47 protein-coding genes are annotated in these 42693 nt (G+C 71.8%); 31 read left to right on the top strand and 16 right to left on the bottom strand.

What is annotated here, in order from left to right:
* The first annotated feature begins 218 nt into the window (after positions 1-218).
* Together ddaH and rocD are read left to right on the top strand one after the other, a co-directional pair.
* Complete coding sequence (ddaH, locus tag AB0K03_RS39465) at positions 219-1022, top strand: dimethylargininase (protein WP_364696740.1); 804 nt, start codon at positions 219-221, stop codon at positions 1020-1022.
* Positions 1019-2227: an ornithine--oxo-acid transaminase gene (gene rocD, locus AB0K03_RS39460; protein WP_364696737.1), complete on the top strand. Its 1209-nt coding sequence runs from the start codon at positions 1019-1021 to the stop codon at positions 2225-2227. Before ddaH ends, rocD begins: the two co-directional genes overlap by 4 nt.
* A 140-nt stretch (positions 2228-2367) precedes the next feature.
* Here the strand turns inward: rocD and AB0K03_RS39455 are convergent, their stop codons facing one another.
* On the bottom strand, positions 2368-3513 hold the full coding sequence (locus AB0K03_RS39455; RefSeq protein WP_364696734.1) for an FHA domain-containing protein: 1146 nt from the start codon (positions 3511-3513) through the stop codon (positions 2368-2370).
* Between the two features lie 366 nt (positions 3514-3879).
* Positions 3880-4173 carry a 4a-hydroxytetrahydrobiopterin dehydratase gene (locus AB0K03_RS39450; RefSeq protein WP_364696731.1) on the bottom strand — a complete coding sequence of 98 codons (294 nt, stop codon included), beginning with the start codon at positions 4171-4173 and terminating at the stop codon, positions 3880-3882.
* Positions 4174-4287: 114 nt separating this feature from the next.
* On the opposite strand from AB0K03_RS39450, the gene AB0K03_RS39445 reads away from it, so the two are divergent.
* The 3 genes from AB0K03_RS39445 (at position 4288) to AB0K03_RS39435 (ending at position 7441) form a co-directional block, all read left to right on the top strand.
* Complete coding sequence (locus AB0K03_RS39445; RefSeq protein ID WP_364696728.1) at positions 4288-5085, top strand: hypothetical protein; 798 nt, start codon at positions 4288-4290, stop codon at positions 5083-5085.
* 450 nt (positions 5086-5535) lie between these two features.
* Positions 5536-6345: a hypothetical protein gene (locus AB0K03_RS39440; protein WP_364696725.1), complete on the top strand. Its 810-nt coding sequence runs from the start codon at positions 5536-5538 to the stop codon at positions 6343-6345.
* A 283-nt stretch (positions 6346-6628) separates the two neighbouring features.
* Positions 6629-7441, top strand: a complete 813-nt coding sequence (locus AB0K03_RS39435) for a DNA-formamidopyrimidine glycosylase family protein (RefSeq protein ID WP_364696722.1) — start codon at positions 6629-6631, stop codon at positions 7439-7441.
* Between the two features lie 16 nt (positions 7442-7457).
* On the opposite strand, the gene AB0K03_RS39430 is transcribed toward AB0K03_RS39435, so the two are convergent.
* The 3 genes from AB0K03_RS39430 to AB0K03_RS39420 all read right to left on the bottom strand — a co-directional run bounded on the left by AB0K03_RS39430 (position 7458) and on the right by AB0K03_RS39420 (position 11697).
* Complete coding sequence (locus AB0K03_RS39430) at positions 7458-8975, bottom strand: polysaccharide deacetylase family protein (RefSeq protein WP_364696719.1); 1518 nt, start codon at positions 8973-8975, stop codon at positions 7458-7460.
* A gap of 143 nt (positions 8976-9118) precedes the next feature.
* Positions 9119-10498 carry an FAD-dependent oxidoreductase gene (locus tag AB0K03_RS39425; RefSeq protein WP_364696716.1) on the bottom strand — a complete coding sequence of 460 codons (1380 nt, stop codon included), beginning with the start codon at positions 10496-10498 and terminating at the stop codon, positions 9119-9121.
* Entirely contained in the window at positions 10495-11697 is a 1203-nt protein-coding gene (locus tag AB0K03_RS39420) for a glutamate--cysteine ligase (protein WP_364696713.1), read from the bottom strand. Before AB0K03_RS39420 ends, AB0K03_RS39425 begins: the two co-directional genes overlap by 4 nt.
* 68 nt (positions 11698-11765) lie before the next feature.
* Here AB0K03_RS39420 and AB0K03_RS39415 point away from each other — a divergent pair, with 68 nt between their 5' ends.
* The 5 genes from AB0K03_RS39415 (at position 11766) to AB0K03_RS39395 (ending at position 16836) form a co-directional block, all read left to right on the top strand.
* Positions 11766-12041, top strand: coding sequence for a DUF6412 domain-containing protein (locus AB0K03_RS39415; RefSeq protein ID WP_364696710.1), 276 nt, complete (start codon positions 11766-11768; stop codon positions 12039-12041).
* 49 nt (positions 12042-12090) lie between these two features.
* Entirely contained in the window at positions 12091-12738 is a 648-nt protein-coding gene (gene yidC / locus AB0K03_RS39410) for a membrane protein insertase YidC (RefSeq protein WP_364696707.1), read from the top strand.
* Positions 12739-12833: 95 nt separating this feature from the next.
* Positions 12834-14216 (top strand): carbohydrate-binding protein, encoded by a 1383-nt coding sequence (locus AB0K03_RS39405; RefSeq protein ID WP_364696704.1) that lies wholly within the window; start codon positions 12834-12836, stop codon positions 14214-14216.
* 160 nt (positions 14217-14376) lie between these two features.
* Entirely contained in the window at positions 14377-15633 is a 1257-nt protein-coding gene (locus tag AB0K03_RS39400; RefSeq protein ID WP_364696701.1) for a glycosyl hydrolase family 18 protein, read from the top strand.
* 15 nt (positions 15634-15648) lie between these two features.
* Entirely contained in the window at positions 15649-16836 is a 1188-nt protein-coding gene (locus AB0K03_RS39395; RefSeq protein ID WP_364696698.1) for a chitinase, read from the top strand.
* Between the two features lie 29 nt (positions 16837-16865).
* Here AB0K03_RS39395 and AB0K03_RS39390 read toward each other — a convergent pair whose 3' ends face one another.
* A complete protein-coding gene (locus AB0K03_RS39390) occupies positions 16866-17522 on the bottom strand; it encodes a DedA family protein (protein WP_364696695.1) in 657 nt (218 codons plus the stop codon).
* Positions 17523-17615: 93 nt separating this feature from the next.
* Here AB0K03_RS39390 and AB0K03_RS39385 point away from each other — a divergent pair, with 93 nt between their 5' ends.
* The 8 genes from AB0K03_RS39385 to AB0K03_RS39350 all read left to right on the top strand — a co-directional run bounded on the left by AB0K03_RS39385 (position 17616) and on the right by AB0K03_RS39350 (position 26334).
* Positions 17616-18056, top strand: coding sequence for a hypothetical protein (locus tag AB0K03_RS39385; RefSeq protein ID WP_364696692.1), 441 nt, complete (start codon positions 17616-17618; stop codon positions 18054-18056).
* 5 nt (positions 18057-18061) lie between these two features.
* Positions 18062-18925, top strand: a complete 864-nt coding sequence (locus AB0K03_RS39380; protein WP_364696751.1) for an MFS transporter permease — start codon at positions 18062-18064, stop codon at positions 18923-18925.
* The gene (locus AB0K03_RS39375; RefSeq protein ID WP_364696689.1) at positions 18906-20552 is read left to right on the top strand and encodes an alpha-amylase family protein; all 1647 of its coding nucleotides are present in this window, start codon (positions 18906-18908) and stop codon (positions 20550-20552) included. The genes AB0K03_RS39380 and AB0K03_RS39375 overlap by 20 nt, the downstream gene beginning before the upstream one ends.
* A gap of 76 nt (positions 20553-20628) precedes the next feature.
* A complete protein-coding gene (gene fabG, locus AB0K03_RS39370) occupies positions 20629-21387 on the top strand; it encodes a 3-oxoacyl-ACP reductase FabG (RefSeq protein ID WP_364696686.1) in 759 nt (252 codons plus the stop codon).
* A gap of 84 nt (positions 21388-21471) precedes the next feature.
* Complete coding sequence (locus AB0K03_RS39365) at positions 21472-21870, top strand: hypothetical protein (RefSeq protein ID WP_364696683.1); 399 nt, start codon at positions 21472-21474, stop codon at positions 21868-21870.
* Positions 21871-21873: 3 nt separating this feature from the next.
* Positions 21874-23328: a glutathionylspermidine synthase family protein gene (locus tag AB0K03_RS39360; protein WP_364696680.1), complete on the top strand. Its 1455-nt coding sequence runs from the start codon at positions 21874-21876 to the stop codon at positions 23326-23328.
* 97 nt (positions 23329-23425) lie between these two features.
* Complete coding sequence (locus tag AB0K03_RS39355) at positions 23426-24871, top strand: sigma-70 family RNA polymerase sigma factor (RefSeq protein ID WP_364696677.1); 1446 nt, start codon at positions 23426-23428, stop codon at positions 24869-24871.
* Between the two features lie 113 nt (positions 24872-24984).
* Positions 24985-26334 (top strand): endo-1,4-beta-xylanase, encoded by a 1350-nt coding sequence (locus AB0K03_RS39350; protein WP_364696674.1) that lies wholly within the window; start codon positions 24985-24987, stop codon positions 26332-26334.
* A 57-nt stretch (positions 26335-26391) separates the two neighbouring features.
* Here the strand turns inward: AB0K03_RS39350 and AB0K03_RS39345 are convergent, their stop codons facing one another.
* Both AB0K03_RS39345 and AB0K03_RS39340 read right to left on the bottom strand, forming a co-directional pair.
* On the bottom strand, positions 26392-26823 hold the full coding sequence (locus AB0K03_RS39345) for a hypothetical protein (protein WP_364696671.1): 432 nt from the start codon (positions 26821-26823) through the stop codon (positions 26392-26394).
* Positions 26816-27181 (bottom strand): hypothetical protein, encoded by a 366-nt coding sequence (locus tag AB0K03_RS39340; protein ID WP_364696749.1) that lies wholly within the window; start codon positions 27179-27181, stop codon positions 26816-26818. The genes AB0K03_RS39345 and AB0K03_RS39340 overlap by 8 nt, the downstream gene beginning before the upstream one ends.
* A 76-nt stretch (positions 27182-27257) precedes the next feature.
* On the opposite strand from AB0K03_RS39340, the gene AB0K03_RS39335 reads away from it, so the two are divergent.
* A complete protein-coding gene (locus AB0K03_RS39335; RefSeq protein WP_364696668.1) occupies positions 27258-28154 on the top strand; it encodes a Gfo/Idh/MocA family oxidoreductase in 897 nt (298 codons plus the stop codon).
* Here the strand turns inward: AB0K03_RS39335 and AB0K03_RS39330 are convergent.
* On the bottom strand, positions 28151-29377 hold the full coding sequence (locus tag AB0K03_RS39330; RefSeq protein ID WP_364696665.1) for a hypothetical protein: 1227 nt from the start codon (positions 29375-29377) through the stop codon (positions 28151-28153). The two genes, AB0K03_RS39335 and AB0K03_RS39330, sit on opposite strands and share 4 nt — an antisense overlap.
* Positions 29374-29883, bottom strand: coding sequence for a SigE family RNA polymerase sigma factor (locus AB0K03_RS39325; RefSeq protein ID WP_364696662.1), 510 nt, complete (start codon positions 29881-29883; stop codon positions 29374-29376). The genes AB0K03_RS39330 and AB0K03_RS39325 overlap by 4 nt, the downstream gene beginning before the upstream one ends.
* A 124-nt stretch (positions 29884-30007) precedes the next feature.
* Here AB0K03_RS39325 and AB0K03_RS39320 point away from each other — a divergent pair, with 124 nt between their 5' ends.
* The 4 genes from AB0K03_RS39320 (at position 30008) to AB0K03_RS39305 (ending at position 33554) form a co-directional block, all read left to right on the top strand.
* The gene (locus AB0K03_RS39320; RefSeq protein WP_364696659.1) at positions 30008-30622 is read left to right on the top strand and encodes a sigma-70 family RNA polymerase sigma factor; all 615 of its coding nucleotides are present in this window, start codon (positions 30008-30010) and stop codon (positions 30620-30622) included.
* Positions 30619-31365, top strand: coding sequence for an anti-sigma factor (locus AB0K03_RS39315; protein ID WP_364696656.1), 747 nt, complete (start codon positions 30619-30621; stop codon positions 31363-31365). Before AB0K03_RS39320 ends, AB0K03_RS39315 begins: the two co-directional genes overlap by 4 nt.
* Before the next feature lie 68 nt (positions 31366-31433).
* Entirely contained in the window at positions 31434-32078 is a 645-nt protein-coding gene (locus AB0K03_RS39310; RefSeq protein ID WP_364696653.1) for a fasciclin domain-containing protein, read from the top strand.
* A 36-nt stretch (positions 32079-32114) separates the two neighbouring features.
* A complete protein-coding gene (locus AB0K03_RS39305; protein WP_364696746.1) occupies positions 32115-33554 on the top strand; it encodes a molybdopterin-dependent oxidoreductase in 1440 nt (479 codons plus the stop codon).
* Between the two features lies 1 nt (position 33555).
* Here AB0K03_RS39305 and AB0K03_RS39300 read toward each other — a convergent pair whose 3' ends face one another.
* The gene (locus tag AB0K03_RS39300) at positions 33556-33846 is read right to left on the bottom strand and encodes a hypothetical protein (protein ID WP_364696650.1); all 291 of its coding nucleotides are present in this window, start codon (positions 33844-33846) and stop codon (positions 33556-33558) included.
* A 297-nt stretch (positions 33847-34143) separates the two neighbouring features.
* On the opposite strand from AB0K03_RS39300, the gene AB0K03_RS39295 reads away from it, so the two are divergent.
* Positions 34144-34482: a hypothetical protein gene (locus AB0K03_RS39295; RefSeq protein WP_364696647.1), complete on the top strand. Its 339-nt coding sequence runs from the start codon at positions 34144-34146 to the stop codon at positions 34480-34482.
* Between the two features lie 20 nt (positions 34483-34502).
* On the opposite strand, the gene AB0K03_RS39290 is transcribed toward AB0K03_RS39295, so the two are convergent.
* A complete protein-coding gene (locus AB0K03_RS39290; protein ID WP_364696644.1) occupies positions 34503-35471 on the bottom strand; it encodes an AraC family transcriptional regulator in 969 nt (322 codons plus the stop codon).
* A gap of 311 nt (positions 35472-35782) precedes the next feature.
* Between AB0K03_RS39290 and AB0K03_RS39285 the strand changes: the two genes are divergently transcribed.
* The 3 genes from AB0K03_RS39285 to AB0K03_RS39275 all read left to right on the top strand — a co-directional run bounded on the left by AB0K03_RS39285 (position 35783) and on the right by AB0K03_RS39275 (position 37088).
* Positions 35783-36139 (top strand): STAS domain-containing protein, encoded by a 357-nt coding sequence (locus AB0K03_RS39285; protein WP_199511644.1) that lies wholly within the window; start codon positions 35783-35785, stop codon positions 36137-36139.
* Between the two features lie 119 nt (positions 36140-36258).
* Positions 36259-36594: a YnfA family protein gene (locus AB0K03_RS39280; RefSeq protein ID WP_364696641.1), complete on the top strand. Its 336-nt coding sequence runs from the start codon at positions 36259-36261 to the stop codon at positions 36592-36594.
* A gap of 56 nt (positions 36595-36650) precedes the next feature.
* Complete coding sequence (locus AB0K03_RS39275) at positions 36651-37088, top strand: VanZ family protein (protein WP_364696638.1); 438 nt, start codon at positions 36651-36653, stop codon at positions 37086-37088.
* A 28-nt stretch (positions 37089-37116) separates the two neighbouring features.
* On the opposite strand, the gene AB0K03_RS39270 is transcribed toward AB0K03_RS39275, so the two are convergent.
* The 3 genes from AB0K03_RS39270 to AB0K03_RS39260 form a co-directional block, all read right to left on the bottom strand.
* Complete coding sequence (locus tag AB0K03_RS39270; protein WP_364696635.1) at positions 37117-37929, bottom strand: VOC family protein; 813 nt, start codon at positions 37927-37929, stop codon at positions 37117-37119.
* 81 nt (positions 37930-38010) lie between these two features.
* Positions 38011-38283, bottom strand: coding sequence for a DUF3817 domain-containing protein (locus AB0K03_RS39265; protein ID WP_364696743.1), 273 nt, complete (start codon positions 38281-38283; stop codon positions 38011-38013).
* Between the two features lie 2 nt (positions 38284-38285).
* Positions 38286-38840 carry a DUF2269 family protein gene (locus tag AB0K03_RS39260; protein WP_364696632.1) on the bottom strand — a complete coding sequence of 185 codons (555 nt, stop codon included), beginning with the start codon at positions 38838-38840 and terminating at the stop codon, positions 38286-38288.
* Between the two features lie 97 nt (positions 38841-38937).
* Between AB0K03_RS39260 and AB0K03_RS39255 the strand changes: the two genes are divergently transcribed.
* Entirely contained in the window at positions 38938-39972 is a 1035-nt protein-coding gene (locus AB0K03_RS39255) for a helix-turn-helix domain-containing protein (RefSeq protein WP_364696629.1), read from the top strand.
* On the opposite strand, the gene AB0K03_RS39250 is transcribed toward AB0K03_RS39255, so the two are convergent.
* The gene (locus AB0K03_RS39250; RefSeq protein ID WP_364696626.1) at positions 39962-40432 is read right to left on the bottom strand and encodes a hypothetical protein; all 471 of its coding nucleotides are present in this window, start codon (positions 40430-40432) and stop codon (positions 39962-39964) included. The two genes, AB0K03_RS39255 and AB0K03_RS39250, sit on opposite strands and share 11 nt — an antisense overlap.
* Before the next feature lie 79 nt (positions 40433-40511).
* Here AB0K03_RS39250 and AB0K03_RS39245 point away from each other — a divergent pair, with 79 nt between their 5' ends.
* The 3 genes from AB0K03_RS39245 to AB0K03_RS39235 all read left to right on the top strand — a co-directional run bounded on the left by AB0K03_RS39245 (position 40512) and on the right by AB0K03_RS39235 (position 42581).
* Entirely contained in the window at positions 40512-40883 is a 372-nt protein-coding gene (locus AB0K03_RS39245; RefSeq protein WP_364696623.1) for a hypothetical protein, read from the top strand.
* A gap of 157 nt (positions 40884-41040) precedes the next feature.
* Positions 41041-42222 (top strand): serine hydrolase domain-containing protein, encoded by a 1182-nt coding sequence (locus AB0K03_RS39240; RefSeq protein WP_364696620.1) that lies wholly within the window; start codon positions 41041-41043, stop codon positions 42220-42222.
* Positions 42219-42581 (top strand): nuclear transport factor 2 family protein, encoded by a 363-nt coding sequence (locus AB0K03_RS39235; RefSeq protein ID WP_364696618.1) that lies wholly within the window; start codon positions 42219-42221, stop codon positions 42579-42581. Before AB0K03_RS39240 ends, AB0K03_RS39235 begins: the two co-directional genes overlap by 4 nt.
* Positions 42582-42693 lie beyond the last annotated feature (112 nt).

Raw genomic sequence — 42693 nt, 5'->3', positions numbered from 1 at the left:
GCTGCCCCACGGCCCGGAGTCCCACTGCTCGCTCGTCCGGCCCTGCGCCGGGGTGCTCGTCGGGGACCACGTCTCGGGCAGGTCCGGCGACCACCCGCCCCCGTCCACCCACCCGAGCAACGAATCGTCGCGCCGGGCGCGGATCACGCAACGAATCGACGCCGCGCGCAATACTGATCCGGGGCGTACGCAGGCACTTCCCGCATAGCGTTGCCGTCATGACGACCGCCGCCCCGCGCCGCTACCTGATGTGCCGGCCGACCCACTTCGCCGTCACGTACCGGATCAATCCGTGGATGGACCCGACGGCGCCGTACGACAACGCCCTGGCCGTCAGCCAGTGGGAGACCCTGCGCCAGACGTTCCTCGACCTGGGCCACACCGTCGAGCTGATCGACCCGCTGCCCGGCCTGCCCGACATGGTCTTCGCCGCGAACGGCGCGACCGTGGTCGACGGCAAGGTGCTCGCCGTGCAGTTCCGGGACGCCGAGCGCGCCGACGAGGCGCCCGCGTACAAGGCGTGGTTCGAGAACGCCGGCTTCGAGGTGTACGACTCGAAGCACACGAACGAGGGCGAGGGCGACATCCTGCTCGCCGGCGAGGTGCTGCTCGCGGGTACGGGCTTCCGCACCGCCCACGCCGCGCACGCCCAGACGCAGGAGGTCTTCGGCCGCCCCGTGATCAGTCTGCAGCTGGTGGACCCCGCGTACTACCACCTCGACACCGCGCTGTGCGTGCTCGACGAGCGCAACATCGCGTACCTGCCGTCGGCGTTCTCGCCCGGCTCGCAGCAGGTGCTCCGCCGGCTGTTCCCGGACGCCGTCATCGCCACGCCGGCCGACGCGGAGGTCCTCGGCCTCAACGCGGTCAGCGATGGCCGTACCGTTGTCCTGCCGGTGCAGGCCACCCAGCTGACGGCGGCCCTGCAGGCCGCCGGTTACGAGACGGTCGGGGTCGACGTGAGCGAGCTCCGCAAGGCCGGCGGCGGCCCGAAGTGCTGCACCCTGGAGGTCCGTTCATGACTGACGTGGACATGCGTACGCCCGCCGCGCTCGCCGACGCCGAGCGGTGGACCGCGCACAACTACCACCCGCTGCCCGTGGTGATCTCCGATGCCGAGGGCGCCTGGGTGACCGACGTCGACGGCCGCCGCTACCTCGACTTCCTCGCCGGTTACTCGGCGCTGAACTTCGGCCACCGGCATCCCGGCCTGATCGCCGCCGCGCACGCCCAGCTCGACCGGCTCACGCTGACCAGCCGGGCGTTCGTGCACGACCAGTTCGCCGCGTTCTGCCACGGGCTGGCCGAGCTGTGCGGCAAGGATCTCGTGCTGCCGATGAACACGGGCGCCGAGGCCGTCGAGACCGGCATCAAGGTGGCCCGCAAGTGGGGTTACCGGGTCAAGGGCGTGCCGGACGGCCAGGCGGAGATCATCGTGGCGGCCGACAACTTCCACGGCCGGACCACCACGATCATCAGCTTCTCGACGGATCCGGACGCGCGCGACGACTTCGGGCCGTACACCCCGGGCTTCAAGATCGTTCCGTACGGGGACCTCGAAGCGCTCGCCGGCGCGATCACGGCGAACACCGTCGCGGTGCTCCTCGAGCCCATCCAGGGCGAGGCCGGCGTGCTGGTGCCGCCGGCGGGCTACTTCGCGGGCGTACGCGAGCTGTGCACCGACAACAACGTGCTGTTCCTCGCCGACGAGATCCAGTCCGGGCTCGGGCGTACGGGCAAGACGTTCGCGATCGAGCACGAGGGCGTCGTCCCCGACATGTACCTGCTCGGCAAGGCGCTGGGCGGCGGCATCGTGCCGGTGTCCGCGGTCGCCGCGAACCGGGACGTGCTCGGGGTACTCAAGCCCGGCGAGCACGGCTCCACGTTCGGCGGCAACCCGCTCGCCTGCGCGGTGGGCGCCGAGGTCGTCCGGCTGCTGGAGACGGGCGAGTTCCAGCAGCGCTCCGCGGAGCTCGGCGCGCGGCTGCACGAGGGCCTGAACGCGCTGGTCGGGCGCGGGGTCGTCGCCGTACGCGGGCGCGGTCTCTGGGCCGGCGTCGACATCGACCCGGCGCTGATGAGCGGCCGGCAGGCCGTGGAACGCCTGGCCGAGCGCGGCGTGCTCGCCAAGGACACGCACGGCTCGACGATCCGCCTCGCGCCGCCGCTGGTGGTCACGGCCGAGGAGATCGACCACGCGGTGGCCCAGCTGGCCGCGATCCTCTGAACCGCACCCGGCCGTCCTGCGGGGCGGCCGGGTTCCGCCGCGCCCTCGGTCTGCGTCCGGGGGCGCGGCCGTCTCGGCCGTCCTCCGCCTCCGCCAGGGCGGAGGGCGGCCTTATCGCTCGTCCTCCGCCTTCCGGGGGCCTATCGCTCGAACTTGCGGATGGCCATCGTCGGGGCCTCGGCCATCACCGAGTGCGGCTGGCTGACCCCGCCGGACGTCCACAGCTTGGCGCGGCCCACGTGCACGTTCGCGTACAGCTCGACCACGTCGTCCGGGGCCAGCGTGCGGATCTCGTCGCGGTTCAGCGTGACGCGCTGGTCGTCGTCGAGCGAGCCGTTCGGGCGGATGCCGGTGCCGTTGGTGCTCACGTCCTGCGCGCTCAGCTCCCCGCTGTGCAGGGCGAACCGGACGTGCCCGCGGCTGATCCACTTCCGGGCGTCGTCGGTCAGCCACTGCCCGAGCATGACGCCACCGCCACCCTCCGGCGCGCGGCCCACCACGACCGGCTTCTCCGTGGACACCACGAACCGCTGGCGGACGATGCCGTCGATGCGTACGGAAAGAACCTCGACGGCCGGGCGCGGACCCGCGTCGCGCAACCGGGTGCCGTGCCGCGGGCAGGTGGGCACGCCGGCCCGCAGCGCGGGCGGCGGCTGAGAGACCGGACTGGTCGTCTTCCGCATGTCGGCGAAGGGGCTGTCCGGGTCGCCACCCGAACCGTACGCGGTGCAGTTCTCCGGGCACCCCCACACGCGGGACAGCAGCTTCTGCCCGAGCGGCGAAGGCTCGGCCACGGCCGGCACCTCCCCGCGCCCGACGCGCGCGACCAGCACCGGACCGCCCGCGCCCGGTACGGCGGCGAGCAGACGCCCGGGGTCCTCCACCCACGGGCGGCGGTCCCGGAACCGCTCCGCCCGCGTGCGCGTGAGCACCGGCAGGCCCAGCAGCTCCGCCACCTCGAGCACCCGGTCGTCCAGCTGCGGCACCACCTCGACCACGCCGTCGTCGGCCCAGCGGCGGACGACCATGCGCTCGTTGGAGGTGAGGTCGGCGTCGGAGAGCAGGCCACGCGGCACCACGGCGTACACGGGGACGTTCTCCTCGGCCACGTGCCGGCCGAGCGCGTCGATGACCAGGCCCAGGCGCAGCATGCTGGCGGGGCGTCCGCCGTCGAGGTCGGCGTACCGGACGATCTCCGAGAGATCGACCACCGCGCGGGCGAGAGCGGGGTCGGTGGTGAGACGGGCCTCGATGGCGTCGAGGACCTTGCTGACCTCGAATCTCACGTGACCTCCCGGTTCGTGGGCGTGCGCTTGCCTTGCGCCATCATGCCGTCTGCCGGCGCGCGGCGGCGAATCAGGGCGGCGCAAGGTGTTGTGATCCACGCCGTTTCGCCGGGAGTGGGGGATTCGCGCTTCCACCGAAGCCCGGCTTCGGGGCGGCCGAAGCCAGGCTTCGGGGCGGCCGGGCATGCCGGGGGCGGGCCTCGCGGTGGAACGCCGCCTCTTCCGGTCGGGTCTTTGTCAGGAAGGCCGCGCTGCCGGGCGTTCTCCCTCGGGGGGCGTCGGCCTTCCTCGGGAGGCGTCGGCTTTCCTCGGGAGAGTCGGCGTTCCTCAGGAGGCGTCGGCTTTCCTCGGGAGAGTCGGCGTTCCTCAGGAGGCGTCGGCGACGATGCGGTCGATCCGGTTGGCCAGGGCGATGTCGCGGGTCGTCACGCCGCCCGCCGAGTGGGTGCTGCAACGGAAGGTCAGCGTGCGCCAGCGGATGTCGATGTCCGGGTGGTGGTCCATCTGCTCGGCGACCTCGGCCACCCGGTCCACGACGGCTATCGCCGCCGGAAAACTGCGCAATCCGACCGTACGCACGATGGCGTCCGTTCCGCCCTCCCAGCCGTCCAGCACGGCCACGGCGCTGCGTACCGATTCCGCGTCCAGCAGATCAGCCATGAGCCGAGCTTAGTGCCCGCCGGCGGCCCTCCCGCGGTAGGCCGGGGTCGGAAAATGTCGCACGTCTTCGCTACGGTGGGCCCCGACAGGAGCTGGAGACGGGGAGGACACCCAATGAAGAATCGACGGCTGGCGATCGCCGGCCTGGCGCTGATCGCCGGGCTCGGCCTGACCGGCTGCGGGCCGGGCGACAGCACGTCGACCGGCGCCACCGGCTCCGGGGCGGCGGCAACGCAGGCGGCCGAGAAGCTCGACCCGGCGGCCGACCTCGCCGCCGCGGTCAGCAAGCTCGGCGAGCAGAGCGTGAAGATCGACATGGACATGGCCGGCGCCCTCAGTATGACCGGCGTGGCGGACCCCAAGGCGGGCACCGCCAAGATGAGCATGGACATGGGCGCGCTCGGCAAGGGCACGAAGATCGAGATGCGCAAGCTCGGCGACGACCTCTACATGAAGTTCGGCGGCCAGATCGGCGACATGCTCAAGGGCGGCACCAGCAAGAAGCCCTGGATGCACATCGACGCCGCCAAGGTCGGTGAGGGCAGCTCGTTCAGCCTGCCGAAGGACGACCCGGCCGGCACCAAGGCCATGCTCCAGTCCGTGACCGGCGTGGAGCGCGTGGGCGCCAACGGCTTCAAGGGCACGCTCGACCTGACCAAGTCGCCCCGCTTCAACAAGGGCGACCAGCTCAAGTCCCTGGGCGACAAGGCCACCAAGATCCCCTTCACGGCCACCAAGGACAGCGAGGGCCGCCTGGTCGAGCTCACCCTGGACATGAGCTCCATCCAGCCGGGCACGGGCAAGATCAAGACGAAGTACTCGGACTTCGGCACCCCGGTCTCGGTCGAGGCCCCGCCGGCCTCCGACGTCGAGGAGATGCCGAGCCAGCTCTCGGGCCTCCTCAACGCCTGAGGGCCCGCCGGGAAACACGAGCACTCGCGCCTCGACGCGGACGCCCGCGTCCGGGAGGACGGCCATGTCGTCCCGGACCGGGTGACCGCACGGTCGGCCTCCCGGCCTGCCCGGCTTGCGCGACCGTGATGGTCGGTGAGCTGGACCGGGGTCGGCCTTGCCGGACCTTGTGGGCGTCGTCGGCCTTTGCGGCCGGTGAGCCGGGTGGTCGGCGAGCTGGACCGCGCGGGGTCGGCCTGGTCTCGTATTCGATCGATGAAAGAAAGGGGCAGGGCGGATCAACCGATCCGTCCTGCCCCTTCCTTTTTCTTCCGTTCGTCCAATGCCGACGGCGTGGCGTCGTTTCATTTTGCGGGGCATCGGGAAAACCGGGTGCACCGTTGCCAAGGGCGGCGACGGTTGGCAGGCAGGCCGTTGCCAGGGCGGCGACGGATGGCAGGGAGGATCGACATGCGTACCGCTCGTATCGGTGGGCTCGGGCTCGCTTCTGTGGCCGCTGTTGCTCTGGCCGTGGGCGGATGCTCCGCCGACGGTGACGCGGATCCCGGCGCCGGCGCTCCCGCGAGCGGTGTGCCGAGCGCGTCCGCCAGCGTCGGCGCGGCCGATCCCGCCGCCGCTTCCGCGCTGGCCGCGGCCGCCGCGAAGCTCGGGACCGAGAGCTTCAAGGTGACCGTGACGTCCGGGCCCGGGCTGAAGATGAACGGCCTCATGGACGCGACCAAGGGCATCGGTACGGCCACGCTGACCGCGACCGGGCCGAACACCGAGATCGAGGTCAAGACGCTGCTCGTCGACAAGGACCTGTACGTGCAGGTCCCCGGCATCACGAAGGCCGGCACGTGGACGCACGTGGACGTGTCCCGGCTGCCCGAGGGCGCGAACGTCGGCCTGCGGCCCGGCCAGATCGACCCGGCGAACACCTCCCAGCTGCTCAGCTCGACCACGGACGTACAGCAGGTCGACTCCCGCAGCTACAAGGGCACGTTGGATCTGACGAAGGCGGCCGGTGTGGCCGGCGTCGACCAGAAGATGGTCAGCACCTGGGGTGCCCAGGCGCAGAACGTGCCGTTCACCGCGGGCGTCGACGACCAGGGCCGGCTGTCCGCCCTGACGATCCAGCTCCCCGCCGTGAACGGCCAGCAGGCCCAGCCGCTGGAGGTGCTCTACACCGACTACGGCACGACGGTCGAGGCGCAGCGCCCGCCGGTCAACCAGATCACCGAGGCGCCGGACAGCCTGTACACCAGCCTCGGCGGCTGACCGAGAACGACACCAGGAAAAGGTCCCCGGCCGCGGAAGGTCGGGGACCTTTTGCATGCGGCCCGGCCGGGTAAGCCATGTCTCGGCCGGTGACGGAGAGCCCGGCTTGATCGGCCGGGGACTTTGCGTCGTCGCCCGCGAGGCCGGACTCTCGGCCGGGGTGGATCCCGCCAAGGGCCGGGGCGCGGAGCGCGGGGCCGCAGGCTGCCGAGCGCGGGTCGGTGATCAAGGACGCATCGATGGCGTGGGTGACCGGCCGGGGGATCGGCTACCGTTGCGGACCGTGCCAGAGGGACACACCATTCACCGCCTTGCCGCTCGCCATCGGGACCTCTTCGCCGGCCACAAGGTCGAGGTGGCAAGCCCGCAGGGCCGGTTCGCCGCCGGCGCGGCCCTGCTCACCGGGCGGACGCTGGTCGACACCGAGGCGTACGGCAAGCATCTGCTGCACCATTTCGACGGCGAGCTGAGCCTGCACATCCACCTCGGCCTCTACGGGAAGTTCGCGGACGGTGAGGTGCCCGCCCCCGCGGCTGTCGGGCAGTTGCGGATGGTGATGGTGGGTGCCGGGCACTGGCTGGAGCTGCGCGGGCCGACCGCGTGCGAGGTGCTCGATCCCGTCGAGGTGGCGGCGCTTCGGGCGCGGCTGGGCCAGGATCCGCTGCGGGATGATGCCGACCCGTTGGTGGCGTACGGTCGGATCCGCAGCAGCACGAAGCCGGTGTTCGCCCTCCTGCTGGACCAGACCGTGGTCGCCGGGTGTGGGTTGATCTACGCGAACGAGGTGCTGTTCCGTGCGGGCCTGGCCCCCACGACGCCGGGGCGGAGCATCTCCGCGACCTGCTGGGAGCAGATGTGGGACGACCTGCGCGCGCTGATGAAGGAAGGCGTGGCGCGCGGCCGGATCGACACCGTCCACACCGCACATACGCCGGAGGCGATGCAGCGCGCGCCGCGGGTGGACCGGCACGGCGGTGAGGTGTACGTGTACCGGCGGCCGGGGCAGCCGTGCCTGGTGTGCGGGACGGCGGTGCTGCGGGGACCGCTGGCGGGCCGCAACCTCTACTGGTGCCCGACCTGCCAGCCATCGGCCTGACGGAGCCGGGCGTCGGCTACTGGTCGGTGGGAGGCGGTGCCGACGCGACGGGTGCTGCCCTCGGCGGGGCCGGCTGCGAGGGCAGGCCCAGCGTGAACCGTTCCTGCAGCCACGGCAGCAGCTTCTCGTACGCGGCGATCGTGTCGGGCTGGTTGAAGTCGTGGGACAGCACGATCGAGCCCGGCCGGACGCTCTGCTGGACGCCCTTGATGACCTTCTCCACGTGCGTCTTGGCGTCCTCCTGCTCCGGGTGGTCCCAGTCGCGGGGGTCGACCTCCCAGTAGAGGGACGTCATGCCGTCCGTGTACGCGGTCTCGACCAGCCGGTCGGTGAAGTTGCCGCCCGGCGCCCGGAAGAACGGGATGTCGGCGTCCGGGACGGCCGCTCGGATGGCGGCGTTGGTGCGGGCGAGGTCCTTCTGGATGTCTTCCGGCTTGTCCTTGCCGATGGTGAGGCTGTGGTTCCACGTGTGGTTGCACAGGGTGTGGCCGGCCGCGGCGATCTGGCGGACGATGTCGGGGTGGCGGCGGACCTGGTCGCCGACCAGGCAGAACGTCGCCTTGATGCCGTACTGGTCGAGGAGTTCGAGGATCTTCGGGGTCTGGACCGGGTCGGGTCCGTCGTCGAAGGTGAGCGCGACCGTCGCGCTGCCGGTCGTACGCAGGGACTTGGCCGGGCCGGTGCCTTCCGGCACGAGGACCGCGGCGGCGCTCGGGGCCGCGCCGCTCGGCGCCGGCGCCGGCTCGTTCTTGCCGGCCGGCGGCTTGGGGTCGGTCGCGGGCTCGGAGGCGTCCGGGCTCTGCTGCTTCACCGGCGCGGCCGGGGTGTCGCCGGGCTTCTTCGCCGGGGACTTCGCGGCCGGGGCGTGCGTGGTGACGATCGCGTGGTCGGCCGCGTTGATCGGGTTGACGTCGGTGCCGCCGCCGCGCTGCATCGGGAGGACGATCAGCATGAGACCGACCGCGACCAGCGCCGCGAGCAGCGCCTGCTGGCGGTGGCGGCCGATGAGCAGCCAGGACTCGATCGGCAGGGTGCCGGGGGCGCGGTGCGCGCCGGTGGCGGGCGGCTTGCCGTTGTCGGCGCGGGCCCAGTCGCGCAGGGCGCCGGCCGCGTCGCGGACGGCGGGGAGCGGGCGCACGGTGATGGCGAGCGGGTCGGCCGCCTTGGCGTGCCGGCCTCGAACCGGCCGGCCCGATGAGGCGGACCGGGAGCGAGCGGCGGACCGGGACGCGGAGGCCGACCGGGACGCGGACCGGCTCCGGGAGGGCGAACCGGCGCGGGAGCGCGGGCTGAGGTCGAGGGTGGTGCGCCGGCCGCCGGCGATGCGCTGTGCCGCGGGCGGGCGCAGGACCGTGTTGTCGGCCAGGGACTCGGGGCGGCGGTGCCGGCCGAGGGCGGTCTCGCCCTCGAGGACGGTCACGTGCGGGAAGCCGCCGGTGCCGCCGGTGAGCGCGTCGTGGCGGGCGCGCTCGGACGCGGCTGCGTGGCGCGGGCCTCGTCCCTGCGCCGGACGATCGGGGGATTGCGGCGGCATCCGTCATGCCTACCGTGCCGCAAGATCAAAAACGATACCGCATTCGTGATCATCGAGTGGCCGAAAGTAATCATCGCAGGCAGCGCGAGTGCGGCGCCCCGGCAAAAAAGGACGCGTCACCGCGAAAGACGCAGGGAAACGGCTCAGCGCGAGGCGTGCACCCGCTCGGTCGCCTTGCGCGCCGCGATCAGCACCGGATCCCAGACCGGCGAGAACGGCGGCGCGTAGCTCAGGTCGAGCGCCGTCATCTCCTCGACCGTCATCCGGTTCCAGGCCGCGATCGCGAGCGCGTCGATGCGCTTGGCGGCCTCCGCGCGGCCGACGATCTGGCCGCCCAGGAGCATTCCCGTACGCCGCTCCGCGATCAGCTTGGCCGCCATCGAGCTGGCGCCCGGGTAGTAGCCGGCCCGGCTGGTCGACTCCACCGTGGCGGTCACGAAGTCGAAGCCCGCCGCCGACGCCTCCAGAGAGCTCAGGCCGGTGCGCGCCACCTCGAGGTCGCAGACCTTCGTCACGGCCGTACCGATGACACCGGGGAACGTCGCGTAGCCGCCGCCGATGTTGATGCCGGCGACCCGGCCCTGCTTGTTGGCGTGGGTACCCAGCGGCACGTGCACGGGCTGCCCGCTGATCCGGTGGACGCTCTGCACGCAGTCCCCGGCCGCCCAGAGCCCGTCGATGCGCCCGTCCGTCCCGACGACCCGCATCCGCAGGTCCGTACGCAGCCCGCCGGTCACCCCGAGCGGGATGCCGGACTCCTCGGCCATCGCGGTGTTGGGGCGTACGCCCAGACCGAGAACGACGATGTCGGCCGGGAACGTCCCGTCGGGGGTGACCACCGCGGAGACCCGGCCCCGCGTGGTCTCGAGCTCCTCTACGTGCGTTCCGGTGCGGACCTCGATGCCGAGCCCGCAGATCGCCTCGCGGATCCGTTCGCCCATGTCCGGGTCCACCTTGGACATCGGCTGCGGCGCCTTCTCCAGCAGCGTCACGTCGAGCCCGCGCCGGACCATCGCCTCGGCCATCTCCACGCCGATGTAGCCGCCGCCGATCACCACCGCGCGGCGGGGACGGGGCTCACGGTCGAGCCAGGCGTGAATGGCCGCACCGTCGTCGAGCGTCTGAACGCCGAAGATCCCCTCGGCGTCGACGCGGGCCCAGTCCGGTGTCACGGGGACGGCGCCGGCCGCGTACACCAGCTCGTCGAAACCCTCGCGGCGTTCGCCGCCGCCCGCCAGATCCCGCGCGACCACCTCGCGCCGGTCCAGGTCGATCGCCACGACCTCGTGCCGCAACCGTACGGCGATGCCGGCTCGAGCAAACGCAGCGGGGTCGCGAGCGATCAACGAGTCCCGATCGGTGACCGCGCCGCCGATCCAGTACGGGATCCCGCAGGCCGAGTACGACGTGAAGTGCCCCCGCTCGAACGCGACGATCTCCAGCTCGCCCGGGCCCTTGAGCTTGCGCGCCTGCGACGCCGCCGACATCCCGGCCGCGTCCGCCCCGACGACGACAAGCTTCATGCGGCTCCCTGGTCGAGCGACGCCCCCGGCCCCAGCGGCGCGCCCTTGGTGGTGATGGCGAGCCAGTCCACCACGTCCGAAACCGTCGCCTGCTGCGAGAGGAGGGCACGCTGCCGGGCCGCGCCGGTGCCGTGCGAGCGCAGCCGGCCCATCAGCACGGTGGCCATCTCCAGGTCGCCGTGGCGTTCGAGCTCGGGGCGTACGTAGTCGAAGAGCTGGCGCATGAGCTTCCACGCGGGGCGCGGCTCGCGGGTCGCCATGTCGATGTTGAGGCCCTCGAGGCCGTCGTGCGCGGCCCGCCAGTGCGCGGCGGTCAGCAGGGGGTACGGCAGCTGCGGCGCGGTCTTGCCCTCGCGGATGTCGCCGAGGATGGTGGCCACCAGGCCGCGGGCGAGCGCCGCCAGCAGCAGGGTGTCGTCGAGGGACGGGCACACGTCGCCCATGCGGATCTCGACAGTGGGGTAGTTCGCCGACAGGCGGGCGTACCAGTAGAGCATTCCCTCGTCGAGCGCCGCGCCGCTCGCCTGCAGGTCCGCGATGATCTGCAGATAGTGCTCGTGGGACTCGAGGTGCGGCGTGGGCTGGACCGTGGGCCAGCGTTCCCACAGCATCGAGCGCCAGCTGGCGTAGCCGGTGTCGCGGCCGGCGAACAGCGGCGAGTTCGCGGCGGCGGCCTGGAAGATGGGCAGCCAGGGCCGTAGGTGGTTGAGGACCTGCACGCCGGTCTCCGGGTCGGGGATGCTGACGTGCACGTGCATGCCGTTGAGGCCGGAACCGGGGGAGAGGTCGCCGAAGCGCTCCCGCATCCGGTGGTAGCGAGGCTTGTCGACCACCCGGCTGTGCGGCCCGGCGGCGGGTGCGGCGCCGACCGCGACGAGGCGTGCGCCGGCCGCCTCCGCCGCGGTGGCGAGCCCGGCTCGCAGCCGTCGCAGGGCGTCGTAGAGCTCGGAGAGCTCCAGCTGGGGCGGGCTCGCGCTCTCGATCTGACTGCGCATGTATTCGTGCTGGATGGAGTCGCGCAGCTCCTCGGGCAGCTGGTCGAAGACGTCTTCGACCGCCTCGACCGCCCGGGGCTCGACCGCGTCGACGAGCAGGTACTCCTCCTCGACGCCGAGGGTCAGCAGACCCTGCGCCTCCGCCTCCTCGGCGACCTCCTCAGAGATCGTGGTCGCCTGTGCCGCAGTGTCCGACGTCGCCATGCGCCGCAAGGTACCCCCCGCGCTCTGCCCGAAAACGAATGTTGCTCCACAGGCGTAGCGTGATTTCCGTGCTGCTGCTGGGGTTCTGGGCCGCTGTCGCCCTGCCGGGCGCCGGCACCCAGTCGTCGCACCTGTGGCTGGGGCTGGCGGCGGTCGCGGCCGGCCTGCTCGTCGCGCTGGCAGCCGCCGGGGTGCCTGCGCTCGCACCCTCGCCGGCGATCGGCGCTGTCGCCACGGCGAGCCGCTCCGGCGCCCACCCGCTGCCCCGCTTCCTGGATCCTGACGCACCCGGGCGCCCCCGCCCTCGCGCGCCTTCGGCGTACCCCGCGGCCGCGCTCGCGTAGCGCACGGCCGCCTCCGCGTCCTGTCTCTCCAGACCGCAGGGGTACTCCCATGTCCATTTTTGTCGATGTCGCGCGTTCCTGCCTCGAAGGGCTCGCCGCCCTTCTCGTCCCCTCGGCCGGTGTCTTCGCCGCCGCCCTCGCCATCGTGCTGTTCACCATGGCCGTCCGCCTGCTCATCAGCCCGCTCAGCCGGCTGCAGGCGCGTTCCGCCCGGCGCAGCGCCGCGCTGGCCCCCGAGTTGGCCGCGTTGCGCGAGAAGCACCGCGGTGATCCGGCGACGCTGGCCACCGAGACGCTCGCCCTGCAGCGGGCACGCGGGGTGAGCCCGTACGCCGCCGTGCTGCCCGCGCTCGCGCAGGCGCCGTTCTTCATGCTCATGTACCACGTCGTCCAGCCCGGGGCGGGTGCGCCGACCGGTGTTCTGGCCGGCCGGCTGTTCGGGGTGCCGCTGACCGAGCACCTGCTGAGCGGCCTGCCCGTCTTCGCGGTCCTGCTGACCCTCGCCGGGCTCCTGGCGTGGTGGTCGTCCCGGCGCGTACGGCAGTCGATGGCGCCGGACGCTCCGCTGCGGCGGGTGCTGGCGGGGGTGCCGTACCTGTCCGTCGCCGCGGTGGCGTGGTTGCCGCTCGCCGGTGCGCTCTACCTGGTGACCTCGTCGGCCTGGACGGCGGCGGAGCAGCTCATCCTCCGTCGATAGATCGAAAGTTCTTAATGTTGACAACTTCATGAAACGAGCCGGACACTTTTTTGAGAGCGCTCTCTCGTCCCCACGACAGCCCTGGGAGCCGTCGTATGAGAATCCGTCGCCGTTTCCTCGCCGCCGCGGCCGCTGCCGCCGCCCTCACCGCCCCCGCCGCCGTCGCCGTCTCCGCCCAGGCCGCCCTGCCCCCGCCCCCGTCGGGCTGGACCCAGGTCTGGGCGGACGACTTCACCGGCCCGGCCAACACCCTCCCCAGCTCCGGCAACTGGATCATCGACACCGGCACCAGTTACCCGGGCGGCCCCGCGCAGTGGGGCACCGGGGAGATCCAGACGTACACGAACAGCACCACGAACCTGGCGCAGGACGGCTCCGGCAACCTGCGCATCACGCCGGTGCGCAACGGGTCGGGCCAGTGGTCCTCGGCGCGCATCGAGACCCAGCGGTCCGACTTCAAGGCGCCCGCGGGCGGGGTGCTGCGCATCGAGGGCCGCATCCAGATGCCCAACGTGACCGGTGCCGAGGCCGCCGGCTACTGGCCCGCGTTCTGGGCGCTCGGCGCGCCGTACCGCGGCAACTACCAGAACTGGCCGGGCGTCGGCGAGTTCGACGTCATGGAGAACGTCAACGGGATCAACTCCGTCTGGGGCGTGTTGCACTGCGGCGTGAACCCCGGCGGCCCCTGCAACGAGACCCTCGGCATCGGCGCCAACCGGGCCTGCCCCGGGTCCAGCTGCCAGTCGGCCTTCCACACGTACGCGTTCGAATGGGACCGCAGCGTGAGCCCCAACCAGCTGCGCTGGTACGTCGACGGGCAGCAGTTCCACTCGGTCAGCCAGAGCCAGATCGGTGAGCCGCACTGGACCAACATGACCGGGCACGCCGGCTACTTCCTGCTGCTGAACGTGGCGATGGGCGGAGCCTTCCCGAACGGCGTCGCCGGCTCCGGGACTCCGACGGGATCGACCGTCTCGGGCCGCTCGATGCTGGTGGACTACGTCGCCGTCTACAGCCGGGGCGGTGGCGGCACCACGCCGCCGCCGACCGACCCGCCGCCGTCGGGCGGGACGCGGGACGCGTACGGCACCATCCAGGCCGAGTCGTACGACGCCGCGTCCGCGGTGGCGAAGGAGGCGTGCTCGGAGGGTGGCGAGGACGTCGGCTGGATCGGCAACGGCGACTGGCTGCAGTACAACAACGTCGACTTCGGTACGGGCGGAGTCCGCGACTTCGTGGCCCGGGTGGCCTCGGGTGCGGGCGCCGGAGTCAGCGGCCTGATCGAGGTGCGCATCGACAGCCGGAGCAACGCGCCGATCGGCTCGTTCGCGCTGGGCAACACCGGCGGCTGGCAGTCGTGGCGGTCGGTGCCGGGCAATGTGTCCAACGTGTCCGGACGGCACACCGTCTTCCTGACCTTCTCGAGCGGTCAGCCCGCGGACTTCGTCAACGTGAACTGGCTGCAGTTCCGCAGGTAGCAGCTTTCTTCAATACGTACACGGAAGGGCCGGCCGCGCGAGGTGCGCGGCCGGCCCGCTCGGTTAATGGAAAGTTAAGTTCACGGATGCCTTTACATCCTCTGTTAACAGTCCTAATAATTGGCGCACCCCCACCGGTTCCCGTGGAAGGCCCACCCCCATGCGCCGATCCCTAGTCCTGGCCGCGGCAGCCGTCACCACCGCCGCGGCCGCCACGGTGTACGTCGCCTCGACCGCCAGTGCGGCCGCCGCCTGCGCTCCCGCGTGGAGCTCGACGGCGGTCTACACCAACGGCATGTCCGCCGCCCAGTCCGGCCACAACTACACCGCCAAGTGGTGGACCCAGAACGAAAGCCCCGCGACGCACAGCGGGCAGTGGGACGTCTGGGCCGACAACGGCACGTGCGGCGGCGGCACCACGCCGACCACCCCGCCCACCACGCCCCCGACCACCCCTCCCACGACCCCGCCCACGACGCCGCCGACCACGCCGCCCACGACTCCGCCGGTCTCGGGCTCGCTGCCGAAGCACTTCGTCACCGGCTACTGGCAGAACTTCGACAACCCGGCCAACGAGATCAAGCTCGCCGCGGTACCGAACACGTACGACCTGATCGCGGTGGCCTTCGCGGACGCGACGAGCACGCCGGGCGCGGTCTCGTTCGGCATCGACCCCGGACTGTCGTCCAGCGTCGGCGGCTACACGAACGACCAGTTCAAGGCCGACGTCGCCACGCTGCACTCGCGCGGCAAGAAGGTGATCATCTCCGTCGGCGGCGAGAAGGGCTCGGTGTCGGTCAACGACTCGGGCGCCGCGACGAACTTCGCCAACTCCGTCTACTCGCTGATGCAGACGTACGGCTTCGACGGCGTCGACATCGACCTCGAGAACGGGCTCAACCCCACCTACATGGCCCAGGCCCTGCGCAGCCTGCGGGCCAAGGCCGGCTCGAGCCTCATCATCACGATGGCGCCGCAGACCATCGACATGCAGAACCCGGCCGGCTCGTACTTCAAGCTCGCGCTGGACATCAAGGACATCCTCACGGTCGTCCACACCCAGTTCTACAACTCCGGCGCGATGCTCGGCTGCGACAACAACGCCGCGTACGGCCAGGGCTCGGTGAACTTCATCGTCGCCCTGACCTGCATCCAGCTGGAGGCCGGCCTGCGCCCCGACCAGGTGGCGATCGGACTGCCGGCCACCACCAGCGCGGCCGGTGGCGGCTACGTCTCCCCGTCCGTGGTCAACCAGGCGCTGGACTGCCTGGCCCGCGGCACCAACTGCGGCTCCTTCAAGCCGCCGCACACCTACCCCGGCCTCCGTGGCGCGATGACCTGGTCGATCAACTGGGACGTCACCGCCGGCAACGGATGGGCCAACGCCGTATCCCCCCACGTCCACGCCCTGCCCTGAGCGGAGAACCCCCGAATGAAGCTCAAGATGCGCTACCTGGCCGCCCTGGCGGTGGCCCTCACCGGAACCGCGGCCGCCGTCATCCCCATGACCGCCTCCAACGCGGCCGTCGCCTGCGCCGGCGCCTGGAGCTCGTTCGCGGTCTACACCAAGGACATGACCGCTTCCCAGAACGGCCACAACTACACGGCCAAGTGGTGGACGCAGAACGAGAGCCCGGCCACGCACAGCGGGCAGTGGGACGTCTGGGCGGACAACGGCGTGTGCGGTGGGACCACCGACCCGACCACCCCGCCGCCCACCGGCCCGACAACGCCGCCGTCGACCGGCACCAAGATGGCGTCGTCGCCGTACATCTACCCGGGCTGGGGCAACCCGCCGGCGCCCTCGACCGTCATGAACGCCACCGGCATCAAGGCGTTCACCATGGCGTTCGTGCTCGCCAACGGCTGCAACCCGGTCTGGGACGGCGAGGGTGGCCTGACCGGCGGCGTGCACGCCAGCACCATCAACGCCATCAAGGCGGCGGGCGGCAGCGTGGTCCCGTCGATCGGTGGCTGGAGCGGTAACAAGCTCGGCCCGAACTGCTCGACGCCGGAGGCGCTCGCGGGCGCGTACCAGAAGGTCATCGACGCCTTCCAGCTCGGCGCGATCGACATCGACATCGAGAACTCCGACGAGTTCGAGAACACGGTCGTGCAGGACCGCATCCTCAACGCGCTGAAGATCGTCAAGCAGAAGAACCCGAACGTGAAGACGATCCTGACCTTCGGCACCTCGACGACCGGCCCGAACTACTTCGGCACCCGGCTCGTCCAGCAGGCCAAGGCGCTCAACGCCAACATCGACATCTTCACCCAGATGCCGTTCGACTTCGGCGGCGGCGCGGACATGTACGCCAGCACCGTCGGCGCCTCCGAGGGCCTGAAGAACCTGCTCAAGTCGACGTTCGGGTACACCGACGCGCAGGCGTACTCGCACATGGGCATCTCGGGCATGAACGGCCTGTCCGACCAGCAGGAGCTCACCAGCCCCGACACGTGGACCCGGATCCGGGACTACGCGAAGAGCAAGGGCTTCGCCCGGTTCACCTTCTGGGCGGTCAACCGTGACCGCGGCTGCGCCGGCGGCGGCGTGGTCTCCAACTGCTCGGGCATCGCGCAGGCGGACTGGGAGTTCACCCGGATCAGCGCCGGGTTCTGACCGGAGTACCAGCGACGCGCGGCCGTGGATCACCGATCCGCGGTCGCGCGCCGGCGTTTGCGGACCTTCTTGACCACCCACTGCGCGGTGACCAGCGCGATCAGCCCCCAGACCGCGTAGTTGATCCAGTTGCTGTACTGCTCGACGTTCTGCCAGCGGGAACCGAGGGCGTACCCGGCGCCGACGAAGATGCAGTTCCAGACGCCGCTGCCGATCGTGGTGAACAGCGTGAACTGGCCGAGCGGCATGTGGTTGGCGCCGGCCGGGATGGAGATGAGGCTCCGGACGACCGGCGCCATCCGGCCGAACAGCACGGCCGACCTCTCGTGCTTCTCGAACCACCGGTCGGCCTTGTCCAGGTCGTCGGAGTCCACCAGCGGGATGCGGTCGAGCCAGTGGCGCAGCCGGTCCTCGCCCAGCGCGTGGCCCAGCCAGTAGAGCGCCAGCGCGCCCACCACCGAGCCGGCCGTCGCCGCGATCGTGACGAGGACCAGGTTCACCTTGCCCTCGCTGGCGAGGAAGCCCGCCATCGACAGGACGATCTCGCTCGGGATGGGTGGGATGAGGTTCTCCAGGGCGACGAGCAGGCCGACGCCCACCGCACCGAGGGACTCGATCACGGACGCGACCCAGCCGGTCAGCCCGGTGAGCCTGTTGAGGTCGGTCTCCGCCGCCAGGGAATGCATGCCTCAAGTGTTACCCGGCCCGGTGGGTGCGAACCTGGCCGCCCGGAGAGGCGGGGCCCGCGGGTGGCGGGAACCGGGTAGGGTCCGGGCGCGATGGACACGTTGAGCGCCCGGGGGCGCGCGGTACGCGTCGCGGTCACCGCGGTCGCGGCCGTCCTGCTGCTCGCCGGCACCTTCTGGGGCCAGGACGACGACTTCCCGTTCGGGCCCTTCCGGATGTACTCGACCGCTCCCGACCCGGATGCGGACGCGCCGGACACCCGCGTCGAGGGCGTCGACACCACCGGCCGCACGATCGTGCTGACCGAGGCCAACAGCGGCTTGCGCCGGGCCGAGATCGAGGGCCAGCAGCAGGCGTACGTCGACGACCCGGGCCGGCTGCGGCAGATCGCGGTCGCGTACGCGGAGAAGAGCCCCGGCGCCGCCCGGCTGACCACCGTCCGGATCGTGATCCGCTGGGAGGGCATCGAGGACTCGCGCCCCACCGGCGAGAGCCGGGACGAGGTCGTCGCCACCTGGACGGGCGCGCCGTGAGCCGGGTGGTGTCGTGGCTGACCGAGCCCGTGCCGAGGGGCCGGGTCGCCGCGTTCCGCACCCTGATCTACCTCTTCGTCGCCGCCGACCTGGTGATCTTCACGCCCTGGGTACGCCACCACGCGAGCACCCCCGGCGACCTCTACGAGCCGCTGCTCGTCGGCCGGCTCCTGCACCTGCCGACCCCCACGCCGCTGCTGGTGCACGGCATCTTCTGGGTGCTGCTGGCGGTCTCGCTGGCGGCCGCCACCGGGCGGGCGCCGCGGCTGCTCGGGTGGACCGTCTTCGCGCTGTACTTCGAGTGGATGGTCATCGCGATGAGCTACGGCAAGGTCGACCACGACCGGGTCGGCCTGCTCGTCGCCCTGGCCGCGCTGCCGACCGTGGGCCGGGCCCGGCACGGCGACCCCACCCGGACCGAGGCCGGCGGCTGGGCGCTGCGGGTCACCCAGATCGCGGTCGTGTGCACGTACTTCCTGGCCGCGCTGGCCAAGCTGCGCTTCGGCGGGATCGACTGGGTGACCAGCTCGGTGCTGGCGCGGGCGATCATCCGGCGCGGCACGGAGCTCGCCGACCTCATCGCCGGGGTGCCGTACCTGTTGATCCTCGCGCAGGTCGGGATCATGCTCTTCGAGCTGGCGAGCCCGGCGATCTTCCTGCTCCACGGCCGGTGGCGCAACCGCGCGGTCGCGTTCTTCTACTCGTTCCACGCGGTCACCTTTGCGACCATCACGATCTCCTTCGCGCCGCACCTCGCCGCGCTGGCGAGCTTCCTGGCTCTCGAGAAGGTTCGTCCCGTGGAGTGGGCCAGGGGTTTCCTGCGGCGGCGCTCGGGTCATGTAGAGCCGCATGAGCGACCGGTGGTATGAGAAGGCCGTCATCTATTGCCTGGACATCGACACGTTCGTCGACTCGGACGGCGACGGCGTCGGCGACATCCGCGGCCTGATCGGGCGGCTGGACTATCTCGCCCGGCTGGGCGTGACGTGCCTGTGGCTCAACCCGATCCACCCGACCCCCAACCGCGACGACGGCTACGACGTCGAGGACTTCTACAACGTGGACCCGCGCTTCGGGAACCTCGGCGACTTCGCGGAGCTGCTGCACCAGGCGGAGAACCGGGGCATCAAGGTCATCATCGACCTGGTCGTCAACCACACCTCCGACCAGCACCCGTGGTTCCAGTCGGCGCGGTCGTCGCCGGACTCGCCGTACCGGGACTGGTACGTCTGGTCCGACACCCAGCCGCCGGACCGCCACCAGGGGATGGTCTTCCCCGGTGAGCAGAACGAGACGTGGACGTACGACCGGACCGCCAAGCAGTGGTACTACCACCGCTTCTACAAGTTCCAGCCGGACCTCAACATCAAGAACCCGCAGGTCCGCGAGGAGATCAAGAAGATCTGTGCCTTCTGGCTGCAGCTGGGCGTCGCCGGCTTCCGGATGGACGCGGTGCCGTTCATCATCGAGGAGACCGAGCCGGGCAACCCGCAGTCGCCCAAGGACCTGGCCTTCCTCACCGACCTGCGCCAGCACATCCAGTGGCGCAAGGGCGACGCGGTGCTGCTCGCCGAGGCGAACGTCGAACCGGACCAGCTCAAGGAGTTCTTCGGTGACGGCGGCGGCTCCTCGAACCGCATCCACATGCTGTTCGACTTCATGCTCAACGGCCGGCTGATGCTGGCGCTGGCCCGGCACGACCCGGAGCAGATCATCGACGCGCTGCGCGACACGCCGGCCCTGCCCGACGGCGGGCAGTGGGCAACGTTCCTGCGCAACCACGACGAGGTGGACCTCTCCCGGCTCACCGCCGAGCAGCGCAACGATGTCTTCGCCCAGTTCGGCCCCGACGAGGACATGCAGCTGTACGGTCGCGGCATCCGGCGCAGGCTCGCCCCGATGCTGGGCGGCGACCGGCGGCGCATCGAGCTCGCGTACGCCCTGCAGTTCAGCCTCCGGGGCACTCCCGTGCTGCGCTACGGCGAGGAGATCGGGATGGGCGACGACCTCACGCAGAAGGGCCGCGACGCCATCCGTACGCCCATGCAGTGGTCCTCGCTGCCCAACGGCGGCTTCTCGGCGGCCGCGCCCGAGGACCTGGTCCGGCCCGTCGTCTCGGACCCGAAGTACGGCTACGAGACGGTCAACGTGACGCTGCAGCGGCACGACCCCTCGTCGCTGCTGTCGTGGTTCGAACGGATGATCCGCACGCTGCGCGAGGCCCCGGAGGTCGGCAGCGGCACCTGCAAGCACGTCGATGTCCCGGTGCCGCCGGGCGTGCTCGTGCACCGCGCCGACGACACCACCGGGACGATGGTCTTCATCCACAACCTCGGCCCGGACGACGGCGTCGTGGACCTGAGCTCGCTGGAGCCGGAGGCGCAGTTCCCCAACGACATCCTCGCCGACCGGGAGTACCCGGACCCGGGCAAGCTGGACGCCCTGCCGATCGCCGGGTACGGATACCGCTGGATCCGCCTCTGCCGCAAGCCGTGAATCACGTTGTGACCGGCCGGTAACTTCTCGGCTAGAGTCGGCCCGTCAGGAGATCTGTATCTGCGGGAGGCCAGCAATGACCCAGCCGAGTCGGGTAGCGATCGTCACCGGAGCCGCGCGCGGCATCGGCGAAGCGACCGCCCGCAAGCTCGCCGCCGACGGCATGGCCGTCGCGGTCGTCGACCTCGACGAGGGCGCGTGCGCCAACACGGTCACGGCGATCCACGACGCCGGCGGCACCGCGCTCGCCGTCGGCGCCGACGTGTCGAACCCGGCCCAGGTCACGGCGGCGGTCGAGAAGGTGGTCAACGAGCTGGGCGCGCCCACCGTCCTGGTGAACAACGCCGGGGTGCTGCGCGACAACCTGCTGTTCAAGATGACCGACGACGACTGGGAGACCGTGATGGCGGTCCACCTGCGCGGCGCGTTCCTGTTCAGCCGGGCCGTGCAGAAGCACATGGTGGACGCCGGCTGGGGTCGCATCGTCAGCCTCTCCAGCACGTCCGCGCTGGGCAACCGGGGCCAGGCCAACTACGCCGCCGCCAAGGCCGGGCTGCAGGGCTTCACCAAGACGCTCGCCATCGAGCTGGGCCGCTTCGGCATCACGGCCAACGCGGTCGCGCCCGGCTTCATCGTGACCGACATGACCGCCGCGACGGCCGCGCGCGTCGGCGTCGACTTCGCGGACTTCCAGAAGGCGGCGATCAGTCAGATTCCCGTCGGCCGGGCGGGCCGTCCCGAAGACGTCGCCAACACCGTATCCTTCCTGGTCAGTGAGGGAGCGGGGTTCGTGTCCGGCCAGGTGATCTACGTGGCCGGAGGTCCCCGCGGGTAGCGTTCGCCTTGATCGGGGTCGCTACACAGGTAAGGAGCGACCCCGATGGGCGAAAGGGCGGAGAAGCTTTCAGTGAACCGACGGATGAGCTCTCGTAATGTGGCACTGACCAGCACGTTCCTGCTGCTGGCCGCGGGTGGGGCCGCGGCGTGCGACAACGGCAACGAATATCAGGACGAGGGCTTCTACTGCGCCGACGAGAACGGCGTCATCGTCGACGAGGACTACTGCGACGACGACTACAACGGCGGCGGCGGCGGTGGCGGGTTCTTCATCTGGCACTCGTCCGGCTACCGCTCCGGCTATCCGGTCGGCTCGCGGCTCCCTGCCGGCGGCCAGAAGTTCGCGTACAACGACAAGTCGTCGCGGTCGAAGTTCGGGCTGCCGTCCAGCGGCCGGATCGGCAACGGGACGGTCAAGACCAGCGTCGTCGGCAAGGGCGGCAGCGGCTCCTCCGGCAAGTCCAGCCGGTCGGGTGGCTGAGCCGTGCGCCGGGTCCCGTACGGGCCGGTCCGTGACGGCTGGCGGCTCACCAACTACAGCCTCGGGCTGACCTACAACGACACCGAGCTGCCCGACGGGACGATGATCTCGTACTGGCAGGAGGGGCCGTACTACGAGTTCACCGAGGCGGAGATCGAGGAGCTGGAGACGGCCACCTCGGTGCTGCACCAGATGTGCATGGACGCCGGCGACTGGATGGTCCAGCAGTGCCCGCGGCGCACGATCGAGGGCCGCCGCCAGGGCTACTTCAGCTCGGTGTGCACCCCGGAGAGCTGCTTCCTGACGAAGATCGGCATCCCGGAGTACGCGCACGAGCAGATCATCCGGACCTGGTTCGACGGCGACGCGGAGACCTGGACCCACCGGGACAAGGACCCCGACGGCATGGTCCCGCTGCAGACGCCCGACTACTCGCCGAGCGTCTACGGCCGCTTCGACCTCTGGTACAACGGCGCGGGCAGCGTCCCGCGGCTGCTCGAGTTCAACGCGCAGACCCCGACGTCGCTGGTCGAGTCCGCGGTCATCCAGTGGCACTGGGTGGACCAGACCAACCTGACCCAGCACCCGTGGCGGCAGTGGAACTCCATCCACGACCGCCTCGTCGGCTGGGAGGCCGCGGACGGCGAGCCCGCCAACCCGGGCGCCTGGCGGCGCAACATCGGCAAGCTCCGCGAGGCCCGGCCCTGGCTGCCGGAGAAACCCAAGATCTTCTTCGCGTACGAGACGAGCGAGACGACCGGCGAGGACCGGATGAACGTCGCCTACCTGATGGCCACCGCCGAGGAGGCCGGCTACCCGGTCGAGCTCATCGCGATGAGCCAGATCGGCTGGGACGTGGCGGGCGACCGCGTGCTCTTCGTCCCCGCGCCCGGCCAGGAGCACAAGGCCGAGCCGATCGACGTGATCTTCATGCTGTACCCGTGGGAGTGGTTCTGGAACGAGGAGGGCGGCAAGGCCTTCTTCCGCAACATGGCCGACCCCGCGAAGCGCGGCACGGTCTGGATCGAGCCCCCGTACAAGGCGGCGCTGCTGGGCAACAAGGCGCTGCTGCCGGTGCTCTGGAAGCTCTTCGGCGACGACCCCCAGCGCGGCAAGTACCTGCTGCCGGCGTACTTCGCGGAGTCCTCGTCGGCGGCCAAGCTGACCAGCTACGCCAAGAAACCCGTCTGGGGCCGCGAGGGCGGATCGGTCACGCTCGTCAAGGACGGCGTCACCATCACCGAGCACCCCTCCGAGTACGGCGCGGACGGCCGGTTCGTGGTGCAGGAGCTGCTGGAGCTGCCCTCGTACGACGGCCTCGAGGGCACGGTGCACCCGGTGATCGGCTCCTGGCTGATCGACGGCGAGCCGGCGGGCATGGGCATCCGCGAGGGGCTGGGGACGGACGGCCTGGTCACGAAGGACCGCTGCAACTTCCTCCCCCACCTCATCACCTGAGGAACGGCTCGGGCGGGCGCGGAGGGATTAGCATACGGTTTCGTCTATGTGACCGTTCACTATCCCGTCCGTACCGCACCCGAGTCAGGACACTGCCGTGGTCCAGCAGATGCACGCCTCCGAGGAAGCTGTCGTCGTCGCTGCGCGTACCGGTGATCGGGCCGCGTGGAACGAGCTGGCCCGCCGCTGTCTGCCGATGGTGTACACGCTCGTACGCCAGGCCCTGCACGACGATCCCGGCGTGGACGACGTCGTGCAGGACGTCATGGTCCGGGCGCTGCGGCAGCTTCCGGACCTGCGGTCGCCGGGCAGCTTCCGGCCGTGGCTGGCGGCGATCGCCGTACGGCAGATCGGCAGCCACCTGGCGCGCGCGAAGGTCACCGCGGGCCGGGCCGCGCCGCTCGACGTGATCACCGGGCGGCCGGATGCCGGCGCCGAGGTGGAGGGGCCGGCGTTGCTGCGGGCCGAGCTCGCGGAGCAGCGCCGGCAGGTGGGGCACGCGACCCGGTGGATGGGCGCCGACGAGCGGGCGGTGTTCTCGCTGTGGTGGCTCGAGACCGTCGGTGAGCTCGCCCGCCGCGACGTCGCCACGGCCCTGGGGACGAGCGTCGCCCACGCCGGCGTACGGATCCAGCGGATGCGCGAGCAGCTGGAGGCGAGCCGGCGGGTCGTCGCCGCCCTGGAGGCGATGCCCGGCTGTGACGAGCTCGGCGAGGTCGCCGCGGGGTGGGACGGGAGCCCCGGCGCGTACTGGCGGAAGCGGCTGGTGCGACACGTGCAGTCCTGTCGCGTGTGCGGCGCCGCCGCGGGTGGCCTGCTGCCCGTGGACCGGCTGGTGGCGGGGATCGCGCTGCTGCCCGTACCCGTCGCGCTGGCCGCCGCGGTGTTCGCCAAGGGTTCCGCCGGCGGGGTGGTCGCGGCGTCCTGGCTGGGGCGCGTCGTGCAGGCCGCGGTCGCTCACCCGCTGGCGGCGACGGTCGCCTCCGGTGCGCTGATCGTCGGCGTCACGGCGACGACGACCTCGCTTGCGCCGCCCACCGGGCCCGGCATCGCGGCCGTGCCGGCGCTGCCCCGGCCCGGTCCGCCGCAGCCGGATCCGCCGGCCGGGGCGATGCGTACGGGGCCGGTGTCGCTGGAGTCGGCGACCTCCGCGGGTCGGTTCGTGACCGTCTCCGGTGACCGGGGCGTGCTCGCCGCGATCGGGCCGGCCAGCGACGCCGCCGAGCGGGAGCGCGCCAACCTGACCGCCGTCGCCGGGCTCGCGGATCCGTCCTGTTACTCGTTCCGCCGGCCGGACGGGCGCTACCTGCGGCACTCCTCCTTCCGGCTGCGGCTCAGCCCGGACGAGGGGACCGTTCTGTTCCGTCGGGATGCGACGTTCTGCGAGCAGGACGGCTTCGTGGACGATTCCGTGTCGCTGGAGTCGTTCAACTATCGCGGCTTCTTCCTGCGCCACGTCGGCGAGCAACTGTGGATCGACCAGTTCGACGGCAGCGACGAGTTCCGCGCGGAGAGCTCGTTCCGGGTGCGACCGCCGCGCTGAACAACCGTTATGCGCGGGCGGCCCAGAAGGTCGGATCTTGAGGGTTCGGGAAACCGGGGCGCAATATTGGCGTGCACCTATGGAAGCGCTCCCACGCCCGGAAGGTTCCCCCCATGCCCATCCCCAGACGACATCGCGTCCTGCTGCTCTCGGCCACCGCCGCGGCCACCGTCCTGGCCGCCGGGGTAGCCGTGGTCGGCACCGCCGAGGCGGCCACCACCCTCGGCGCCTCGGCCGCGCAGACCGGCCGCTACTTCGGCGCCGCGATCGCCGCCGGCAGGCTGAGCGACTCCACCTACACCCGCATCCTGACCACCGAGTTCAACTCGGTGACCCCGGAGAACGAGATGAAGTGGGACGCCACCGAGCCGTCCCAGGGCTCGTTCAACTACAGCGGCGGCGACCGCATCCTCAACCAGGGCATCTCGATGGGCGCCAAGGTACGGGGCCACGCCCTGCTCTGGCACCAGCAACAGCCGTCCTGGGCGCAGGGGCTGTCCGGCACCGCCCTGCGCAACGCCGCGATCAACCACGTGACGCAGGTCGCCACCCACTACCGCGGCAAGATCTACGCCTGGGACGTGGTGAACGAGGCGTTCGCCGACGGTGGCAGCGGCGCCCGGCGCGACTCGAACCTGCAGCGCACCGGCAACGACTGGATCGAGGCCGCGTTCCGGGCCGCCCGGGCCGCCGACCCGAACGCGAAGCTCTGCTACAACGACTACAACACCGACGGTGTCAACGCGAAGTCGACCGGCGTGCTCAACATGGTCAAGGACTTCAAGTCCCGCGGCGTGCCGATCGACTGCGTGGGCTTCCAGTCGCACCTGGGCACCGGCATCCCCGGCGACTACCAGGCCAACCTGCAGCGCTTCGCCGACGCGGGGGTCGACGTCCAGATCACCGAGCTCGACGTCGCCCAGGGCTCCAACCAGGCGAACGTGTACGCCTCGGTCACCAAGGCCTGCCTCGCGGTGTCGCGCTGCACCGGCATCACGGTCTGGGGCATCCGTGACAGCGACTCGTGGCGTACCGGCGAGAACCCGCTGCTGTTCGACAACTCCGGGAACAAGAAGGCCGCGTACACCTCGGTGCTGAACGCGCTCAACGCCGGCGGCACCACCAACCCGCCGCCCGGCTCGCCGAGCACGCCGCCGCCGAACCCCGGTACCGGCGCCTGCTCCGCGTCGGTGTCGCTCAACTCCTGGACCGGCGGGTACGTCGCGACCGTACGGGTCACCGCCGGCTCCGCCGCGGTCAACGGCTGGACGGTGGGCCTGACCATCCCGTCCGGTGGCGCGGTGACGAGCACGTGGAGCGCGACGAACAGCGGCACGAGCGGCGCAGTGAGCTTCCGCAACGTGAGCTACAACGGGCAGATCCCGGCCGGCGGCACCACCGAGTTCGGCTTCCAGGGGACCGGCACGGGTCCCACCGCCACCCCGACGTGCCAGGCCGGCTGACCGTCCCCCACCCGGCTCACCCGCCGGTCCGGCTGCGGCCGGGCCGGCGGTGTGCCGTCAGGGACGCGGGCGGTTGCGCCAGAGCCACCAGAGACCGACGAACGGCAGCACCAGCGGGACGTAGCCGTACCCGCTGCCGTAACGGGACCAGACCGTGTCGTCCGGGAAGGCGACCGCGTCCGCGATGCTGAGCGTGCCCACCACCAGCACGCCGATCAGCTCGATCGTGCAACTGGTCAGCGCGAGCAGCCGGCCCCTGACCCCGCCGACGGCCAGGCCGGCCGTCGCCGCGATGTAGACCAGGCCGGCGAACGCCGACAGCAGGTACGCCAGCGGCGCCTCGGAGAAGTGGGTGGAGATCTGGACCAGGGCGCGGGCGCTCGCCGACAGGGCGAAGATGCCGTACACGAGGAGCAGGACCCGGCCGAGGCCGCTGCCGATGGCCGCGTCGCGGGGGCGGGCCGGCGTCGGGGTCGGTTGCTCAGCCACCGGTCACCTCCGCGATCTGCTGCAGGCGCAGCACGAGGACCGGCAGCACCAGCGCGGCGACGCCGAGGATCAGGGTGCCCCAGCGGGTCGGTTCGAGGCGGGCCAGGTAGACCGCGACCGGCGCGAAGGCGACCGTGGTGATGAGATAGCCGACGAAGGTGGTCCATTCGGCGGGCCGGTCGCCGATGAACAGGCCGACGACGGCGACCACGACCAGGACCGCCACCAGCGCGCCGAGGCCGAGCATGGACCACAGGTCGGCGTTCGTCGGAGCGCGGTCGAGGGCCGTGCGGATCAGATACCAGACCGCCAGCACCAGCGCCACCGCGATCACGGCGATCGAGAGGGGGCCGTTCATCACCGGCACAGCGTACTGACCGGGGCGGGCGTGTTAGCTTTCGCCCGGGTGATCAGCGGCGGAAGGCGGCACGGCGATGCGGTTCGGACTCTTCGGCACGGGGCCCTGGGCCCACCAGGCGCACGCTCCGGCGCTCGCGGCGCACGCGGACGTGGAGTTCGTCGGCGTCTGGGGACGCGACGCCGGCAAGGCGGCGGCGCTGGCCGAGGAGCACGGCGCGAAGCCGTACGCGGACATCGACGCGCTGATCGCCGACGTGGACGCGATCGCGGTGGCCCTGCCGCCGGACGTGCAGTCGGACATCGCGCTGCGGGCGGCGCGCGCGGGCAAGCACCTGCTGCTGGACAAGCCCGTCGCGTTCACCGCGGCCGCCGCCGGCGAGGTCGTGGCCGCCGCGGCCGAGCACGACGTCGCGAGTGTGGTGTTCTTCACCCGGCGCTTCATGCCGGTGGTGCAGGACTTCATCGAGCAGGCCCGGGCGACCGGCGGCTGGCTCGAGGCCCGCATCGACCACCTCGGTTCGATCTTCCAGCCCGGGAACCCGTTCGGCGAGTCGGCCTGGCGCAAGGAGAGCGGCGGGCTGTGGGACGTCGGCCCGCACGCGGTCGCGCTCGTGCTGCCCGTGCTCGGCCCGGTCGCCGAGGTGACCGCGCTGACCGGCGCCCGGGACATGACCCACCTGCTGCTGCGGCACGCCGAGGGCGCGGTCAGCACGCTCACCTTGAGCGTCGACGCCCCGGCGAAGCTCGAACGCGAGGACGCCGTCCTGTACGGCGAGTCCGGCGTCGCCGGGGTGCCGCCGGTCGAATGGCTGCCGGTGGAGGCGTTCGGCCGGGCGATCGACGCGCTGATCGGCGCGGCGAACGGCGGCCCGGCGTCGGCGCTCGACGTCCGCTTCGGCGCGGAGGTCGTCAGGATCCTCGCCGCGGCCGCCGAGTCCGCCGCCACCGGGGTCACCGTCAAGCTCGGCTAACGGCACTTCCACAGCAGCGGGTGGTTGGACAGGTTCTCGCCGCTGGAGTAGCCGGCGGCGGTCCGGCCGTCGTCGCTGAAGCTCTCGATCAGGTAATCCTGCCGGCCCGTCGCCTTCCGGTAACCGGGCAGCTCCGTCGTCACGTTGCCCTCGCTGGTGATGACGGGGCGCCGGGCCGTACCGATGATCCAGCCGTTGGCGGCCACCCGGTCCGGCATGCCCGACGCGGCCGGCAGGCGCTCGTACCGCCCGGTGTCGATGCGGTAGCGGAAGAACGCGAACCGGCGCTCGTCCTTGGTGTCGATGACGCTGCGTCCCACCACCCAGCCGTTGCGGATCGACTCCGGCCAGAACATGGTCGCCTTGGTCCCGTCGACCTTCGGCAGCGGCATCGCGCGGTGGGTGCCGTCGGCCAGCCACAGATAGCCGCTGCCCTCCTTGCCTTCGGGCTGCACCGTGCCGAGGATGTTGCCGGCCTCGTCGATGTCGGCCGCCGTGCCGAACTCCGTGCCGGGCGGTACGGGCAGCTTCTGCGGCTGGGCGGTCACCGAAGACCAACGGGCGGGCATTCCCTCGTAGATGGGGCCGAGGCTGCCGACCGCCACGCCGGCGTCGTTGATCGCGGACACGGTGGCCTCCCCGCCGGGCATCCGGGTGACCTTGCCGTTGCTGTAGGCGTACGGAACGACGCCGGGGTCGAAGGTGTAGCCCACCGCGGCGCCGCGCGTGTTGATGTCCTCGAAGCTCTGGTCCGATCCGCCGATCCGGACGGTGTCGGCGATCTTGCCGTCCTTCCAGATCACCAGGGGGCGCGAGCCGTCGTCCTTCCCGGCCGGGTACGTCCGCCCGACCACCCAGCGCCCACTCGGGTCGCCGCCGGTGACCAGGGCCTTCGCCACGCCGTCGGTGGGCAGCCGGGTGACCGTGCAGTCCTTCGGCCGCTCGAGCGGGGCCGCGGCGGTGATCGACGGCACCGGGGTGGCCACCGGCCGGGGCGCCGTTCCGGGTCGGCCCACGGCGGACAGGGCCAGGGTGCCGCCCGCCGCGGTGGTGGCGGTCAGCGCGACGATCGCCGTGCCGCTCGCCCACCAGCGCGTCAGGCGGCGCCGGCGGCCCTCGGCCATGGCCCGGGCCACATCGATGCGGGGCGGCCCGGCCGGTTCGCCCGCGAGGGGCCGCAGCAGCGCCGCGGCGTACCGCTCGTCGTCGAGGTTGTCGCTCATTGGTTGCTCCCGATCTCGATGCGGTTGCCGAGGATGCGGCGCAGCGCCGCGAGGCCGTGCGCCGTCTGGCTCTTCACGGTGCCCTCGCTGCAGTTCAGCGCGCGGGCGACGTCGGCGACGGACTGGTCGCAGAGGAAGCGCAGGACCAGCACGGCCTGCTGCCGGGGCGGCACCTTCGACAGCGCGGCGCGCAGCACGGCGCGCTCCTCCACGTCCGGTTGGCCTGCTGGCGGCACGGGGCGTTCCGGTGGGGCGCCGAGCCGGACCTTCCACCAGCCCCGGCGCTTCTCGTCGAGGAACGTCCGGACGAGGATGGCGTGCACGTACCCGTCGAGGTTCTCCACCCGGCTGATCCGCGACCAGCGCGCGTAGAGCTTCGTGATCGCCTCCTGCACCAGGTCGTCGGCCTGGTGCTCGTCGCCGCACAGCAGGTACGCGGTACGCCGCAGCGCCGCCGCCCGGCCGTGCACGTACGCCACGTACTCGGAATCCGTTCCGTCAGCCATCCCCGCTCCCGTCGCCGCTACCCCCTAGACGGACATTCGCCCGGATCGGTTGTACGGCGGCCCATCCGCATAGCGTCCCGCACCGAATCCCCGTTGAATGCCTGTGGACGAAGAGAGGGACACCATGGCGGAGTACGGCGCAGCCCGGGACCGGCGGCCGGACCATCTGTCCGCCGTGCCGGCGCCGCCCACGGACGTCGGCGACCTGCTGCGCGGGATCGCCCGGGGCGACGAGGCGGCCTTCGGGCGGCTGTACGACCTGGTCGCGCCGCGCGTCTACGGGCTGATCCGGCGGGTGCTGCGCGACCCGGCCCAGGCCGAGGAGGTGACGCAGGAGGTGCTCGTCGAGGTGTGGCGCACCGCCGCGCGCTTCGACCCGTCCCGTGGCTCGGCCACGGCGTGGGTGTTCACCATCGCGCACCGGCGGGCCGTCGACCGGGTACGCGCCGAGCAGGCCGCCGCCGACCGCACCCTCAGAGTCGGCGCCGCCTCGGTCGACACCCCGTACGACGAGGTGGTCGACGAGGTGTCCGGCCGGCTGGAGCGCCAGCAGGTGCGCCGGTGCATGGACGACCTCACCGAGCTGCAGCGGCAGGCCGTGACGCTCGCTTACTACCAGGGCCACTCGTACCGCGAGGTGGCCGATCTGCTCGAGACGCCGCTGCCCACGGTCAAGACCCGGATGCGCGACGGCCTGATCCGCCTGCGCGACTGCCTGGGCGTGGAGGTGACCGCATGAACCCGACGGACGTGCACGCGCTGGTGGGCGCCTATGCCCTGGACGCGGTCGACGACCTGGAACGGGCCGCCTTCGAACGGCACATCGCCGAGTGCGCGGCGTGCCGTACCGAGGTGGACGAGCTGCGGGAGACCGCGGCCCGGCTGGCCGACGGGACCTGGTCGGTGCCGCCGCCGCGGCTGCGCGGCGAGGTCATGGCCGCGATCGGCCGGACCCGGCAGCTTCCGCCGCCGGACGCGGTCCCGGGAAGTGGTCGTTCCGGGCGGGGCCGCTGGCGCCGGTATTCGGTGGCCGCGGCCGCGGCGGTGGTCCTGGCCGCGGGGACCGGCGCGACCGTCTACGCGATCCAGGATCAACGGGTACGCGACCAGAGCGCGATCGCCTCGGCCGCCGAACTGCGGCAGCAACGCACCCAGGCCATCCTCTCCGCCGCCGACCTGGTCGTGCGCACCGAGCCGATGGACGGCGGCGGCCGGGTCACCGTGGCGTCGTCGGCGGCACAGGGCGCGAGCGTGGTGTCCATCCGCGCGGACCGGGCCCCGGGCGCCGGCCGGGCGTTCCAGATGTGGACGATCCGCGGCACCGGCAACCCGGTCTCGCCGGGTGTGCTGGACCCGGGGGAGCAGTCCGCGGTGCGGGTGGTCGACGGCGTTCCGGGCAACGACGTCTTCGCGGTGTCGCTCGAGCCGGCGGGCGGATCTGCGCAACCGACCACAGTGGTCGCCGAAGTTCCGCTGACCTGAGAGCAATCCGGCGGGCATACGGGTCCGAATCAGTAGCGAAGGTAAAAACAACTACTGAGGGGTACGAAATGCGCGCCACGAAGTTCACCGCAGTCGCCGCAGCCGCCTTGTTCTCCGTCTCCCTGGCGGCCTGCGGCGACGACTCCACCTCGGACGACGCCGGCTCGGCCGCGGCGCCGGCGCCCATGACCTCGTCGGCCGCGCCGATGATGTCGTCCGCGCCGGCCATGGACACCATGACGAACTTCGGCTCCGGCTGTGCGGCCGTGCCGAAGGACGCCTCGAACCCCGGCAGCTTCGAGGCGATGGCGCAGGTGCCGGTCGCCACCGCCGCCTCCGGCAACCCCGTGCTGTCCACGCTGGTCAGCGCCGTCAAGAAGGCCGGGCTGGTCGACTCGCTCAACTCGGCCCCGGCGATCACCGTCTTCGCGCCGGCGAACTCCGCCTTCGACAAGATCCCGTCGAAGGACCTCAACAAGGTGCTCGCCGACAAGAAGACGCTGACCAGCATCCTCACGTACCACGTCGTGCCGGAGAAGCTCACGCCCGCCGACCTGGCCGGCACGCACAAGACGCTCGAGGGTGACGAGGTCGAGGTCACCGGCAGCGGCACCGACTTCAAGGTCGGCGACGCGTCGGTCGTCTGCGGCAACGTGCAGACCGCGAACGCGACGGTCTACATCATCGACTCCGTCCTGATGCCGAAGAGCTGACCGGTGTCCCGGCGTACGCGGCCGGCACTGGCCGGCATGCTCTCCGCCGCCCTCGGGGTGGCTGCCGCGGAACTGCTCGCGGCGGCCACCCGGCCGGCGGCCGGGCCCCTGGTCGCGGTCGGTGGGGCGGTCATCGACGCGACGCCCACGCCGGTCAAGGAGTTCGCCGTACGGACCCTCGGCACGTACGACAAGCCGGTGCTGCTCGGCTCGATCGTGCTCGTCCTGTTGCTGTTCACCGCGGTCGTCGGAATCCTGAGCGCCCACCGCCGGGTGGCCGTCGCCGGCGCGGCCGTCTTCGGCATCGCGGGCGCCGCGGCCGCCCTGTCCCGGCCGGCCGCCGTCGCGTACGACGCCGTTCCGTCCCTGCTCGGCGCGGCGATCGCCGGCGCTGTTCTCATGTTCTGGGCGCCCGCTGTGCCCGCCGCGCCGGGACGCCGCCGGTTCCTGCGGACCGCGCTGCTCGTCGCCGGCGGGTCCGTCGTCGCCGGGACCGCCGCCGAGACCGTCAAGCGGATCAAGGGTGGAGCGGTGGCCGAATCACGCGAGGCGATCACCCTGCCCACGGCGGCGGATCCCGCGAAACCCCTGCCCGGCGGTATCGCGCCCGGCTTCTACTCCGACAAGCTCTACCGCGTCGACACCGCGCTCACCGTGCCCCGCATCGACGCCGGCGCGTGGCGGCTCAAGATCCACGGGATGGTCCGCAACGAGATGTCACTGTCCTTCGCGGACCTGCTCGGGCGGCCGCTCATCGAGCGGGACATCACCCTGAACTGCGTCTCCAACGAGGTCGGGGGTCCGTACATCGGGACGGCCCGATGGCTGGGGGTGCCGCTGGCGCCGCTGCTGGCCGAGGCCGGCGTCGACGCGGCGGCGGACCAGATCGTGGCGCGCTCCGCGGAAGGCATGACCATCGGTACGCCGCTCGGCACGGCCCTGGACGGCCGCGACACGATGCTCTGCGTCGGCATGAACGGCGAGCCGCTCGAACTGGAGCACGGCTTCCCGGTGCGGATGCTGACTCCCGGCCTGTACGGCTACGCCGGCGCCTGCAAGTGGGTCACCGAGCTGGAGCTCACCACGTTCGCCGAGTTCGACGCGTACTGGGTGCGCCGCGGCTGGGCGGCGAACGGGCCGGTCAAGACCGCCTCCCGGATCGAGCGTCCGCAGCCGTTCGCCCGGCCGGCCGCCGGACCCGTGACGGTGGCCGGGGTGGCGTGGGCCCAGGGCCGCGGTATCCGCACGGTCGAGGTACGCGTCGACGACCGCGAGTGGCGCAAGGCGGAGCTGCTGCCCGTACCATCCTCGGACACCTGGGTCCAGTGGCGCTACCGGTGGGACGCCACGCCCGGTTTGCACATGCTGTCAGTACGGGCGACCGACGGCACGGGCGAGACCCAGACCGAACAGCGGGCGACGCCGTACCCGTCGGGGGCGACCGGCTGGCACAGCGTCACCGTGACGGTGGAGTGAGTCAGGGAACCGTACGCTCGATCGCCGCCGCACCGTCCCGCTCCAGTTCCTTGCGGGCCCGCTCGATGTTCTCCGGCGTGGGGTCGCGTCCCTCCGCGACCGCCAGGTCCACCGGCTCCCACTCCTGGTCGGCCCCGGTGCGCACCACGGGCTCCTCGCCGGGCTGCAGGAATTCGGGGTTGTCGGAGTCGGGACCGCCGCCGGTGATGAAGGCGTCCACCGCGACATCGTCCTCGACGGCGTCGGCCACCTCCGGGGTCTCTTCCAGCGGAGGCTGATTCTGATCAGTCATCGCTCCTCCAAGCTGCACGCTTGCGTCCTTCCGCCCGGGCATACCCGCCGGGGCGGTTACTCACGCACCCACGCCGAATGGGACGATCGATTCGTTGGGGCACCAAGCGAGCGCGATTCGGACAGCCGCCGCGCGCAACGGATGGACGGTGCGTAGCGAGCCGAATACATTTCTGCCGTGCCACGTGTATGAGCGTTCCGGCGGGGAAGACGCACGCCCGTGGCGAGGGGAACATGATATGAGCGATCGCTGGACAGCGTGGCCCCACTCCGGCCCGGCCGAGCGGGGCGAGGCGAGGTGAGCAGCCTGCCCGACGCCGAGCGGGACGCCGGTGAGGTGGTACGGCTGCTCGAGGCGCTCGCGGCGTCCTTGCGGGCACGCGGAGCGGACCTCGGTGACGAGAGCGAGGCCTTGGCGGCCCTCGCCCGGGAGGGCGGCACGGCGGCCGCGCGGGTGCTGGCGTACCTGCGCGCCCTGCAGGGTGCGGGCGACGGGGTGGCGCTCGCGGTCGCCCCGCATCTCGGCCCGTGGCGGGACTGGACGCCGATGCGCGGCAGCCTGTTCGGCGGCGTGCGCGACGCCACCACCCGGGTCGACGAGCTTCCGCGACCCCGGCGCTGCGATCCCGGCGAATAACGTCCGGCTTCAGCGCTTCTTCAGGCGCGTGAGCGCAGCGTGTCGGAGGGGGATTCGCCGAAGCGTGTCCGGTACGCCGACGCGAAGCGGCCGAGGTGCGCGAACCCCCAGCGGTGGGCGACCGCCGCCACCGTCGTCCGGCCCGGATCCTCCTGGCGCAGCGTCTCGTGCGCGCGGCTGAGGCGAATCTGCTGCAGATACGTCATCGGCGCGCAGCCCACGTGCCGCCGGAACCCCTCCTGCAGCGAGCGGACGCTCACCCCCGCGATCCGCGCGAGATCCGCCACCGTGAACGGTCGCTCCGGCTCGTCCCGGATGGCGTCCATCGTGCGCCGGATGGGCCGGGGCGGCACCGCGGGCGCGGGCGCGGCGAGCTCCTCGCTGTAGCGGTGCGGCAGGCTCAGCAGCAGGCCCGAGACGATGGTGTGGCGCAGGTGCTCGGCGACCAGCGGCTGCCGGATCAGGCTCCCCGGACGGGCGATCTCCGCGTGCAGCATCCGGACGATCTCACTCCAGCTGCGTACCGCGCCGTCGGCGAGCGACACCGAGGTCGGCATCTCCAGCGGGCCGTCGACGGGATGGCCGAGCAGATCGGCGAGCTCCGCCTCGAGCGCCGGCCGTTCGATCTTGACGTCCAGTTCGGCCGAATCCGCGTCGTGCAGGGTGTAGACCGGCTTGCCGGGTCCATACACGATGGCCGTGCCGGGGTCCGCCGTGAGCTCCTGGCCGGCGTGCCGTACGTGCACGCGGCCGCAGGTGGGAATGGTGACGTGGTACGCGTCGAGGTCGGTCGAGGCGATCGAGACGGCGGCCCCGAAACCGATGTGTCCCACGGTCAATGGTCCGAGTTGGATCACATCCGCGCGGAACTGGAAGCCCTCGGCCCCGTCGGGGGTGCCGATCGCGAGTGGATAGTAGAAGCGGGTCAGCAGCGACCGCATGTCCTCGATGTCGGAACTGCGGAAACCCGCCGTGGCGCGGTCTGCCAAGGGGGGCGTCACCGTCCGGAGGTGAACGTCAACCATTTCGCAAGGCACTCCCACGCATACGGTGAGTATTCGGCCAGGAACAGTGGATCGTCAATCTCCTTGCCGCGGGGTGACCGATCCAGCACATTCCGGCCAGATGAACTACCCTGGCGTTCCGCGCCTACCTGGCGTAACTTGCAGACCAGCGGATAGTTGTTGGGACGCGGAGGTCCAGCCGGCACCGGGGTGAGGTGCCGGGCCGTGCGGCTGGTAGCGCGAAGACCTCGCGGAACGTTCGGCGTCGCCCGCACGACGCCAGGAAGAGGGCAGCCGTGTATCTGCCGATCACCACTCGCCAGTTGGCCGATGGCACCGTCGAGATCGCCCCCAGCGGGGAGATCGACCTCGACAACGCCCACGTCCTGCGTGACGCCGTCAACGACGTCCTGACCGCGCAGACGCCGGGCAAGATAGACCTCGACCTCCAACGGGTGATGTTGATCGACAGTATCGGCATCGGCATCCTCGTCGCCTGCTTCCACGCCGCCGCCGCCTCCGGCGTGAAACTCGCGGTGAGCCACCCGAGCCCGACCGTGTACCGGCAGCTGTGGATCTCCGGCCTCGTCGGCCTCCTCGGCTGCGCCGAACCGCCCTCCCCGCGCACCTCGGTGGGCCTGCGCCCCAGCTGACGACGGTCCTGGGGGACCCCGCCGGGTTTGCCGGCCCGGCGAGGTCCGCAGGGGGCCGTCGCGTCCCCGCGGCGCGGCCCGGTCCGGCGTGGCTCGGTGCCGGAGGCAGAATGCAGCCCATGTCCGTGCTGCGCTCCGTCGCCCTGTTCCTGCTCGCCGCTCTCGCCGAGATCGGCGGCGCCTGGCTCGTCTGGCAAGGCGTGCGGGAGCACCGGGGCCTGCTGTTCGCCGGGCTCGGTGTCGCGGCGCTCGGCGCATACGGCTTCGTCGCGACCCTGCAGCCCGACCCCAACTTCGGCCGCATCCTGGCCGCCTACGGCGGCGTCTTCGTCGCCGGATCCCTCGGATGGGGGATGCTCGTCGACGGTTTCCGCCCGGACCGCTGGGATCTCATCGGTGCGGCCTGCTGCCTCGCCGGCGTCGCGCTGATCATGTACGCCCCCCGCGGCGCCTGACCATCCGGCGTGGACCCGGGCCGTGCTCTTCCCGGGTCGCCTACCGTTGACCAATCATGGGGCGACGGGTGACGGTCGGGATGCTGCTGCTGTACACCGCGGGCGTCGTCGCCATCACGATCTTCCCGATCCGCCCCCACCCCGCCTCGTACTGGGCCGGCGAACCGATAGCCGAGATGTTCCACTGGATCCCCGGCGACGTGGACGCGCCCAGCTTCGTTCTCAACGTCATCATGTTCGTCCCGTTCGGCATCCTCGTACCGCTGCTGTGGCCGGCCACCGACAGCCTCCGCCGGCTCGCCCTGTGCGCGGCGGCCGCCAGTGCGACGATCGAGCTGGTGCAGCTCGTCCTCGGCCTGACGATCGGCAGCCGGCGTACGGTCGACGTCAACGACCTGATCGCCAACACCGCGGGCGCGGTGATCGGGCTGCTCATCCTGCGGCTGGCAGTGCCGTCCGCGGCGCACCGGGCCGGCGCCTGCCCGCGCAGGTGACACCGGCGCGCGGCGGCGCCGGATCTGCCTAGATCAGCAGGTCCGGCTCGACCTGGTGAATCTTGATCGGCATGCCGTCCGGGGTCTCGACGTGCAGGCGCGTGCCCAGGTCCCGGTCGACGGCCATCCGGACGATCCGTACGTCCCGGTCGCGCAGCAGCCGCTCGAGGCGGTCCAGCGGCATCGTCGCGGAGAAGTTCAGCTCGACGGTGCTCTCGCCACGGGCCGGGTCCGGCGGACGGGTGACCAGCCCGATCTGGGCCGTACCGACCTGCATGAGCACCCAGTCGCCGTCCCGGTCGCCGTGGACCAGGTCCCCGCCGAACTTCTCGTAGAAGGCGACCGCCGCGGGCATGTCCGCGACGTGGACCATCGGCTGCAACTGCAGACCGGGCCACGGCGCCGGCACCTTGGCCACGCCGCGGCTCGGGGCGTCGCGCTGGTCGCCGTCGTCCTGGGCGGCTTCCGCGGCGGATCTCTGGTGAGCGACCTCCGGCTGGTCTCCGGCCGTTTCATCCGCCGCTGTCGCCGCCGCCGCTGTCGCCGCCGCCGCTGTCGCCGCCGCCGCTGTCGCCGCCGCCGCTGTCGCCGCCGCTGGCTCGTCCGCCGCCGGCTCGGTCGCGGGCATCTGCGCCTGGTCGGCGGCTTCCGCGGGCTGGGCCGGGTCGGTCAGGAAGGGTGAGGCGATGGGGCGCGGGTCGGTTGCGCTCGCCGGCCGGCGCGGGACGGGAGCCACCGGCGCCGGCGACGTACGCGCCGGGTGGGGGCGCGGCGGGGCGGACTCCCGGCCCCGCGGGTCGGCCGTCCTGCCGCCGGCGGCGACCGGTCGTTCCTTGGCCATGGCGGGCCTCCTGTCGGGCAACTGTCGGCGCGGCCGGATGCCGTCACCGCAGGGCTCAACGACCCGTACCCGGTCATCGATTCAGCCGGGCGTGCCGACTTCGGAAGCCGAGCGTCCGGTAATCCGCCGAATCGCCAGAAGCCCCCCGGCGCCGGGCACCACCGCGAGTAGCCGGGCCCGGCCGTCGGCACTGTCCCGCAGCGTCGCCCCGACGACGACCAGGTACGCACACCCGTGCACCGGCCCGGCCAGCGACGCGACCTCGGGAACGTGCACCGTCGCGAGGTTGACGAGCAGGACGACGAGCGAGGCGAGCTCGACCAGGGCGGCGAGGCGCAGCGGCCGCGACGGCACGCTCACGCCCCTGTCGTCGAGCCGGGACGGACGATCATCAGCACGACGACGATCGCCCAGAGCAGGTTGAACACGCCCGTGACCATGCCGAGCCGGGCCGTTGCCTTTCCGCTGATCCCCACCTTGTCGCGCGGTTTGGTGAGCGCTGCCGCCCTTCCACGCGGTGCTGCCTTGTCGTCCGGCGGTGCGGCCTTGTCGTCCGGCGGTGCGGCCTTGTCGTCCGGCGCTGCCGCGTTCTCGGCCTGGGCGGTGAGGGCGGCCGCCTGGCCGGGGAGGATCGCGAAGGCCAGGACGATGCCGGCGACGGCCGTGAGGATCATCGAGATGATCAGCCAAGCGTCGGTGAGGACGCCGAGGCTGCTCGCGGTCGCGAGACCGAAGACGGGTACGAGCAGGCCGAGCCCGGCGTAGACCCGGCAGATCCGGTGCAGGAGCGCCGGCACGGCGGGCGCGGCGGACCTGCGGACGGCGGCCGGGAACATGCTGGCCGCGACGGTCACCGGGCCGATCGCCACGATGGCCGCCAGGACGTGCAGGGACAGGAGCAGTTTCGTCACGGTTGCCGACGGTAGGGACCACGGAAACTCGCCGACAGTGGCGGGAATGCCACAAGACAACGGATTTTCGCCACGGCTGGGGCTAGGCTGCGGCGGCATGCACATCGTTGCCGTACTCGCCCTCGACGGCGTCATCGCCTTCGACCTGTCGACGCCGCTCGAGGTGTTCGCCCGCCTCCGCCTTGCCGACGGCAGCCGCGCCTATGACGTACGGGTGTGCGCGCCCGGCGGGGAGGTCGACGCGGGGGCGTTCGTCGTACGGGCGCCGTATGGGCTGGACGTGCTCGAGGAGGCGGACACGGTCATCGTTCCCGGGGTGGCAGACGTTGCTGTGCCCGTACCCGAAAAGGTTGTCAGCGCACTCCGCAGCGCCGCGGCGCGCGGCACCCGGATCGCGTCCATCTGCGCGGGCGCGTTCGTCCTCGCGGCGACCGGGCTGCTCGACGGCCGTCGCGCCACCACCCACTGGGTCGCCGCCGCCCAGCTGGCCGAGCGGTTCCCCGCGGTGGAGGTCGACCCCGGCGTCCTGTACGTCGACAACGGCCAGTTCCTGACCTCGGCCGGCGCGGCGGCGGGCCTGGACCTGTGCCTGCACATGATCCGGCGCGACCACGGCTCAGCCGTGGCCGCCGACGCCGCACGGCTCTCCGTGATGCCGCTCGAACGCGAAGGCGGCCAGGCCCAGTTCATGGTCGCCGCCCGGCCACCCGCGCCGCGCGGCTCCACGATGGAGCCGCTCCTGCGCTGGCTCGACGCCAACTGCGGCCACGAGCTGACGACGGCCCGGATAGCGGCGCACGCGGGCATGAGCACCCGTACGCTCAACCGCCGCTTCCGCGAACAGACCGGCACGACCCCGCTGCAGTGGCTGCACCTGGCGCGCGTGCGGCGGGCCCAGCATCTGCTGGAGACAACGGCGGATGCCGTGGACCGGATCGGTTCCACGGTCGGGTTCGGGTCGCCAACGGCGTTCCGGGACCGGTTCAAGCGGGTGGTGGGGACGAGCCCGTATGCCTACCGGCACGCGTTCCGCTCGAAGAACAGGGCCGGATCGCCGCCGCTCGGCCAGGTCGGGTCGTCGCCGGCCGGCCCGGTCGAGTCGCCGCGGTCATCGGTCGCTGTCAGTCGTTGAGCTGGGCTCGTTGGATCTCCTCCAGCGTCGCCGTCATCACCTCCGTCACCGGTCGCGTCCCGGTCAGGTGCTCGATGAGCAGCGCGGCATGCAACGCCAGCTCGTCGGGCTTCGGCGGGGGAGAGCCGTCGTCCTCCCAGACACCCAGCGCTCCGGCCAGCAGATAGAGCATGGTCTGCGGGTCGACGCCCGGGCACCATGCCGCGGCGGCCCGGACGCTGCCGGCGAGCACAGCCCGCACGTCGTCGGCGTCGAGGCCGTCCGGATGGGCCGTCTCGAGCAGCAGGCGCACGGCCGTGCCCAGGATCAGTCCGGCCTGGGTCTGATCCTGCACGCCCAGCTCGGCGACCGCCTCGGTCAGGACCGCCACGTCATGATCGCGCGCCGCCGCGACGGCGGCCGAGGTCGCCGCCGCGATGGGCCGGGCCGGTGCGGGCAGCTGCCGCCACTCGTTCGTCACGGCACGAAACTAGCCTGGGGGTCCGACATTTCCGGGCCGGCGCTCACGCTCCCGAGCGCGCCGGCGCGTCGTAGACGTCGTGCGTACGCCCGCAGGAGGTCGTCGGCATCGGGCCATCGTCTCGGAGCTCCACCTGGTCGATGAGCGCATCGTCGGCCCGAAGCCCGCGACGCTGGATTTCGCGCAGGCGGCCGCGCTGCCGCTGACCGCGCTGACCGCGTGGGAGGCGCTGTTCGACCGGCTGCACCTGACCGCCGGGAGCACGGGAACGCTGCTGGTGCTCGGCGCCGCCGGCGGCGTCGGATCGATTCTGGTTCAGCTCGCCCGCCGGCTCACGAACCTCGAGATCATCGGTACGGCGTCCCGCCCCGAGTCGCAGCGCTGGGTGCTGGATCGCGGCGCGCACCGCGTGCCGAGCTGGTCGACAAGGGCGTCTTGCACACGACTCTGACCCGCCGGATCGACGGCATCACCGCGGCGAACCTGCGGGAGGCGCACGCCGCGGTCGAGGCGGGTGCCACCATCGGCAAGATCGTCCTCGCCGGCTTCTGATCCGGTGATCGCCGGGTTGCTGATTTCTGTCGTACAGGCCTGGCATGGTGGTCGGCATGACGTTGCACGAAGCGATGACGGCGCGCATGGAGCGCGGCGAGTTCCCGGGGATCGTCACGCTCGTGGCCCGCGACGACGACGTGCGCGTCGATGCGATCGGCACCACGAGCTTCGGCGGCGCGGTGCCGATGCGCCGCGACACGATCTTCCGGATCGCGTCGCTGACCAAGCCCGTGCTGGCCGCCGCGACGATGGCCCTCGTCGAGGACGACGTCGTCGACCTGGAGGAGCCGGTCCACAAGCTGCTGCCCGAGCTGGCCGGTCAGCGGGTGCTGGCCCGCGTCGACGGCCCGCTGGACGACACGGTCCCGCTGCGCCGGCCGGTCACGGTGGAGGATCTGCTCACCTTCCGGATGGGGTACGGCCTCATCACCGAGCCGGTCTTCGACCCGCCGTGGCCGGTCGTCGAGGCCGCCCGCGATCTCGGCCTCGTGCTGGGCCCACCGGACCCACGCACCCCACACGACCCCGACGAGTGGATCCGCCGCTTCGCCACCCTCCCACTCCTGACCCAGCCGGGCGAGAAATGGCAGTACAACGTCGGCACGCTCGTGCTCGGCGTCCTTCTCGCCCGGGCTGCGGGCAAGCCGCTGGGAGACGTCCTCCGCGAGCGGCTGTTCGACCCGCTGGGCATGCGCGAGACCGGCTTCTGGCTTCCCCTCGACCGGGCCCGCGAGCTGCCCGCCTCCTATGCGGGAGATCCCGCGACGGGACAGCTGGTGGAGGCCACCGACACCGGCCCGGAGGTGTGGAGCACGCCGCCGGTGTTCCCGTCGGGCTCCGCCGGTCTGGTGTCGACGGTCGACGAGTTCTGCACGTTCGCCCGCATGCTGCTCAACCGCGGCGTCCACGGCGGCACCCGGCTGCTCTCCGAGCAATCGGTCGAGCTCATGACCACCAACCGGCTGACCACCGGCCAGGTCGCCTCCGCCGGGCAGCTCCTCGCGGGTTCCGGCTGGGGCTTCGGCATGGGCGTGACCGTCACGGCCGACGACGTCTCCGCCCCGGGCCGGTACGGCTGGTCCGGCGGTTACGGCACCACCTGGTTCAACGACCCCCACGAGCGCCTCATCGCCATCGCTTTCACCCAGGTCAGCGACTTCCTGTGGAGCGGTGCGCAGAAGGAGTTCTCGCGGCTGGCGTACACGCACGGACAAGCGGAAGGGAGTGGACGATGACCAGCCTCGACGCGGTCACCGCCTGGATCGGGAACTACCGGACCGCCTGGGAGTCCAACGACCCCGACGACATCGCCAACCTGTTCACCGACGACGCGGCCTACTTCACCGAGCCGTACGCGAAGCCCTGGCTCGGCCGCGAAGCGATCGTCGCGGGCTGGCTGGAGCACCAGGACGCCCCGGGCGACACCACCTTCGAATGGCACCCGCTGATCGTCACGGAGGACCTCGCGATCATCGAGGCGACGACCCGGTACGCGAAGCCGGCCCGGACATACAGCAACATGTGGGTGCTCCGGCTGGACCACAACGGCCAGGCGCGACAGTTCACGGAGTGGTACATGAAGCATCCTGACTGAGCACCAGCACCGGCCCGCCAGCACCGGCCCGCCAGCACCGGCCCGCCAGCACCGGCCCGCCAGCACCGGCCCGCCAGCACCGGCCCGCCAGCACCGGCCCGCCAGCACCGGC

The organism is Actinoplanes sp. NPDC049316 (assembly GCF_040677315.1).
GTDB lineage: Bacteria > Actinomycetota > Actinomycetes > Mycobacteriales > Micromonosporaceae > Actinoplanes.
This window is presented reverse-complemented; position numbering and strand designations above follow the sequence as displayed.

Excerpts from the sequence above, each read along its gene's own strand:
- ddaH (WP_364696740.1), top strand. The coding sequence starts at position 219 with ATGACGACCGCCGCCCCGCGCCGCTACCTGATGTGCCGGCCGACCCAC.
- rocD (WP_364696737.1), top strand. The coding sequence starts at position 1,019 with ATGACTGACGTGGACATGCGTACGCCCGCCGCGCTCGCCGACGCCGAG.
- AB0K03_RS39450 (WP_364696731.1), bottom strand. The coding sequence starts at position 4,173 with ATGGCTGATCTGCTGGACGCGGAATCGGTACGCAGCGCCGTGGCCGTG.
- AB0K03_RS39445 (WP_364696728.1), top strand. The coding sequence starts at position 4,288 with ATGAAGAATCGACGGCTGGCGATCGCCGGCCTGGCGCTGATCGCCGGG.
- AB0K03_RS39440 (WP_364696725.1), top strand. The coding sequence starts at position 5,536 with ATGCGTACCGCTCGTATCGGTGGGCTCGGGCTCGCTTCTGTGGCCGCT.
- AB0K03_RS39430 (WP_364696719.1), bottom strand. The coding sequence starts at position 8,975 with ATGCCGCCGCAATCCCCCGATCGTCCGGCGCAGGGACGAGGCCCGCGC.
- AB0K03_RS39425 (WP_364696716.1), bottom strand. The coding sequence starts at position 10,498 with ATGAAGCTTGTCGTCGTCGGGGCGGACGCGGCCGGGATGTCGGCGGCG.
- AB0K03_RS39420 (WP_364696713.1), bottom strand. The coding sequence starts at position 11,697 with ATGGCGACGTCGGACACTGCGGCACAGGCGACCACGATCTCTGAGGAG.
- yidC (WP_364696707.1), top strand. The coding sequence starts at position 12,091 with ATGTCCATTTTTGTCGATGTCGCGCGTTCCTGCCTCGAAGGGCTCGCC.
- AB0K03_RS39405 (WP_364696704.1), top strand. The coding sequence starts at position 12,834 with ATGAGAATCCGTCGCCGTTTCCTCGCCGCCGCGGCCGCTGCCGCCGCC.
- AB0K03_RS39400 (WP_364696701.1), top strand. The coding sequence starts at position 14,377 with ATGCGCCGATCCCTAGTCCTGGCCGCGGCAGCCGTCACCACCGCCGCG.
- AB0K03_RS39395 (WP_364696698.1), top strand. The coding sequence starts at position 15,649 with ATGAAGCTCAAGATGCGCTACCTGGCCGCCCTGGCGGTGGCCCTCACC.
- AB0K03_RS39390 (WP_364696695.1), bottom strand. The coding sequence starts at position 17,522 with ATGCATTCCCTGGCGGCGGAGACCGACCTCAACAGGCTCACCGGGCTG.
- AB0K03_RS39385 (WP_364696692.1), top strand. The coding sequence starts at position 17,616 with ATGGACACGTTGAGCGCCCGGGGGCGCGCGGTACGCGTCGCGGTCACC.
- AB0K03_RS39375 (WP_364696689.1), top strand. The coding sequence starts at position 18,906 with ATGAGCGACCGGTGGTATGAGAAGGCCGTCATCTATTGCCTGGACATC.
- fabG (WP_364696686.1), top strand. The coding sequence starts at position 20,629 with ATGACCCAGCCGAGTCGGGTAGCGATCGTCACCGGAGCCGCGCGCGGC.
- AB0K03_RS39365 (WP_364696683.1), top strand. The coding sequence starts at position 21,472 with ATGAGCTCTCGTAATGTGGCACTGACCAGCACGTTCCTGCTGCTGGCC.
- AB0K03_RS39350 (WP_364696674.1), top strand. The coding sequence starts at position 24,985 with ATGCCCATCCCCAGACGACATCGCGTCCTGCTGCTCTCGGCCACCGCC.
- AB0K03_RS39340 (WP_364696749.1), bottom strand. The coding sequence starts at position 27,181 with ATGAACGGCCCCCTCTCGATCGCCGTGATCGCGGTGGCGCTGGTGCTG.
- AB0K03_RS39335 (WP_364696668.1), top strand. The coding sequence starts at position 27,258 with ATGCGGTTCGGACTCTTCGGCACGGGGCCCTGGGCCCACCAGGCGCAC.
- AB0K03_RS39330 (WP_364696665.1), bottom strand. The coding sequence starts at position 29,377 with ATGAGCGACAACCTCGACGACGAGCGGTACGCCGCGGCGCTGCTGCGG.
- AB0K03_RS39325 (WP_364696662.1), bottom strand. The coding sequence starts at position 29,883 with ATGGCTGACGGAACGGATTCCGAGTACGTGGCGTACGTGCACGGCCGG.
- AB0K03_RS39320 (WP_364696659.1), top strand. The coding sequence starts at position 30,008 with ATGGCGGAGTACGGCGCAGCCCGGGACCGGCGGCCGGACCATCTGTCC.
- AB0K03_RS39315 (WP_364696656.1), top strand. The coding sequence starts at position 30,619 with ATGAACCCGACGGACGTGCACGCGCTGGTGGGCGCCTATGCCCTGGAC.
- AB0K03_RS39310 (WP_364696653.1), top strand. The coding sequence starts at position 31,434 with ATGCGCGCCACGAAGTTCACCGCAGTCGCCGCAGCCGCCTTGTTCTCC.
- AB0K03_RS39305 (WP_364696746.1), top strand. The coding sequence starts at position 32,115 with ATGCTCTCCGCCGCCCTCGGGGTGGCTGCCGCGGAACTGCTCGCGGCG.
- AB0K03_RS39300 (WP_364696650.1), bottom strand. The coding sequence starts at position 33,846 with ATGACTGATCAGAATCAGCCTCCGCTGGAAGAGACCCCGGAGGTGGCC.
- AB0K03_RS39280 (WP_364696641.1), top strand. The coding sequence starts at position 36,259 with ATGTCCGTGCTGCGCTCCGTCGCCCTGTTCCTGCTCGCCGCTCTCGCC.
- AB0K03_RS39275 (WP_364696638.1), top strand. The coding sequence starts at position 36,651 with ATGGGGCGACGGGTGACGGTCGGGATGCTGCTGCTGTACACCGCGGGC.
- AB0K03_RS39270 (WP_364696635.1), bottom strand. The coding sequence starts at position 37,929 with ATGGCCAAGGAACGACCGGTCGCCGCCGGCGGCAGGACGGCCGACCCG.
- AB0K03_RS39255 (WP_364696629.1), top strand. The coding sequence starts at position 38,938 with ATGCACATCGTTGCCGTACTCGCCCTCGACGGCGTCATCGCCTTCGAC.
- AB0K03_RS39240 (WP_364696620.1), top strand. The coding sequence starts at position 41,041 with ATGACGTTGCACGAAGCGATGACGGCGCGCATGGAGCGCGGCGAGTTC.
- AB0K03_RS39235 (WP_364696618.1), top strand. The coding sequence starts at position 42,219 with ATGACCAGCCTCGACGCGGTCACCGCCTGGATCGGGAACTACCGGACC.